Genomic DNA, 57,671 nt, shown 5'->3' on the forward strand with positions numbered 1-57,671 from the left:
TTTATCATAAAAATTAGTTAACAATCAAGATACATTTGATACAAGTTAACAAAACAACAATTAGTACTAAACCAAATTGACTTACACACTATAATTAAAAAAGAACAAAATGAAAGCGACAAGAATACAATTAATAGCAATGGTAATTTCCTTTTTAAGCATTACCTCATTTGCAAATGCACAAAAGAGTTATGCATTGGATAGTAAATCTACATTTTCAGTTTCCGGAACATCAACCTTACATGACTGGGAAATGAAATCAAGTTCAGGAACAGGGACCGCAAACCTGACTATTGCAAATTCTAAACTAAGTGATATAGAATCTTTATCTGTAATCCTTTTGTCTGAAAGCATAAAAAGCGAGAAAAAAAGTATGGATAAAGTAGCCTACGAAACTTTAAAAACAGATAAACAAAAAACGATTAAATATGTTCTGAAATCTGCCGAAAAAGTGAATGAAACTACCTGGACTCTAACCGGAACCTATACTATTGCAGGTGTGAGCAAAGAATATAAAACTACTGTAAAAACAACGGTTACAAAGGAAGGTCTAAACATACAAGGATCAAACAAAATCACTTTTACTGATTTTGGCATGAAATCTCCAACAGCAATGTTAGGAACCATTAAAACAGGTCAGGATTTGACCTTGAAATTCAATTTAAACTTTAATTTATAATAATCATGAAAAAAATCTATCTTCTATTTATAGCATTAACAAGCACGTATGCTGTAAATGCACAGCTTAGTTTTGGACATATACAGAATCAGGTTCCCCGCGATCAAAGAGCAATTAATGTATTTGATGTTAGAAAAGATACAACTGCCTATAAAGGAATTAGTGTTGATTTAGGTGGTGCATTTGCATTACAATTTCAAGCTGTAAATTCCTTCAATCATCAAAATAACCTAACCGGAGCTAATGGAGCATACCGATTAAACAATCTAACTAACGACTTTAATTTACCTAACGCTAATATGACAATTGGAGCACAATTAGCAGATGGTGTTCGTGTAAACTTAGACCTGTATCTTGCCTCAAGACACCACCATGAAACCTGGGTACAAGGTGGATACTTGCAAATTGACAAATTAGACTTTATTAAAAAAGGCTTTCTTGAAGATGTTATGAAGTACACGACGATCAAAATAGGTCAAATGGAAAACAATTATGGTGACGCACATTTTAGAAGAAGTAACAACGCTTATACTATAACAAATCCTTTTATTGGAAACAATATCATGGATGCTTTTACTACCGAAATGGGAGCTGAAGTATACTACAACAGAAGTGGTTTTGTAAGTATGATTGGAGTAACAAACTCTAAACTGAATCAAAACGTACAAGAAATCATCCCTGGAACACCTACAGCACTTGCTCCGGATCAAAATACAACTGTTAGTCCAACGATATTGGCAAAATTAGGCTGGGACAAACAAATTGACAGCGATTTAAGAATTAGACTTACCGGATCTTACTATCATACTGCTAATTCTAGTGGAAACTTATACTCTTCAGACAGAGCAGGAAGTCGTTTTTATAGTGTTATGACACACGCCGGAACGATTGGTTACCCAAGTTCAAATATTTTAGATTCTGAAAGCAATAAAGATACCGGTAGATTTAATCCCGGATTTGGCAACTGGGCAACATCTTATATGGTTAACCCATTTGTAAAATATAAAGGTTTTGAATTCTTTGGTACATTAGAGTTTGCTTCGGGAGGTGATTATAAAGGAACTGATGATACTCGTAACGTGAATCAATATGTTGGAGATCTGGTATATCGTTTTGGAAATCATGAGAACTTATATGTAGGTGCCAAATATAATTTAGTAGATGGAAAATTAAAAAATACCGATGCCGAGGCTGTTCAGGTAAATAGATTTGAAGCTGCTGCAGGTTGGTTTATGACTAAAAACATTCTGGCAAAACTTTCCTACGTACAACAGAACTACAAAAACTACCAACAATTTGGAAACGTAGGCGGAGTTTTAATGCCTAATGATTTCTACGGTGGGAAATTTGAAGGACTCATGTTTGAAGCAACAATTTCATTCTAAAAAAAATGTACACAAGGTTTTTAATCTTAATTATGGGTTTAGCAATTTTCTTTTTTATGGGAAGTGCTAAACCCACTTTTTTAGCAGAAGATACTACTCTGGTCATAAATAAAATTAAAATAGAAATTACCGGAACATCAACTGTTGGCACTTATAATTGCTCCAATACTTTTTTTATAAAAGATACTATATATCTCAATTCAATAAAAAAGAACGCTTTTACTACCGAAATTAAAATGTCAAATTTTGATTGTGGAAACAAAATAATGACTAAAGATCTACAAGGTACAGTCAAAGTAAAAAAATTTCCAAATAGTATTGTTTCGATAACAGATATAAAACCATGCGGTAAAAATTACAAATGCAATCTTAACTTTTTTATTACCGATAAAACACTAAAATACAAAGATTTTGTATTGTCTAATTCTGATGCTAAAATTCAGGGAACACTCAATTTAAAATTTTCTGATCTTGAGCTGGAACCTCCCGTAAAAATGGCTGGTCTAATAAAGGTTAGGGATGAAATCGTCATTAATTTTAGTTTATACAAAAACTAGCTTCATAAAAAATACGTTCAGAACGTTGATAAAATTCAGATCTTATTTTTGATGTCTACAGCTTAAACTCAAAAGTCTAACGCAATTATTTTAGTGCTGAAAAAAAAATATGTCTAATCTTTTTAAATTCTATTTTTTTGGCACGGGAATTGTCTTGCTCTTGAAAGAAAAATAATCTTACAAAGAGCTCAATTATTTTAAAATGTGTATCTTTATTTTTCAGCTTTATAACCTTTAAATTTTATCAACCTAAAAAAATCATTCCTTATGAAAAAACAAATTTTAAGCTTAGCTGTTATCGCTTTATTAGCATTCGCTGTTCAATCTTGCGAAAAGAAAGAACCAAAACCAGCAGAAGATGAATTGACTCTTGGTAACAAAGTTGATACATTGACAACAGACATTAAAGAAGCAAAAGACAGTGCAGTAATTAAAGCCGAAAATGCTGCAACAAGCGCTAAAGAAGCTTCTCAAAATGCGGTTGAAGATGTAAAAGATGCTACTAAAAAAGCAGCTACTGATGTAAAAGACGCTACTAAAAAAGGCGCCGAAAAAGTAGAAAATGCGGCAAAAGCTGCAAAAGACGGAACAGTGAAAACTGCAAAAGAAGTCAATGAAGCTTTGAAGAAATAATTCTATCAGAAATCAAAATTGAAACCATCCGCCGCTGCGGATGGTTTTTTTATGCTCAAAACCGAAGCAATATTTTTTGTATTTTTGCTCTTCAAATTTAGAAGATTATACCATGCATTTTATATCACAGGACTTAGAAGATTATATCGAACAACATTCTGAAAACGAACCGGAATTATTAGCAAAATTAAACAAGGAGACTTACCAGAAAATACTTTTACCAAGAATGCTAAGTGGTCATTTTCAAGGCAGGGTTTTAAGCATGCTTTCTAAATTAATTCGTCCGGTTAATATTCTCGAAATTGGTACTTATACCGGTTATGCAGCTTTGTGTTTGTGCGAAGGAATGCAGGAAACCGGGCAATTGCATACAATTGATATTAAAGAAGAGTTGGTAGACTTTCAACGTAAATACTTTGATGCATCGCCTTGGGGTAAGCAAATTTTTCAGCATTTAGGAGAAGCTGTAGAGATCATCCCAAATCTGGATGTAAAGTTTGACCTTGTTTTTATTGATGCTGATAAAGAAAACTACCTGAACTACTGGGAAATGATTGTTCCGAAAATGAATAAAGGCGGAATGATTTTATCTGATAATGTTTTATGGAGCGGAAAAATCCTTGAACCTGTTCATCCAAATGACGTGAGTACAAAAGTACTTTTAGAATATAACTTACTTTTAAAAAATGACCCCAGAGTTGAGACCGTTTTATTACCAATTCGTGATGGTTTGACGGTTAGTAGGGTGTTGTAAAAAAGGTACTAAGTTTTTTCTCTGGATAATTAGAAATTAAAAGTAAGATCAAAGGCTTTAGCCAAAACATTACGTTTTGGCTAAAGCCTTTTTAATTAGACCTATTTATCTCCAGCTAAAGCAGGAGACAATTGAATAATTAATATATAATTTAATCTTAAATTTTATTGTAAAAACGGGAGTCTTAGCCCAGATGGAAGCGACATCCTTTTGTTTTTTTCTTTAAAAAACAAAAGATACAGCGGACAGCTGGAAATAGCTCCTGAAAATTATCCCGGAAAATATTGGGGTTTTAATTTTCGATAAACTAAATAAATTAAAAATCCGAATAGTGCTCCAAAGAAATACCCTGTCAGGATATCACCCGGATAATGTAATCCTAAATAAATTCGGCTATAGGCGAAGATTAGTGGCCATAAAAACAGAAATCCCAAATACTTGAAATGACGTTTTAGAACCAGGAATAAAAAAGTCGCTACAGCCATTGTATTCGCCGCATGTCCCGAGAAAAAACTATACGATTTTCGAACCTGAACGACACGAATAATCGAATTGATTTCTGGATTATTACAAGGGCGTAAACGCTGAAACGTATATTTGAATAAGTTAGTCGTCTGATCAGTAAAAGCAATTAGAATAGCAATAAACAGTAAGACATATAGTGTTTGTTTGCCTCCTATTTTTTTATAAATAAGATAAAACAACAGCAAAAAAAATGGAGTCCAATTGAGTTGATTGGTAATAATAAGCCAAAATTTATCGTAAGTTTCAGAGCCTAAACCATTAAGATATATCAATAAATTGGTATCTAATTCTTGTATTCTTTCAAGCATTATCCTTGGCGTTTTACAGGTCCTGAAGAAATCGAGTCAATATCTTCCTTTACTTTATTGATTTCTGTAGCAGTATCTCCCAATAAATTGCCTGATAAATTAGTCGTATCTCCAAGCAGGTTACTCTTGGCATCATTGATCTGAGCATTAATATTACCGGTAATATCTGTTAAAGATTTTGCATCAAAACCATTAGCTTCTGCTCCTTTATGAATTTCGCTTTTAATATCGTTGGTTGCATTTTTTAATTGCGCCATTGCTTTACCCATTGTGCGGGCAATTTCAGGCACTTTATCTGAACCAAAAAGCATAAGTACTATAAACAATATAAAAACTAGTTCTCCTCCTCCTATACCAAACATATCTTTTATTTTAGTGTGTTACAAAGATATTAAAATTTGCATCCGTGAAGTTTAAAATTTACTTAAAAAAAAAAGACTCTTTTCAGAGTCTTTTTAAATTTATAATTAATCAAATTTTGATTTTACTTCTACTTTTGGCCATGAATTGTTGGTTACATCAATATCAGCCGTCATTAGTTTTGGATCTATCTGAATACTTTTTATAGCTTTTGATGTTGCATAAACTTTCTTGGCGGTATCATTATTTTTTCTCCAGATTTGAGCCGGATACTGGTAATTGTCTTTTGTACCGTCTTCATAAGTAATCTCAACAAGAATTGGCATGATCATTCCGCCTGGCTTGTTAAACTCTACTTCATAGAAATATTTAGGCGATTTTAATTCCGCTTTTTCCTCAGCGGTAAATGTTTGCGCTACATAATCAGCCAAAGGTTTTACATCTTCTACTTTTAATGCTTTTTTATTTGCTGCATTTACCTCAGCATTGTCTCCGGATACTAAATAAACGAATGGTCCTTTTTCGAAACCAAAACGTCCTTTTCTCACTTTTACATCTTTAATATCTGCAGTTGGAGTTTCGGACACATAATATTGTTTTACGTCTTTGATACCAATATCTACAAAATCTGTTGAATAAAACCATCCTCTAAAAAACCAATCTAAATCTACCGCAGAAGCATCTTCCATGGTTCTAAAGAAATCTTCAGGAGTTGGGTGCTTAAACTTCCATCTGTTTGCGTAGGTTCTAAAAGCATAATCAAACAATTCTCTTCCCATTACTACTTCTCTCAAAATATTAAGACCTGTAGCCGGTTTTCCGTAAGCATTGTTTCCAAATTGTACAATCGTTTCAGAGTTTGACATAATTGGCTCTAAAAACTTTTGATCTCCGCTCATATAAGGAACTATATTTTTTGCAGGACCACGTCTTGACGGAAAATTTGGATCTAACTCCTGTTCTGCCAAATATTCCAGAAAAGAGTTCAAACCTTCATCCATCCAGGTCCATTGACGTTCATCTGAGTTTACAATCATTGGAAAAAAAGTGTGCCCAACTTCGTGAATTACCACACCAATCATTCCATTTTTAACCTCTTTGCTTGTCACTCCATTTTCATCAGGACGACCAAAATTCCAACAAATCATTGGGTATTCCATACCTTGATCTTCAGCAGAAACTGATACGGCTTTTGGATAAGGGTAGTCGAATGTGTGAGACGAATAACTTTTTAAGGTATGCGCCACAGTCAGGGTCGAAGTTTCTCCCCAAAGCGGATTTGCTTCTTTTGGATAAACAGATTCAGCCATCACTACTCTGTTTCCAATTTTTACAGCCATTGCATCATAAATGAATTTTCTTGAAGATGCAATTCCAAAATCACGTACGTTTTTGGCACTAAATTTCCATGTTTTTTTCTTTTCAGAAAAACCTTTTTCAGTTGCCTCGGCCTCAGCTTGTGTAACAATTACAACGGGTTTATCAAATGATTTTTGCGCTTGTTCGTAACGTTTTACCTGTTCTGGTGTAAAAACTTCGCTTCTGTTTGTCAATTCTCCAGTAGCATCGATGACATGATCTGCAGGAACTGTAATATTTACGTCAAAGTTTCCAAAAGGCAACGCAAACTCTCCGCTTCCCCAGAACTGCATGTTCTGCCACCCTTCAACATCGTTGTAAACCGCCATTCTTGGATAAAACTGAGCTATTACATATAATTTATTCCCGTCTTTCTCGAACAATTCATATCCTGAACGTCCACCTTCTTTTCTGTAATTATTAATGTTGTACCACCATTTTATAGCCAGTGAGATTTTCTCTCCCGGCTTTAGCGGAGTAGCAAGATTAATACGCATCATGGTTTCGTTGATTGTATAGGACATTGGATTTCCTTTTGAATCCTTTACCTGTTCTATATTAAAACCGCGCTCTAAATCTTTTTTCAAGTATTTACTCGAAAAACCTTCCAGAGGCAAAACCTGATTAATTTTTTCACTTTCGGCAAGAGAAGTCTGAGTTTTTGCTTTAGCCTGATTCTGATCCAACTGAATCCATAAATACTCTAAGGTATCCGGAGAATTATTGGAATAGCTAATAACTTCAGAACCATTTAATTTTGAATTTTTATCGTCTAATTCAATATCAATTTTGTAATCTGCCTGTTGTTGGTAATACGCTGGTCCGGGAGCTCCGGATGCCGTACGAAACATATTTGGAGTTGCCAACAAATCATACATTTGGCTAAATTTGTTTGTATCGTATTTTCCTTGTTGTTTTGGTGTAGCTGTTTTCTCCTGAGCTAGTAATATTGCAGGAAAAATCAACAATAATGAAAGTTTTTTCATAAATTTTTAATGGTAATTTTGTCAGGGTGTGAAAATAGCAATTAAAATGATAATTTTAACTATTCTTTAATACTTTAACAATTCTTTCCTTGATGATTCTGTAAAAAGAACACTCTTTTTAGTACCAAAGGCTGAAATATGTGTAATATTTTGCTGTTCAGCATTCCAATCGACTAAAATAGTATTTGAAATCTCTATTGTTTTGAATTTATCAATGTCTTTTATTCTGGAATAACATACTAAAACATCTCCTGCTTCTACTTCTTTAGATAAAAAAGTAATAGGTTTTGACTGACCGTTTATTTTTACAGTAAAATTCTCAGAAAGATATTTCTTTAACAAATCAAGATCTCCCTGAGTTTCTTTGTCAGTACCTACGAATGTTTTTTGATGGTATTTTTTTTCCATTCCATTATTCAAATCATCTATAAAGATTCGGGAAGTAATTTGAATCATCTTTTTCTCGGCCGCATAATTGACCTGAAAAACTCCCATATAAAATTTATGGAATGAAAAAGCCGAAAGCGATAAAAACAATATCCCCAGCAAAGGATAAATTAGTCTATTTTTCATTTTCCGGAAACATTCACTTTTTTGAATTCCTTATTTTTATTGATCAGAAAATCTATCAATTCAAATTTTTGATCAGGATCAAGATGTCTTTTTGATTCTGGATCATTTGAGCAATACATCAAAAACAATTCTATTTCGTCCTCTTTTACACCTAATGTTTGTGTAAAAAAATCAGGTTTAAAATTTGCTCTTGAATATTCAATAAATGCCAGATCAGATATAACTTCTTCTTTTACATCATCATTTTTAGAAAGAAGTTTTTTGACATCTTTAAAAATTCTAACAAAATCAGTTCCATATTTAATAGTCTGATCAGAGTACATTACTGTGTTTTTTGCCGTAGATTGTTTATCATCTTCAAATTGCATATCTGTAATTTTCTGTGAGCCCACACCAAGGGCCTTCACTTTAAGATCTTTATGAACTAAAACTTCTTTTAACTCATTACTTACTAAATTCAGAGATACAGAAAACAGTACATCTGCACAATCTTTATCTGTTAAAACAATTTTTTTGGATTGAAAAGCTAATCCTGTAAATAACAAAGTATCTTTAGGTTTTGCCATGATATCAAACAGTCCGTTTGAACCAATAAAAGTTCTAACATTTGCATTAACATTCATTACATAACCACTTTCGATCGCCAAAGTGTTATTAACCGCCTGACCATGTAATGGTTTCCTTGAATTACTTTGCCCTACCACAATCTGGCAAAATAAGCACACAACGAGTATTCCTAGTTTATTTTTCATTTTCGAGAATAATTAGATATTTTCTTGCTAAATCTGTTATTAAAAACATACTCATTGTTTTGTTTTTAGTATCCAAAGATACAGCAAATTCAGTATCATCTATGCAATATAATTGAAATCCTTTGATATCTGCGACCGGAATCTTCAATCTTTCTGTATAATAATTCTCATCAAAAAGATATTCCATTTTTCTAAAAAGCATCTCCTTCTTCTCTACTTTCACTTCTTTTTTAAGCATTGCAGTTCGCCCTGAAATCTTATTAAGCAACTTATCTACAGAAGTCGAAGTTGCGGTATAAACTTTTCGCTCTGCCGGTGTATATTTTTTTTGACCGTATGGAATTATTCCTAAATTTTCGGCCGTAATGTTAGCGTTTTCATTTACAATTACTTCTTTCAATTCTACTTCTTTGGGAGTCATTTTTATGACAATCGAATTTGAATTTAAATCCTCAACTGTAATTCGGCGTTTTAGCGGATCTAAATTAACAGCAGAAAAAACCAACACATCACCTTCTTTTACCACAATAGAAAACAGGCCACTTACATCAGAAACTGTCGTAACCTGTGTCGTATTGTTGATGATATTTACACCCTCAACATTAGTCGACTGTTCGAATATTTGTCCGGTAATTTCCTTAGGCCCTGTATTTTGACCAAAACCAATCTGAATAACGAATAAAAAAAGGATTATTTGTAATGTGTTATTTATTTTCACGTGCAATTATTTCTTTGTATTTTACAGCTAACTCTCCTAACAAAAACTCTGTAGAAGTTCTGTTTTTTGAGTTCAAAATTACTGTGAATTTATCATTTTCGACTGCATAATATTCAAATCCTTTTACGTATTCTAAAGGAATTTTTAATCGATTAACAAAATGATCGAGAGAAAACATACGCTCTAAAAGTTTCATAAAAAACTCTTTTTTCTCTACTGCCACTTCTTTTTTAAGCATTGCTGTGCGTCCGGAGAAAAAATTCAACAAAGGATCTGCAGAAATTGAACCTCCCGCCATCGATCCTGCATTTGCCGTAGCGTTTAATGCCGTAGCGGTATGCAGCTTTCTCTCGGCTTCAGTATATTTTATTTGGTCACCCGGAATAATCCCTAACGAAACTGCGTTGATCCCGCTATAATTTCTAACAACGACTTCCTGCAATTGATGCATGACCATACTTAATTTTACTGTAAAGTTAAGATCAGAGAAATTTTCCGGCGTTAGCAAAACTCTGTTTTCTTTGAATTGTATCGACGAAAACACGAGCGTCTCACCGGGTTTTGCCGCAATCGAAAAACTACCATAAGCATCGGTCGTAGTCATTATTTCGGTTTGAGCATTGACCACATATACGCCATCTAAATCTGAAGTGTTCGAAATTATTCGACCGTTTACAACACCGCTTTCCAGATTTTGAGACCAAGTCGACTGGCTCAAAATAACAATCAAAATACATACAGCTTTATGAATCAAAATGACAAAAAATTAAATTTGTTCTTAAAAATGTAAAAATATCTTAATGTACTCCAAAATTAGTACTAACGAGTTGGTAAAAATATGTTAATTAAACCCGCTTTATCTGCAATAAAAAAGGACTTTTTAATATCTTTAACCTAAACAATTTGAGTTCAATTTTATGAAAAGCATTATTATCGCGAGCACTTCTACTCTACACGAAGGAAGCTATTTAGAATATTTATTACCTACACTACAATCCCATTTTAAAAATTGCAAAAGCATTTTATTTATTCCGTTTGCACGCCCTGGCGGTATATCTCACGACGATTATACCCAAAAGGTTGCACACGCGTTTGCATCAATAAACATTAACGTAAAAGGAATTCATGAGTTTGAAAATGCAGAAAATGCGATAAAAAATGCCGAAGGAATATTTACCGGAGGAGGAAATACTTTTTTGCTGGTTACTCAATTATATAAACACAACATCATGCAACTTCTTTCTGAGACTGTAAAAAACGGAACTCCGTATTTAGGAACCAGTGCCGGAAGCAATATTTGCGGTTTATCGATGCAAACTACCAATGATATGCCAATCGTTTACCCACCAAGTTTTCAGACTTTAGGATTAATCTCTTTTAACTTAAACCCGCACTATCTCGATCCTGATACACAATCTAAACACATGGGTGAAACCAGAGAAACGAGAATAAAAGAATTTCATGCTTTTAATGCTATTCCGGTTTTAGGTTTAAGAGAAGGAAGCTGGCTTGAAGTAAAAGGAGAAAAAATAACCCTAAAAGGAAACCTAAAAGCTCGTTTATTCAAGCAAAACGAAAATCCTGTAGAATTAGAAACAGAAAGTGATTTGAGTAATTTAAATTAAAAAAGATATTTTGATCATTAAGATATTAAACTTATTAAGAACTGAACTTAATTTTTCTTAATATCTTAATGGTAAAAAATATTTGCTCAAAAAAAATCCCCAAACAAATTGCTTGAGGATTTTGAAGAGCGAAAGACGAGGCTCGAACTCGCGACAACCAGCTTGGAAGGCTGGAGCTCTACCAACTGAGCTACTTTCGCATTAACAGGGTGCAAATATAAATAATTAAATGGTTTAAAAAAATAAAAATCAATAAATTATTTAACTTTGATAAAAAAACCGAAACAATTAAGTTCCGGTTTTTTAGAGCGAAAGACGAGGCTCGAACTCGCGACAACCAGCTTGGAAGGCTGGAGCTCTACCAACTGAGCTACTTTCGCATTACTGTGGTGCAAATATAAAAAATAAGTTAAGTTCAAAACAAGCTTTTTCGCAAAAAAAATCAATTAAAATCAACAATAATTTATAACGCATTTAAAACTAAAAAGTTATAAGGGCAATTATTTTTCGGAAAAATGAATATTATTAAAGAAATCCCCTCAAAAGCGGCTTATATCGTCCGCCAACCCGTTCTTAGAAAAGGAAAACCTATAGAAACCTGCCTCTTTGAAGCAGACGATTTAGAAACTACACCTCATTTTGGTTTGTTTGATAATGAAAATTTAACCGGAATTATTTCGCTATTCTCTAAAATCAATCCTATATTTGTCGAGCAAAATCAAGCTCAGATTCGTGGGATGCAGTTTAAGAAAAGCATCAGAAGCAAGGATTTGGAGAAGCTTTAGTTAAACATTGTAAAACCTACTGCAATGCAAACAAAGTCAATTTGATTTGGTTTAACGCCAAAACCGCTGCTGTTGGCTTTTATAAAAAAATGGATTACCAGCCCCTTGGTGCGCCATTTGATATTAAAGACACTGGCGAACACTATCTAATGTTTAAAAAATTACAGAATGAATAAACTTTACTTTTTATTGGTAATATGCATTTTTGTGGGCTGTAAAAAAGATACGCCAAAAACGATTCCGGCTACGGCCAAAAAAACTGCTCCGGCAATCATACTTACTGATGAAAGAAAAGTAGCTATTGACACGGCTCTTATAGGTACTTTTAAAAGTGAAACACTAAAAGAATTTTACAATTCATCTGAAAATAAAACGGTATGGGGAAATCTAAAAAAGAGAACTTACGTTTTGGCACAACTATCAAAAGCAGAAGAATTAGGTTTAAATCCGGAGGATTATAAAGCTTCGAAACTTAAAAAATTCGAAGAAAAAATAAGCTCTCTTAATGATAAAGACCTTGCTACTTATGATATATTATTAACCTACAATTTCGAAAAATACCTAAACCATCTTTATAAAGGTAAACTGGATCCTAAAAAATTATACACGGATTGGGACTTAGACGAAAAGACATTTGATGTAAATACAGTTCTTATAAAAGCTTTTAATAAAAACAAACTAGACAGTGTCGTTGACAATGTTCAATCGCAAACACAAACCTACAAACAGCTCTTAAAAGCCCTTGAAATTATCAATAATTTCCCGGAAGATAATATCAAAACCATCGAATCTGCAGAAAAAATAGTTTTGCACGATACAAATGCAGCTTTAATAAATATTAAAAAAAGGCTTTTGTACTGGAAAGATCTGTCAGGAAAAGATAGTCTGACCAAGATTTATGACCAAAAGACATTTGAGTCTGTCAAGAATTTTCAATCCAGACACGGACTATCTTCTGATGGGGTTATTGGTGTGGGAACTATAAATGCCTTAAACTTCTCTAAAGAAAAAAGAAAGCAACAAATCATTGCCAATCTGGAACGTTGGAGATGGTATACGAATGCTCTGGCCGAAAATTATTTCATCATAAACATTCCGGATTATAGCTTAAATGTTGTAGAAAATCAGGATACAACCCTGGTTCGAAATATTGTTGTAGGAACTAATAAAAGAAAAACACCTATTATAACGTCATTATTAAGAACAGTTGTTTTTAACCCAACATGGACTGTACCGCCAACAATTTTGAAAGAAGATGTTGTTCCGGCTATGAAACGAAATCGTAACTATCTTGCCAAAAAGAATATTACTATATATGATAGTGCAGGAAATGTGGTTGAACCCAATGCATGGAACGAAAACAAACCGGGTAATTATCGCTATGTACAAAGTCCGGGATATAACAACTCTTTGGGATTAATGAAAATTTTATTTCCTAACCACCATAGTGTTTATTTGCACGACACCAATCACCGTAATTACTTTGAGAGAAGCAATCGCTCGTTAAGTTCAGGATGTGTTCGTGTTGAAAATCCTTTAGAATTAGCGCAGCACATTTTAGATGATTCTGAAAAATGGTCGAAAGACAGAATCGATACTATTATTGCTTCCAAGAAAACAACCAGTATTAAAATCACCAAAAAATATGCCTTATATCAATGGTATTGGACGGCATGGAGCAAAAAAAATCAGCTCGTTTTCAGAGCTGATATTTATAACCTTGATTCAGATTTGTATGCTAAATTAAGAGATTAGCCTTTCTTCCATCGCAAAACTTCTTGACGGGTGATAGATATACAAACACGATTTGTTTTTTATTAATTCAATTATTTCATCCGTCAACTCCATTGGAATCGCTGGACAACCTTGACTTCTGCCTAATCTTTTATTATTTCTGATAAAAGATTCAGAAACATAATCAGCACCATGAATAACAACACCTCTCTCGCGGGCATGATCATTTATTCCGTTCTCTAAACCATCTAAGCGTAGAGAAGCACCATGTTTTCCTCGATAAACTTCGCCTGTTGCATAAAAACCTAAGCTACTTTTGAAAGAGGAATTTGAATTTGAAAAATTAGACGCAAATTCTTCTCCGGTGTTTCTGCCGTGAGCAACCAAAGAGTTAAATAAAATGGTATTTGTTGCCAAATCAATTACCCAAAGACGTTTTGTATTTGATGATAAACTAAAATCAATCAATGTCAGAATATCTTTCTGGACAACTCCTTTTTCCCTTAAGAGATAAAACCCTTTTAAGGCTTCAGAAAAAGTTCTAAGTTCCGGCAAATTAAAATTATTGGAATTTAGGGTATTATAAATATTTTCAATCTTAGCTTCGACTGCAAATTTCTCAACTTTTGCGATACTCTTTGTCGTTGCTTTTTCAACTTCGGGGGTGTTACTTGAATCTTTACCAAAAGATAATAGCAAAAACACCACTAAGGGATAAATTTTGTAAATCATTGAATTTCTTTAGGTTAATAATAAATCTGGGTGAGGCAAAAGTATAAAAAAAATATCCGTATCAAAATATAAGTCTGTAAATCAGGCACTTTTTGCCTAAACTTTAACAGAATCAAAACAATAAATTAGCATTATGGGCAAAAAATAAATAATTTTGTAAGAGATTTACTTCTGGTAAAAATCTAAACATTTTTGACTATTTTCTTAAAGAAAGTATAATGAATTTCATTTTTTTCGATTAAAACTGTAACATATCGATATAATTACAGTCTATTACAAAGCACATTAAATCCTTTATTCTGTTTTAAAATTTTACATGAAAAAACCAGCTCTTTTTATCTTCCTTTTCATTTCGTTTTGGAATTATGGCCAAAAAAAAGCAATTCAAACTCAACCCATTAACGAAGCTATTGCTATTGATGGAAATCTGGACGAACCTGTCTGGAAAAATGCCGCTATAGCTACAGATTTTGTCATGTATCAACCAGATAACGGAAAACCAATTCCTGAAGCCAGAAGATCAGAAATCAAAGTTTTATATAATAATGACGCTATTTATATTGGCGCAATGTTATATGATGACGAACCAAACAAAATTTTGAAAGAAATCTCGCAGCGTGATAAATTTGGTACTGCTGATATTTTTGGTGTTTTTTTAAATGGTTTTAATGACGGGCAGCAAAGTTTTGAATTTTTTGTATCAGCCGCTAATGTGCAGGGCGATTGTATCATGACAGATGCCAATGGCGAAGATTATTCCTGGGATGCGGTCTGGATCAGTAAAGCCTCCCTAACCGATAAAGGATGGATTGTCGAAATAAAAATCCCCTATGCCGCACTACGCTTCTCTGCCCAAGACAAACAAACATGGGGAATTAACTTTTTTAGAGAGATAAAAAGAGAACGCAAAAAATATACCTGGAATCTAATTGATACTAAAGTTGGAACGTTTACACAACAAAATGGCATCCTGGAAGGAATCGAAAACATCAAGCCTCCTACCCGATTATTTTTAATGCCTTATGCATCATATTATTTAAATGCTGGTGATAGTCAAAAAACGTATGGTACTATAAAAGGCGGAATGGATATTAAATACGGTATTAATGATGCTTTTACTCTTGATGCGATTTTAATTCCTGATTTTGGACAGACAAAATATGATGATCAAATTTTGAATCTGGGTCCGTTTGAGCAACAATTTAATGAAAACAGAGCTTTTTTTACTGAAGGAACTGATTTATTCAATAAAGGAAATATGTTTTATTCGAGAAGAATTGGCGGGACACCTTCAATAGATCCGGATTTAAAAGACAATGAAAAAATAATCGAAACGGTTCAGAATGTTAATCTTATCAATGCCTTAAAAGTTTCCGGAAGAACTAAAAAAGGATTAGGTGTTGGGATTTTAAACGCTGTTACCGAGAAAACTTTTGCAACCATAAAAGATACTATTTCAGGCAGCACAAGACAAGAAATAGTAGAACCTCTTACCAATTATAATGTATTGGTTTTGGACCAACGCTTTCGCAAAAATTGATCTGTAACTTTTATCAATACCAATGTTGCCCGAAACGGTCATTATCGGGACGCAAACGTAACCGGATTGGCATGGGATTTAAACACTAAAGAAAATACCTATAATTTGTCCGGAAATGTAAAATATAGCGTGATTAATGATACTAAAGATAAAAATGGCATTTTTAGCACGGTAAGTTTTGCCGAAACCAGCGGAAATTACCGTTACAGCGCAGGAACTGATTTTGTATCCAGGGATTTTGATCCCAACGATTTGGGAATTAATTTTTATACCAATTATTATAATGTTTACGGCAATGGGAATTACAGAATTCTAAACCCAACAAAGCTTTTTAATACTTTTAGGATTGACTATGATATGTATGCTGAATTTAATAAGGAATCCGGAAAAGTACAGGAAAACAAAATTAGTGCAGATCTTAACCTGTCGACAATAAAAAACAATTATTACGGCATTGGATTTACTGTTTTTCCTTTGCAGTCTCACGATTATTATGAACCAAGAGCAGAAAACAGATATGTTCTAATTCCTAGAAAATTTGAAACCTGGGCAAGCGTCTCTACTAATTACAATAAGAAATTTGCCATAGACTTAAATCCTTCTGTTATTTTTACTGATGAAGCCGGAAGAATGGCTTACGGTTTTGATATTGGCCCCAGATATCGTTTTAGCGATAAGCTTTTGCTAACCTATACTTTTAGTTTTAATCGAAAAAACAATAATAAAGGATATATCGACAGCGTAGACGACGACAACAATACTTTGACTCCTAAAACTATTGTTTTTGCCAATAGAAATGTAATTACTTATTCGAACACCTTAAGCGGAAAATACGCTATAAACAGCTCTATGACCATTAATCTGGCAGTGCGACAATATTGGTCTTTTGCTGAGAATAAGGAAGAACTTGAACTTCAGCAAGACGGTACTTTAATGCCTTATCCGCAATATACCAAGAACAAAAATTCAAGCTTTTATTCCTGGAATACAGATTTATCATATTCGTGGTGGTTTGCTCCCGGCAGTCAACTATCAGTATTATACAGAAACAATGCTTCTAACTTTGAACGTATTATTGACAAAGATTTCAAGAACAATGTAACTGCTTTACTTAATAATGACGCATTAAATCACATCTTTTCTGTAAGTGTAAAATACTTTATTGACTATAATGCTGTCAAAAATAAAGTTAGAAAGAGAGCTTAGTCTGAATTAATTTTAAAAAATACAGAGTTCTTCAACAAGATTAATATTTTTTAATACGCTTCATTTTATTAACGATAAATTGTATCGTTGCTTTCGCGCACATTTTAGAAATGGCTTATCTTTGTAAAAAACTAAAAATGATGAACAAAAAAGTAATACTTATGATTTTAGACGGTTGGGGAAAATCTCCTGACCCTAAAGTTTCTGCAATAGACAATGCAAACGTTCCTTTTATAAACAGTCTTTACAAAAATTACCCAAGTGCACAACTTAGAACCGACGGATTAAATGTTGGTTTACCGGAAGGTCAAATGGGAAACAGCGAAGTGGGTCACATGAATCTTGGTGCCGGAAGAATTGTATACCAGGATTTAGCCAAGATAAATCTGGCTGTAGCACACCAAACACTTGCCAAAGAACAAGTTCTTGTTGATGCTTTTACTTATGCAAAAGAAAACAATAAAAAAGTACATTTTTTAGGATTAGTTTCAGATGGCGGAGTACACTCTCACACGTCTCACTTGCGCGGGTTAATTGATGCATCGCAAGAATATGGTTTAGAGAATGTATTTGTTCACGCCTTTACAGATGGTCGTGATGTAGACCCTAAATCAGGTGCTAAATACATTCATGATCTTGAAGAACACATTAAAGATACACCGGTAAAAATCGCTTCGATCATTGGTCGTTATTATGCAATGGACCGTGATAAACGTTGGGAACGCGTAAAACTAGCCTATGACTTGGTTGTAAATGCAATTGGAACTCCTTCTAAAAATGCCGTTGCAAGTGTCCTGGACAGTTATGCTCACGATGTTACCGATGAATTTATTGCTCCAATTGTAATGGTTGATGAACAAGAAAAACCTCTTGCAACAATCGCTGAAGGCGACGTGGTTATCTTCTTTAATTTTAGAACAGACAGAGGTCGTGAACTTACAGAAGCACTTTCGCAACAAGACTTTCACGAGCAAAACATGCACAAGCTAAACTTGTATTATGTAACACTTACCAACTACGACGAAACGTACCAAAACGTAAAAGTAGTTTACAATAAAGACAATATTACCGAAACTCTGGGTGAGATTTTAGAAAAAGCAGGCAAAAAACAAATTCGTATTGCCGAAACTGAAAAATATCCGCACGTAACATTTTTCTTCTCCGGAGGCAGAGAAACTCCTTTTGAAGGTGAATCCCGTATTTTAAGAAACTCCCCAAAAGTAGCAACTTATGATTTGCAACCGGAAATGAGTGCTTTTGAACTTACAGCAGCTCTTGTTCCTGAATTGAATAAGGGAGAAGTTGATTTTGTTTGTCTGAATTTTGCCAATGGAGACATGGTGGGGCATACCGGAATCATGAGTGCGGCAATTCTTGCTTGCGAAGCTGTTGATGCTTGTGTAAAACAAGTTATCGAAGCTGCTCTTGCCAACGATTACACTACGATTGTAATTGCTGATCACGGAAATTGCGAAACCATGATTAATCCTGACGGAAGCCCAAATACCGCACACACCACCAATCCGGTGCCAATTATTCTGGTTGACAAAGACTTGAAAAATATCCAAAACGGTGTTCTTGGCGACATCGCTCCTACTATATTAGAATTAATGGGAGTACAGCAACCAAACGCAATGAAGTGTCATTCGTTATTGTAGAAAAAGTTTAGATTTTTTAAACCATATAAATAATATAAGTTCAACCCGTTGCGTGTAATTCAATATATATATTTAACACATAGAAACATAGATTTTTTTTTAGCTAAAAGGAATGAAAAAAGAAATACATTTCTTTCACATAGCCAGGCTATGTGCATTTTTAAACAAGTGAAACGCCTTTTTTAAAGGTCAAAAGCTATGTTTCTATGTGTTAAAATAATTACACCCAATGAGTTAAACTCATTTAATAAAGCTGCCTAAAGCTTACAATTACTTATATCACTTATATGGTTTATTTTTTTATACAAAATAGTGATAGGTCCACTCGACACAATAAATCAGAATACCAATAAGACCCCCAACCAACGTTCCGTTGATCCTGATGTATTGAAGATCTTTTCCTATTTCGAGTTCTAATTTTTCAGACACTTCTTTACCATCCCAACTTTTTACTGTTGAGGAGATTAAATCCCCAATTACTTTTTTGTTGTTCAAAAGAATAGAAAGTAAATCATTTTTAATGAAATTATTGATTTTGTCGATCATCACAATGTCTTCTTTTATTCCGTTTCCAAAACTTTGAATTAAGCCCGAAATACTATTTTTAATCGACGATTGATCACCCTTATCCAAATCAGTAGCAATAGACAATTTTATCTCATCCCAGATTCCGTTTATATAATCCTGAACCTCTTTTTTGCCTACAAAACCCAAAATCATATTATTGATCTTAATTCTCATTTCTTCAGAATTTTTTACCTTATCCAGAAAGTTATAAACGTATTCATCTATTTTGATTCTAATTTCACTTTCCGGCTTTTTGGCTTCGTCTAAAAATTCTGCCAGACCATTAAAAATACCTTCCGAAATGCTTTTATCGGCTAAGCCAAAACTCAAAAACGGTGTAGATTCTTTAACCTTTTTTCTGATTAAATCTTTATTATTACTAAGTTCCGTGCTCATAACGTTTAGAACATTTGTTAGCAATTCGTCTTTTACATTTCCTTTTTGCAAAGGCTCTAAAGCTAATGCAACCCAATCTCCAAAATTAATAGCTTCGAGTTTTGCTGCAAACTGAACCTGAATAAATCGCTTTATATCTTCATCCTTTATCGTTTTCAAAATTCCCGGAATAATATTGACTGCAACAAGATTGGCAATTTTATTGGCGTTTTCTTCTTGCGACAACCAATCTGAAGCTTTTGTAGCAAAGTTGAATTCTTCTAATTTGATTTCTAATTTCTCCCGATTTAAAAATTCCTCTGAAACGAAGTTTCCAAGGTTTTCCCCTATTTCATTTTTTTTGGTTGGAATAATTGCCGTATGCCAAATTGGGATTCCCAACGGATGGCGAAATAAGGCAACAACAGCAAACCAATCGGCAATTCCGCCCACCATTGCCGCTTCACTAAAAGCCTGCAACAGCGGAATCTTAAAATAAATGGCAATTATAAACAGCAGTACCGCAAAGCCCAAAAGCGCCAAAGCGCTATTTTTCATTTTATTTAAAGCTTTCTTTTTTAATATATTTTCCTGATCTATAGATGTTTCCATAATTACAATAGTTTTAACTATCACTAATTTACGTTTTTTCTGTCAAATAGTAATTCGAAAAGGTTTTGAGTTTAATTATAAATCAAAAAGGTTTGCCACGAATTAGCCCGAATTTTGCTTTAAAAACTTTGCGTTTAAATATTGAATTCGTGAAATTCAGTATTTAAACGCAATCTGATTCTCGTCAATTAGTAAAATTCGTCGCGAAAATTTTTAAATTCATCAACCTAAAAAAATAATATTAAAATCGTACTTTTGCCAACTGAAAATCCGAAATTATGATTATTGTAAAATCACGTGAAGAAATCGAATTAATGCGCGAAAGTGCTTTGATCGTATCTAAAACATTAGGAATGATTGCTTCTGAAATTAAAGAAGGAGTTACCACATTATACTTAGACAAACTGGCTGAGGAATTTATCCGTGATCACGGTGCGGTTCCAAGTTTTTTGGGATTATATGATTTTCCGAATTCGCTTTGTATGAGTCCAAATTCGCAAGTAGTACATGGAATACCAAATAATTTACCTTTGAAAAATGGTGATGTTATATCTGTAGATTGTGGCGCTTTTAAAAATGGATATCACGGAGATCATGCGTATAGTTTTGAAATTGGAGAAGTTGCTCCTGAAGTTAAAAAACTTTTGCAGGTAACGAAAGAGTCCCTTTACGTAGGAATCAGAGAATTTAAGGCAGGAAATCGTGTTGAAGATGTTGGAAATGCGATTCAGAAATATACAGAAGCTCATGGTTACGGAGTTGTTCGAGAACTGGTTGGTCACGGTTTAGGACAAAAAATGCACGAAGAACCAGAAATGCCAAACTACGGAAAACGTGGTCGTGGTAAACTTTTTATAGAAGGAATGGTCGTTGCAATCGAGCCCATGATTAATCTTGGAACCAAGAATATCAAACAACATAAAGACGGCTGGACGATTACAACAGCTGACGGAAAAGCAAGTGCCCATTTCGAACATGACGTTGCTCTTATTGATGGTAAACCAGAAATTTTATCCACTTTCCAGTACATATACAAAGCTTTAGGAATCGAAAGCAATGAAGAAGACGAATTCAGAAAAGTGCCGTTAGTTTTATAGTTATTACACAAAGTTGCACTAAGTTATACACCGAGATTCACAAAATTATTTATTTTAAAGACCTTTTAAAATGTTTGAAGAAGACAACGAATCCCGTAATAAATTAGATGCAATTACTTATAAAATTATTGGTTTAGCTATTGAAGTTCACAAACAGCTTGGTCCGGGTTTATTAGAATCCGCTTATCAAGAATGTTTATTTTATGAAATTGTAAATTCAGATTTGATTGTTGAAAAACAAAAATCATTACCAATAACTTATAAGGACATAAAACTAGATCATGGATACAGAATTGATTTACTAATTGAAAATAAAATAGTCATTGAATTAAAAACTGTTGAAGCATTTACCGATGTGCATTTTGCCCAAATATTAACCTATTTAAAACTTGGCAATTATCCCTTGGGATTGCTTATTAATTTTGATTCAAAAATTTTAAAAAACAATATCAAAAGATTTATAAACACTTTGTGAGACTCCGCGCTAACTTCGTGTAACTCTGTGAAACAACCCCAATGAAAAAATTATTTAAATTAGTACTCAATACAATTCCGCGTCCATTATTAATTCGTTTAAGTTATGTTGCGCGTCCAATTTTGGCATTTTCATTAAAAGGAACCAAATATACTGACCCCATTGATGGAAGAAGTTTTAAAAGTTTTTTGCCTTACGGATATGGAAAACAGCGTAACAATGTTCTTTCGCCAAGTACGCTTTCGCTAGAAAGACACCGTTTGCTTTGGTTGTACTTAAACGATCAGACTGATTTTTTTACAGCACCAAAAAAAGTATTGCATTTTGCTCCGGAACAAGCGTTTTACAAAAGATTCCGCAACCAAAAAAATCTTGATTACACAACCACAGATTTGCTTTCGCCATTGGCTGATGTAAAAGCCGACATTTGCAATTTGCCTTTTAAGGATAATGAATATGATGTTATTTTATGCAACCACGTTCTGGAACATATTCCGGATGACACAAAGGCAATGCAGGAATTATTTCGTGTTTTAAAACCAGGCGGAATGGCGATTCTACAAATTCCACAGGATTTATCCAGAGCAGTAACTTTTGCAGATGATACTATTACAGATCAAAAAGAACGCGCTAAAATATTTGGTCAATACGATCACGTTCGTATCTATGGCCGTGATTATTTTGATAAATTAAGAAGCATCGGTTTTATAGTAATCGAAGAAGATTATACCAATAAAATTTCTCCTGAATTGGTAGAAAAATATTGTTTGGCAAAAGGCGAAATTATTCCGCTTTGTTTTAAACAGGAAAACTAATTTTTTTACCATATAAGTGATATAAGCTCATTTAAAAAGAGTTTTCAAATTATTGATATTTTGAAAACTCTTTATTTTTTTGCCCAATCTCTAAATTATAAGCCAACCAAATCCCTAAACTTTGGAACCTTCAAAATCATTTCAGTTTTGCTTTGACATCAGTTTTGAAAAAAACCTGAATGCCTATATCCCATCAGCCTACATTGTTGAAGATGCCAGTGATATAAAATATCTAGACAAAAAAGCGAGTGCAGATGTACTTGAAAGTTTTGGAGTTCTTTTTGAGAATTTAGATGCTAATACAAAAAAAATACTGACGGCTTGCGACTCTTTAAAGCCTGATTTTATTTTCAAGAAATTCAGCGCAAAAATCAAGTCGGCAAAAACAATAGCTGATTTACAAAAAGATTCAAAAATTGATTTTGCTATTCGCCAGCACTTGCAATTAAATTTAGATTCGTTTTATAGTTTAATTGTCAAAGAACAATTTCCGCTCTCTGTAAACATGGGAGCCGAAAAAGATTTCTACCGTTCCAGAGTAAGCACTAATTCGCTGTATTTAGAGCCTCAGATTCAATTTAATAAACATCCGGAAGGAATTACGTATACGCTGTCTTTAAAAGAAAATATAACTACATTTTCGCCTTTAAACAGTAACATCGAAATATTACTGGACGAACCAAGCTGGTTGATTATTGATAAAAAATTAGGACAGTTAAAAGACCTTAATTCTAAAAAACTTCTACCTTTTTTAAAGAAAAAATCGATCGAAATACCTTCAAAATTGGTCGATAATTATTTTAAAAATTTCATTCCTGAAATTGCCAAAAAAATTGACATTGAAGCTACGGGATTTGAAATGGAGCAACGGGATACAATCGTTTCGTGTACGATTGAGCCTGTCTATGATTTCTTTAAAAACTGTTACTACCTCAACCTTTTTTTTGATTATAACGGGTATTTGTTTGATGCCGGTAAATCTAAAAAAACACATTCGTTTGTTGATTTCAGTATTGCTAATGAGCCCAAAATAATTCAGTTTAAGCGCAGTGCTGCTGAAATTTTATATACAAAAAAATTACTTGAAATTGGTCTGGTAAAAATCAAAAACGAATTATTTGGATGGAATCCGGATGCAGTAATTCATGATCCTTATGCTAATATTCAATTGGTTATTGATCATAAAGAAGAGCTGGAAAACTTTGGATTTTCGATCCAAAACCTGAAATTGGAAAGCAAAGAAATCATTACAGAAAAACATACCATTTCAGCATCAAAAGAAACAAAAGGAGATTGGTTTGATATCAAAATAATCATTACGATTGGAACTTTTACGATCAATTTCAGCGAAATTATTCCAAACATAAAAAGCAAAGAAAGACTGTTTGTATTGCCTGACGGAAGTTATTTTTTGATTCCGCTGGAATGGCTCAGCAAATATAGTTCGCTGGCAAAACTAGCCAGGACAGAAAATGGAGATTTGCTTTTACGTAAAAGTAATTTTGCTGCTTTGGATGCAATTCCAGAAATAAAAAACGATGCAGATCCTATTTATAAAGCCGAATATGCACCTTCTGATTTATTAAAGGCTTCTTTAAGACCTTATCAGGTTGATGGTGTAAAATGGCTTTTAGGTCACTTCAATTCAAATCTGGGTGCTTGCCTGGCAGATGATATGGGACTTGGTAAGACCTTGCAAACTTTAGCGGTTCTTGTTGCGGTACAGGAACAATTGGGATATACGACTAAAACCACCAATTTTGATTTGTTTCAAAACGAAACTGTTGTCGAGAGAGAACCCTTAAAAGCCCTGATTGTTTTACCCTCTTCATTGGTTTTTAACTGGTACAACGAAGCTGCAAAATTTACACCACATTTTTCGAAAATGCAATATGTAGGCAATGACAGAAAATTATTGGTAAACAGATTAGAATCGTCGGACCTGATTTTTACCAGTTACAACATTGTTCATCGTGATATTTCAATTTTAGAAAAGTACAACTTCCGTTATTTAATTTTGGATGAAAGTCAATACATTAAAAATAAAAATTCTAAAATTTTTAAAGCAATAAACAAAATAGATACTGATCATAAAATAGCACTAAGCGGTACACCTATCGAAAACTCACTGGATGATTTATGGTCGCAGATGCAATTTATAAATCCTGACATTTTAGGTAGTTATAATTTTTTTGCAGAAAATTTTAAAATCCCAATTGAGAAAAAGCAAGACGAAGACAGCCTGTCTGAATTAAAAAACCTGATTCAGCCTTATATTTTAAGAAGAACCAAAGAGCAGGTTTTAAAAGACTTACCGGAACTAACAGAACAGATCTATTATTGTAATATGGATCCTGAGCAGGAAAAATTGTATGAAAAAGAAAAATCAAAAGCCCGCAATTTTTTACTAAAAACAGATGGAACCAGTCCTGACAAAATTAGCATTATCAACACGCTGATGAAGTTAAGACAACTGAGCAATCACCCTAAAATGATCGATCAGGAATCTGAAATTGATTCCGGAAAATATATTGCGGTAACGAATTATCTTGAAAATTTAGTAAAAGGAAAACAGAAGACTATTATTTTTAGCTCCTTTGTTACTAATCTTAATTTTTACACCTCCTGGTGTAAGGAAAACAAAATCGCATTTTGTGAAATTACGGGCGAAACTCCTTCCGGAAAAAGAGAACAACAAGTAAATTTGTTTCAGGAAAACGAAGATCCTTTATTGTTTTTCATCTCGCTCAAAGCCGGTGGCGTTGGGTTGAATATTACAAAAGCTTCTTATGTTTTGTTTTTAGATCCGTGGTGGAATCCTTTTGCCGAAAAACAAGGAGTTGCAAGAGCACACAGAATTGGGCAATTAAATAAAGTGAATGTTATCAGGTTTATTTCGAAAAACACAGTAGAAGAAAAAATAATCAAACTGCAGGAAAACAAAAAGTTATTATCTGATTCGCTTTTAGAAGAAAGCTACATTAATGACGAAATCGAAGTGAATTTAGAATACATTTTAAATTCTTAAGGAATTGTTTTTAAAACCAATAAAATGTCTTATTTTTCGTTACATAAATTGTTATATTTACAATCTTACAAACACGCTGGATGTAATTTAAACACATCGAAACATAGATTTCATGTGTGAAAAAGAATTAAAAAAAGAAATATATTTCTCTCACATAGCCTACTTTGTGTATTTTAAATAAGTGAAATGTCTTTTTTGAGATTGCAAGATTTATGTTTCTATGTGTTAAAAAAAATGATGCCCAACGAATTGATACAATGTAATAAGATGCCAAAATTTTTATTTCAAAACCTGCTGCTGATTTTGTTTTTTGCTTCGGCGACAGCCCAGGAAGTACAAACCGAAGTTGATCCTCCTTATAATATTAAGACTGTTTCGTTTGTTCAAAACAGTACGAATGTAGTTCCTATCTTTGAGTTAGGCGATACATTTACATTTCAGTTTGATGATTTATTTGGCAATGAAGCCAATTACTATTTTGAGATTATTCATTGTGATTATAACTGGAAACCAACAGATATTCCTAAAACAGATTATATCAGTGGTTTTGACAATCAGAGAATTACTGATTATGTAAATTCATTTAATACACTTCAGGTTTATTCTCATTACCGACTTTCTTTTCCTAATCAGTTTACGACGCAATTGCGAATTTCAGGAAATTATATGCTTCGCATCCTGAACGAAGACAAAGAGATTGTTTTTTCAAGAAAATTCATCTTATACGAAAATCATTCGACTGTTGCAGCTCAGGTAAAACGTAGCCGCGATGTTACGAATATTAGCTATAAACAAAATTTAGATTTCTCTGTCGTATCAAATGATATTGCTTTTCAAACTCCTTTACAAAACGTAAAAATCTTATTATTACAAAATGGTAATTTTAATAATGTCATTAAAAACATTCCGCCGCAATACACGATCGGGAATCAATTGGTTTATAAATATGATAAGGAAACGCAATTCTGGGGCGGAAATGAATTTTTATATTTCGAAAACAAAGACATTCGTGCTGCGAGCAGCAATGTGGGAAGAGTAGGTGCCAATAATGATATTTACAACGCTTACTTGTACACAAATCAGGCAAGAGCCAATCAAATATACACTGTATATCAGGATGTAAACGGAAATTTTGTTGTTAAGAATGTGAATGCTTCCAATAACGAAATCGAGGCAGATTATGCCTGGGTTTACTTTACACTCTCTGCTCCTACCTTTAGATCATCGACCAAAGATATTTATATTACGGGCATGTTCAACAATTATAGCCTGTCTCCGGAATACAAAATGGATTATAATACAGACAAGGGTGTTTATGAAAAAGCAGTTATGATAAAACAGGGTTTTACCAATTTTCAATATACAATTGCAGACAAAAAAGGGGTCATCGATTATGAGAATGCAATTGATGGCAACTTTTATCAAACTGAAAATGAGTACACCATCTTAGTTTACTATAAAGAAAGTACAGATCGTTATCAAAGAGTGATAGGAAAAGGAAATGCGAGCTCTGTAAACATCATAAATTAAAACATTGTTAAGGTTTTAGATCGAAAGATTTTTTTTTGTAGATTTGCAGCTATAACCCACACATATATACTACTTTAGTATGGTTTCTCAGATAACAAGAGGCATAAAAATATCTGTTTTGACTAGTTTTGAAGGTACTTACTTCAAGAACTACAAGATTCACTTTGCTTTTAGTTATGTAGTTACGATCGAAAATCACAGCAAAGACTCTGTTCAGTTAACTTCTCGTCATTGGGAAATATTTGATTCATTAAATGACTTAGAAGTTGTCGACGGAGAAGGCGTTATTGGCAAAAAGCCAGTCTTAAAACCTGGAGAAAATCACACTTACAGTTCCGGTTGTTTATTATCATCTCCTTACGGGGCAATGAAAGGTTATTTTAATATGATCAATTTTACTTCGACCAAGACATTCAAAGTAATTGTACCTACTTTTAGAATGTGCGCTCCTTTTGCTTTAAACTAAGGATATAGCATAAAAACTATATTTTTTTTATCGTTATCTTAATCACAAAATTGTCAAATTATTAATTTATCCTTTGTACTTTTGTGCCACGTTAGATTATTCGTAATAAATCAAATCATCTAACCCTTAAATTGTCTAATTATCTAATTTTAAATAACATGCTAAAAGGATTCTTTCATGTACCAAAAGCGGTAAACGAGCCAGTAAAAGGTTACGCGCCTAACTCTCCAGAAAAAGCAGCTGTTCAGGCAGCTTACACAACATTGTGGAATTCTAAAATCGATGTTCCGTTGTATATCGGAAGCGAAGAAATCAGAACTGGAAATACAAGAACAATATCAGCTCCTCATGATCACAAACATATTGTAGGAACCTATCATTTAGCCGAAAAACAACATATCGAAAAAGCAATTGCCAATGCACTTGAATCAAGAAAAGCATGGGCAAATATGGCATGGGAACAACGTGCTGCTATTTTCTTAAAAGCTGCTGAACTTATTGCAGGTCCATACAGAGCCCGTATTAATGCAGCAACCATGATTGGTCAATCTAAAAATATTCATCAGGCAGAAATTGATGCTTCTTGCGAATTGATCGACTTTTTACGTTACAACGTAGAATTTATGACTCAGATTTACGGAGATCAGCCAAAATCTGATTCTACAACATGGAACCGTTTAGAATACAGACCTCTTGAAGGTTTTGTTTACGCAATTACTCCTTTTAACTTTACTGCTATTGCTGCAAATCTTCCTGCAAGTGCTGCAATGATGGGTAACGTTGTAATCTGGAAACCAAGTGATAGCCAGGTTTTCTCTGCAAAAATTATCATCGATGTTTTTAAAGAAGCCGGTGTTCCTGATGGCGTTATCAACGTTGTTTTTGGAGATGCATTAATGATTACAGATACTGTTTTGGCAAGTCGTGATTTTGCAGGTGTTCACTTTACAGGATCAACACATGTATTTAAAGATATATGGGCTAAAATTGGTGCAAATATTCACCACTATAAAACATACCCAAGAATCGTTGGAGAAACTGGTGGTAAAGATTTTATCATTGCACACCCAAGTGCTAACGTAAAACAAGTAGCGACAGGAATTACTCGTGGTGCATTTGAATTTCAAGGACAAAAATGTTCTGCAGCTTCAAGAGCTTACGTTCCTCAAAGTTTATGGCCAGCAGTAAAAGAACAATTAATTGCCGATGTAAAATCTATGAAAATGGGTTCTCCGGAAGATTTTGGAAACTTTATTACAGCAGTTATTCACGAAGGTTCTTTTGATAAATTGGCTGGTTTTATCGATCAGGCTAAAAAAGATGCTGATGCTGAAATTATAGCTGGTGGAAACTACGATAAATCTGTAGGATACTTTATTGAGCCAACAATTATCGTAACAACAAATCCTAAATATACTACAATGGAAACCGAGTTATTTGGACCGGTAATTACTATATATGTATATGAAGATGCAAAATGGGAAGAGACTTTAGAATTAGTTGATACTACATCTGAGTATGCTTTGACAGGAGCTGTATTTAGCCAGGATCGTTATGCTATTGAAGTAGCTACTACAAAATTGCAAAATGCTGCCGGTAACTTCTACATTAACGACAAACCAACAGGTGCTGTTGTAGGAATGCAACCTTTTGGCGGTGCAAGAGCTTCAGGAACTAACGATAAAGCAGGTTCTGCATTGAATTTATTACGTTGGGCTTCTCCTAGAACAATCAAAGAAACTTTTGTAACTCCAGAAGATTACAGATATCCTTTCTTGGGTTAATATCTGATTTTAGACTTTAGAGTTCAGATTTTAGATTATACAAAAGCCGCAATTTCATTCTGAAATTGCGGCTTTTGCTTTTTTATATATTTTATCTCCAAATTGGGATTTTTACAAAACTATCGTTGTACCATTTTACTTTTAAGGGCTCTCCAGCATCTTTAATAGTTTCTTCGGTTACTACTTTTCCGGTTCCGTAATTGAGTTCTGAAAATTGATTTTTATTGACATTGATCACTACAAGCAAACGACTTCCAATACTTAATTGTTTACTGACCAAATGCGTATTCGAAAAAGAAATGGTTTCTATTTGATTTGGTTTCAGCAAATTTCTCTTCGTGATATCTTTGGCATAACTGGCGCGTCCTAAAAAGTAAGACAAATGAAAATAGTCTCCATTTGGCATCACTTCATACAACGTAACTCCTATATCCATATCTTTTTTATTGATGCTCGCTTTTATGTCACCCAAAAATGATCCGCTTACCAATACCGGCTCTTTGAGCGGATTGCTTATAAAAACAAATCCGTTACTGGTATCAATTTCTTTTCGAACAATGGGATCCGGGTAATAATCGTTATTTTCTGTTTGTCTGTCAGCAAAATCAACTTCCTGATACAGGTATTTTTTTTTTGTTGGTTTTTTATCTTTTAAAGCATAAAATTTCCCTGATTTATTATCCGTCAAATACAGCCTCAGGAAACCATTTGCCATTTTGTCAAGAGACGGAGCGCTTCTCCACTGGTTTTGTCCCATTACTTCATAGTTTATTTTATCTTTTAGCATTTCTGGTTTAGTACCGTTTTTCAGAATATAATCAAACCATTGGTACGTAATTTTTTTAATATTGATTAAGGCTAGTGAGTCGACTTTATAGCCATACAAATTACTTTCGCCGCCTACCTGAGTACCAAAATGACCGTATGGTCCAATTATTAAATAGATCGGAGTTTGCGGATTATATTTTTGAAGTTCTCGCAAATAATACAAACTTGAATTTTGAGAATCATTATAATATCCGTCAAAAGCTAATATGGGAATATTTATTTGAGCAAAATCTTTTTTGTAAGGAGCCATTTTTTGCCAATATTTGTCAAACGAAGGATGTTTGATCCATCGCTGAAACAATCTGTTTGGAGCTCCGTCAATGCTATCCAGTTTTTTATAAGCCTCGCCAGTTTTCCACCATTTATTTTGCATCGTTCTAAATCTTTGTCTGTCGTCTCCGGCAACAGTATCCAGAGACTTATTATTACCTACATAAAATGACCATTCATAATTAGGGTTCACAAAAATGTTATTTTCCATAGGCAATCCCATTCCGGGCCTGTTCGCAACATACGGAACAATTGTTTTGAGTGCAGGATGCATTTTTTTGCAAGCCGCCCATTGGGTAAATCCGTTATAGCTACCGCCAAACATTCCTACGCTCCCATTACACCATTCTTGCTTACTAATCCAATCAATAACATCGTAAGAGTCGTTGCCATCATGTTCATACGGAAATATCTCGCCTGGACTAAACCGTTTTCCTCTTGTATAAGCAATTACACCAACATAACCGTTGTCTACAGCTTCTTTTAAAGATTTTACATCTCTGCCTTTATCCCTAACATAAATAGTATATTGAAGTATTACAGGTTTTGGAATACTGATTCCTTTTTTTCGGACCACAATTGCTGATATAAAAGCGCCATCTCGGGTTTTAATCAGTACACTATCCTGAATGTTGTAAGCGTTTTTTAAATCTTCTGAGTTAGTTCTGCTGGTCTGTTGTGAGAATGCATTTGATACTATTAAAATAAGAAATACAAAATTTAGAATGGTTTTCATTGAATGATTTTAAAGATGGTTTTATTTAAAGCGTAATTATTTATGCGAATTAAGAGTTGAGATGTGCCTTTAGGCACTACATATTGGTAGCTAATCGCAACAGGAATTAATTTAGCGTGCCGTAGGTACGCAATAGTTATCCTTTTGTTGCGTACCTACGGCACGCTAACATATTACGAATCTAATTTCTAACAATATGCAGTGGCCTAACGGCACAAATTGCAGACTTTGAAATCTTGATTGGCATTATTTATAAAAATGAGACTCATTCGATCTAAAGAGAGCATACGACGTCTCTACAACTAATTAGCATTAGCTGTAAGGATTAAAAATAGTACTGAAATTGATGAATTAGATTCCGTTCTTGTTTTTGAACTTGACTGATTGGCGGTTTGATACTTCTAATAGTTCTCCGCTTTTTAGCTTTACTTCTAATCTACCGCTATCTGTTGTATTAATTGTCTGGATGTATTTTATATTGATAATCTCGGTTCTGTTTATTCTAAAGAAAATGTTTTCATCCAACAGTTCTTCCCATTGACGAAGAGAACGTCTTTGAAGCGCTTTTTTATCCTGAAAAAATAGTCTCGTATAATTTTCTAAGGATTCGATTAAATAGATTTCATCTAACCGAATGAAAAATCGTTTCTCGCCATCTTTTATAAAAATCTTTCGGTCTTCTGAAACAGAATTATTCAAAGAAGATTTCAGTTTTATAGTATCTCTTATTTTTTCAATCGCCTTTGCAAAACGTTCCTCTCTTATGGGTTTCATTAAATAATCTAAAGCATTTACTTCAAATGCTTGTACTGCATATTGATCATAAGCTGTAATAAATAAAACATGAGGTACATTGTCTAAAGATTCTAACAAATCAAATCCGGATTTTTCAGGCATCTGAATATCCAAAAAAATTAAATCAGGCATTTTTGTTTCGATCAGATCTTTTGCATCATCGGCATTTGCCGCCTCTCCTATTACAACAAAATCTTCATACGTTGCCAATGTCCTTTTAAGCTCTTCTCTCGATAAACGTTCGTCATCTATTATTATAACTTTTATCTTTTTCATTGTAATGGTATTATAATAGTGGCTAAAACTGTATCGTCTTCCAGCTGGTTCATTTCAAAAGAAGCATTTCCATTATATTGCAGAAGCAGCCTTTCTTTCAGATTATTTAAGCCAATACCCGAATGATTAATCTCCTGACTTAGCTTTCCTGAATTTTGGACACTTATTTTCAGGAAGTTGTTTTCTTCTTCTATTTTTAAAGTTATAAATCCGCCGCTTTTTCTTTTTTCAATTCCGTGTTTTATGGCATTTTCGACCAGCGACTGAATACTCAAAGGCAGAATTAAACCTTTCGATACTTTTGGATTAATTTCAATTTTTATTTGCAATCGTTCCTCAAATCTTATTTTTTCTAATTCCAGGTAATCTCTAACAAGATTAATTTCGTCACTTAAGGGTATTAATCTGCTTATATTACTATTTAAAGAATTTCGAAGTAACTCAGATAAAAGATCAATGGCTCTTCTGGCTGAATCAGGATTTTCTAATACCAAAAACTTAATATTATTTAGGGAGTTAAAAAAGAAATGCGGGTTAAGTTGTGCACTCAAATTATTGAGTTGTGCTTCTTTTATTATAACTGTCAATCGGGCATTTTCTTTTACGGTTTCTATTTCAAGTCTAGAATAATGATAGAGATGATACGCCAATACCCAAATAGACATAAGCCTGATACCTGTAATAAAAACCTGCAATTGTGCATCCTTAAAAAAAGACACGAATGAAACAGGACTGTCGTTTAAAATAAACAAACGAACCAGATAAAGTTTACCAACAATTAAAAACATATACAATACAGAAAGTATTAAAATACTGAACGCAATTTTTGGAACTAACTTTTTTAGATTTAATTTATTCCATCCTTTTTTTATAGCAAAATTTCTATATAGGTGTGTAAGTGTCATACCAATAAGCACATCCAGAATTAAATCGATTATGCCCATTTTCCAAATAAAACTACTGGTAAAAAAAGCTGAGAGTCCCCAATATAAAGAAGTGGTAATCCAGCCAATGAGCTGAATCTTCCAATATGTCGATATTCTTGTACTTGTTTTCAAAATAAAGTTGTTATTACTATTGTAAAGATATTCCTCTAATACAGATGGAACAAATAAATGTACAGGAACGAAAGATAATAGAGGATGAATGCCGTTTTGCCTTTTATTTTGATAAGCCTCTTTATGCGATTTTCTTAGTACTAATATGCAGCCAACCACTTGAAAGAACTTAATTGAAAAACAAACAACTAAAATTCAACCAATTGAATCAGATACATAGAAATTTTCTGTTATAAATCTTGCGCTTTTAGGTTCTTATTATTTGTAATACTTTTCTTATTTTATTGATTATCAACACCATAGATGTTTAAAAATCTTATTATGTTATTTTAAAAACTTATTGTAATACATTAAAAATATATGTAGCCATAAATTTACATCATAATTAATAGCATAAAAAAGCATCATAAATACAGCGTAAAACCAACCATAATGCTTTAAAAAATACGCTCACAATCATTGAGTAAAAAAAAGAAAAAAACATGAAAAATTTACAAAACACACCAACAGTAATTGTAGAATCAAAAAGTATTGGTCACCCAATTGATTTTAAATGGAACAAAAAAAAGATCGATAATTTTCTGGATCCTCTAGAAGGAAATGACGAACTTGATAATGCCCTGCTTCAAATTAATCATAAAGCTGCTATTGGATTAACGGCTGCTTTATTAGAATGGATTTACTGGAGATTTACGGGATACACAAAAATGAACAATGAGGTACAAAAACGAATCGAAGCACTTTGGTGTTCAATAGAGTGCAGAGAAAGCTCTAAACCTTTATTATTTGATGTCGATTTTGATATATCTGCATCTGGTCATGTAAACGGACCTTTATGGATCGCTCTTATGAATACCAGAATGATTGATGTTATGTATAAAAAAGGTTCTTACTTGCTTCAAAGTGAACTGATAGGATTGGTATTACTGGCGCGCCATATTACTCCTGCAAAAAAGGTTTTTGATAAATGGTTCAACAGAAAAATGGCAACCTTAAAAGAAGAATATCCATGTCAATATCCTGAGAATACTGTAATAAATACTGATGAAGCGGTTTACGATTCATCTAACGAACCTGCAATTTGTCGTGATTTTTTCTTTAATCCTGAATTTGAAAACACTAAAGAAGCATCAGAAAAAGCGCTTGCTGCTTTTGTTGAAAATATAGATTATAAAGCAAATCCTTTTTTAATTCTATCCAGAAAGGCATCCTAATAAACTAAGAGTTTAAAACTTATTTTCAACCTCTGCAGCTTGCAACATCAAATAATGTAAGTCCGTATTTTTTACGAAAGGTTTTAAAAGTTCACTTCCCGGACCAAACATTGCCAACTCTACATAATCAGCAGAATGATCCATACTAATCCAGCCTACAGAGTTTATTTTTCCCTGCATTTCTGCAAAAGCCTTATACGGTAATTTTTTATAATTATACAATCCGTCTTCTTTGTGCAGTCCATCATAATAACTTAAGACCGTTTTTGCTTCTTCATCAGAAACAGAATGTCCATTTGCTTTTTCAATAATTTCTTTTACTTTCACAACTGACGATTCCGGTTTTATTTGATTCAAAATCCATTCATTCGTCTGCGTATATTTCTGGATACTGTCAAAATTATCATTGGCATCTTTACCATAAATAATTCCCGGATTGGCATTTCCGTGATCTGTAGTAATAATTACCAATGTCTCTTTGTCTTTTTCAGCAAAATCTATCGCAATTTTTACTGCTTCATCAAACTCAATCTGATCATTAATCAGACCTGCAATATCGTTTCCATGTGCAGCCCAATCAACTTTCCCGCTTTCAATTTGCAAAACAAAACCGTTTTTATGATTTTTCATCCTGTCAATAGCTTTCTGTGCCATCTCTGCAAGACCCGGAATGTTTTTTTGCAAATTCTCGTCACTATTTCTATCCACATAATAAGGCAAACCATCTTCTGCAAACACCCCTAAAATTGGTTGAGCATTTGAAGCGGCCTCCATATCAGAACGTGTTTTTACAACTTGATATCCTTTTGCTTTAAAAGCGGCAAACATATCTTTTTTATCTTTTCTGGATTCAGGACTAAAATAGTTTGAACCTCCACCCATCATCACATCAAAACCAAGATCTAAATATTGTTCTGCAATATCATCTTGTGCATTTCTACTTTTGCTATTGACACAAAAACCAGCCGGCGTGGCATGAGTAATAGGAACTGTCGTTACACAACCTGCCATTTTTCCTGACTTTTTAAATTTTTGCCAAAGTGGTAAATGAGGCTCTCCTTGCGGACTAACATTAAGTACACCGTTGTTTACTCTGAAACCACCTCCCCAGGAAGAACTTGCTGCCGATGAATCTGTTACAATAGAACTCGCCGAAGCCGTATCCATCAAAGCTCTCGAAACCCTGTTGTCTTTGTATAACTGAATCCAATTAGAACCTTTTCCTGTTTTTCTATTCAGGAACAAATCAGCCATATTTAAGGTTCCTGTACTCATCCCGTCACTAACGAGTAAAATAATATTTTTGGCTTTCTTATTTTTGTACGTAGATTCTAAATCTAAAATATTTGCAGTACTCTGAAACGGATTCATCACTGCAGCTCCTATCGTAAGTAAAGAGCCGTTTTTAAAAAACTTCCTTCTATTCATTATTACTTTGTTTATACGTATTTTCAAAGATAAAGAAATACGCATAACCTTAAAATTATCATTGTGTTATGCTTATTAATCTAAAAGCAAAACGGAAATTAATAAAATTTAAAAAACTGCACTAACCTTCACTACTAAAAAATAAAATCAGGGCTTTATTTGTAATATTTTTCATATAATATTGATTTTCAGATGATTGCGTAAGTAAAAATATCTTATTTTATTACATTTTTGGCGTATTGCAATAATCAAAAAAAAGACATCACACTAAATTTGTACTGTATTAAAAAACACCATAAATAGTCAAATTAAACATCAAATTGTTTCCTTAAAATTGAAAATTAAGTACCTAAATTATAATTCGCATGAAAAATTTACATAACATACCCCAAATAATTTCAGAAGCAAAAATTGTTAACCATCCCATTGATTTTAAATGGAACAGAAAGAAGATGGAAAAACTAATGGATCCGCTGGAAGGGCACAAAGATCTCGAAATCGCATTGTCCCACATTAATCATAAGGCTGCAATAGGCCTGACTGCTGCTTTGCTAGAATGGGTTCATTGGCGTTTTAAAGGATATACATCTCCAATAAATGATATCGAAAAAAGAATCGAAGCCCTTTGGTGTTCCATGTATAATCCGGAACAAACAAAACCTTTACTCTTTGATCTTGATCTTGAAATACCAACACAAGGTTCTATAAACGGCCCATTATGGACTGCCGTTATGAATGTAAGAATGGTAGATGTAAAATACAGAAAAGGATCTTACTTTCTTCAAACTGAAATTCTGGGTCTAATTTTATTAGCCCGTCATGTTACCCCAAGAAAAAAAATATTTGACAAATGGTTTATTACGATCATGACAGATTTAAATCGTTTGTTTCCTTGTCAATACGGTTACAAAAATCTGGATGAAACGGATGAAGCGATTTACGATTCATCAAACGACCCGATGATTTGTCGCGCATTTTTCTTTGATCCTGAATTTGTATATACGTCAGAAAATGTCGAAAACGCCATTCATGATTTCATTGCTAATCTGGATCAAAAAGCAAATCCTTTTTTACAATTATCCAGAAAAGCTTCTTAAAAATAAGTACAAATAAAAACCCGACAATACTGCTTTGACAAGCATTACTGTCGGGTTTTTGTAATCATAGAAGATTATACTACAAACTTTAAAGGCAGATGCACGACTTTTTTAGTTTCGAAAAATTCATCTTCAAAAATTGTAGACAAATCGTATAAAGTTGCTTTTGGAAAGTCCTTTAACTCCTCGGTTAAATCACCACCTTTTAGATATAAGATTCCGTTTTTTAAAGTATGTTTATGTTGCTTTTTGATTTTATTTTTAATCCAGGACACAAAATCCGGCATATTAGTTACAGCACGACTCACAATAAAATCAAAATCACCTTTTACATTTTCTGCGCGCAATTGTTCTGCTTTTACGTTCTTTAATTCTAATGCCTCAGCAACACCCTGAACTACTTTTATTTTCTTGGCTATAACATCTATTAAATAAAAACGTGTTTCCGGAAATAGGATCGCTAACGGAATCCCTGGAAATCCACCACCGGTTCCAACATCAAGAACCGTTGTTCCGGGCTCAAATTTCATGATTTTAGCAATCCCTAAAGAATGTAAAACGTGCTTTGTATATAAGGCATCAATATCTTTACGCGAAATAACATTGATTTTTTCATTCCAATCGTGGTATAAAAAGTCTAATTTTTGAAATTGTTCGATTTGAATGTCGGTCAAATCAGGAAAATATTTCAATATCTCATCCATTGCTCTAATTTTTTAACAAAAGTACTACTTTACAGTTGAAATATTTAACTCAATTTTGCAAATTGAAAATTTATAATAATTACCTTTGAAAACTATTTAAATCAATTATGAATAAGACTGCGCCTACTTTTGCTAAGCAAGACAATCTGAAGTTCTTCAGAACACTTAACTCACGAGTAAACAATTACTTCAAAGAGAACAACATTCAGAAAACTGGAAACTGGAAGCTGCACTTAAAAGCCGTTATTCTTTTTGCCGTTTTTCTAACACCTTACTTTTTAATACTAAGTCTTAATATGCCTTTTTGGGCACAATTGTTATTAAATATTCTAATGGGAGTTGGAATGGCAGGAATTGGAATGAACGTTATGCACGACGGAAACCACGGATCATACTCTTCTAAATCATGGATTAATAAAATTATGGGCGGAAGCATTTATGTTTTGGCCGGAAATGTTCACAACTGGCAAGTGCAACACAATGTATTGCACCATACCTATACTAATATTCACGGACATGATGAAGATCTTGATGCCGGAAGAATTATTCGTTTTACACAAAATGCCGAATGGCAACGTTTTCATAAATTTCAACACTATTATTCTTTTTTCTTATACGGACTATTGACTTTTAATTGGGCTTTAACCACCGATTTCAAGCAAATGAAAAATTATCTGAAAAGAAAATTATCTTATGGAACACCTCAAAGTCCTGCCAAATTATGGACTGTTTTGGTAATCACAAAAATAATCTACGTATTAATCTGGATGGTTTTACCAATGGTTCTTGGTGTAACATGGTGGAAAGTTGTGGTTGGATTTTTTGTAATGCATTATGTAGCCGGATTAATTTTAAGTATTGTTTTTCAATTGGCACACGTCGTAGAAGAAACTTCAAACCCGGTTCCTAATGAAGATGGAGAAATGGAAAACACCTGGGCAATTCACCAATTGTATACCACTGCTAATTTTGCTCCAAAAAATAAAATAATCAACTGGTTTACCGGAGGATTAAACCACCAGATCGAGCACCACATTTTTCCAAATATCAGCCATATTCACTATGGAAAAATTGCCGAGATTGTAAAACAAACCGCAATCGAATGCAACTTGCCTTATCATGAATTCAGAACGATGAGAGGTGCCGTGATAGCACACTACAAGCATTTGAAAGATCTTGGAATGAAACCAGAACTAGCATAAAAAATCTATTAATAATTAACCTTCCTTAATTAAAGTTGAAATTAAGGACATTCAAAAATTTTATAATGAATCATATTCTTTCAGACAGAATCAACAACTTAGCGACATCACAAACTTTAGCAATGGCTGCTTTAGCTCGCGAATTAAAAGCCCAAGGAAAAGATATTATCAGTTTAAGTTTAGGCGAACCGGATTTTAATACCCCAGACTTCATCAAAGAAGCGGTTAAAAAAGCAGTTGACGAAAATTACAGTACTTATTCTCCCGTAGAAGGTTATTTAGAATTAAGAGAAGCAATTTGCCGAAAATTCAAAAGAGACAATAATTTAGAGTACAAACCAACTCAAATCGTAGTTTCTACCGGAGCCAAACAATCTTTATACAACATTGCACAAGTAATGCTAAATGATGGTGACGAAGTTATTTTACCTGCACCTTACTGGGTTTCTTACTTCGAAATTGTAAAACTTTCCGGAGGAGTTCCTGTTGAAGTTCCTACATCTGTAGATACTGATTTCAAAATTACACCAGAACAACTGGAAGCTGCAATTACACCAAAAACAAAAATGATGTGGTTCAGTTCTCCTTGTAACCCATCTGGATCTGTGTATAGCAGAGAAGAGCTAACAGCTCTTGCAAAAGTTTTAGAAAAACACCCAAATATATATGTAGTTGCTGACGAAATTTATGAGCACATCAATTTCTCAGGAACTTTTTGCAGCATTGGTTCAATCCCGGGAATGTTCGAAAGAACAATTACTGTAAACGGAGTTGCAAAAGCATTTGCCATGACAGGATACAGAATTGGTTACATTGGAGCTCCGGAATTCATCGCAAAAGCGTGTACAAAAATTCAGGGACAAGTAACTTCGGGAGCAAATTCTGTAGCGCAACGTGCTACAATTACTGCTGTAGATGCTGATCCAAGCGTATTAAACCACATGGTTCAGGCTTTTCATAGTCGTAGAGACTTAGTTGTTGGATTACTTAAAGAAATTCCAGGTATAAAAATAAACGTTCCCGAAGGAGCCTTTTACGTTTTCCCTGACGTTTCTTCTTTCTTCGGAAAAACCTTAAGAGGAACAGAAATTAAAGATGCCAACGATGTTTCAATGTACCTTTTGGCCGAAGCTAATGTAGCAACAGTTACAGGAGATGCTTTTGGAAATCCAGACTGTATTCGTTTCTCTTATGCAACAAGCGACGATATCTTAAAAGAAGCTTTACGCAGAATCAAAGAAGCTTTGGCTGTCTAACACTATAAATAATTTTATCAAAACGGCTTAAGGTTTAAAGTTTCATCACTTTATACTTTAAGCTGTTTTTTTGTGCTTTTTTTGTGCGTGACCCTACGGGTCGGGCTTTCGGCTATATCTTTTATTCCGCTAACGCTTCATAAAAGGATACCGCCTCAATCCCTCACGCAAACGATAAACAAGAACTTTTTTCTTAATTCAATTAAGACACAAAGCAATTCGTGAAATTCCTGGCAAAAACAATTTAATCCTTTCAAAATTCCCATTCCACAATATTATAAATCACAAGTATAATCCTGTAAGACATAATAATCCATTAGTTCCCATCTTTGTAATATAAAATTTAAAAACATATATTATGATACATACAGATGAAACCACAGAAAAAGCAGTTAGCACCTTAGAAGGATTGATTTCTATACTCGAAGACGGAAAACTAGGATATACTAATGCGGCAGAACACGTAAGCAGCCCGGCAATCAAAACTGATTTCCTAGATTACGCACGCGAACGCGCCTTATTTATTGTAGAAATACAAGACGAAATAAACAAACTGGGGAAATCAACTGATACCTCTGGTGGTGGTCCATTAGGAGCCATACACCGCGCCTGGATCGATATCAAATCATCCTTTACAAGCGGTGATACAGAAGCTATCATCAATGCTTGTATTACTGGAGAAGAAGCTGCGATCGAAAAATACAAAATGGCTGTAGAAAAAAATGAACTTGAATCCAGTCAAATCGCTATTGTATCCAAACAATTAGCAAGTATCGAAAATACTTTGACAAAAATTAAAGCGAAGAAATTGTCTTAATATTTGACACTATTTTTTTGAGAACGAAACTACCCGACTATTAAACAGGGTAGTTTTTTTTGTTTTTAATCATCATCATTCCATATAACCCAACAATTCTAAAAAAAATCCCTTCAGCATTAGTAAACTCGAAATATTTATAAGAACTTTGCAAACTTTTTTCCGTGAATACCACAGAACACCAAAGTTTTAAAAATGAAGAAGATAGAAATATTAGCTCCGGCTAAAGATTTAATTGGAGGAATGGCAGCCATCAATAGTGGTGCCGATGCAGTCTATATTGGGGCACCACAATTTGGAGCACGCTCAAACGCTAACAATTCGCTTGAGGATGTTGCCGCTTTAGTACAATATGCACACTTATTTAATGCTCAGGTTTTTGTGGTAATGAACACCATCTTGTATGATAACGAGCTGGAAACGTGCCGTAAAATGATTTGGGAGTTATACGATATTGGTGTCGATGCCCTCATTATTCAGGATATGGCAATTATGGAAATGGACTTGCCTCCTATCGTACTTCATGCCAGCACACAAGCCAATAACCGTGATGCTGATAAAATTAAATTCCTTAAAGATGCCGGTATCAAACGTGTGGTTTTAGCCCGCGAATTGAACTTGCATCAAATTAAAACGATTTATGACGAAGCTGATGTTGAACTGGAATTTTTCGTAACCGGTGCATTGTGCGTATCTTTTAGCGGAAACTGCTATATGAGTGTGGCTAACGGAGAACGTAGCGCCAATCGTGGTTCTTGTGCTCAAAATTGCCGATTACCCTATAACTTAATCGACGGAAACGGAGAAACCTTAATCAAAAATAGTCACTTACTTTCGATTAAAGATTTAGATATTTCAGAGCAAATCCCAAATTTGATCGAAGCAGGAATTGTTTCTTTTAAAATAGAAGGACGTTTAAAAGATGTTGTTTATGTAAAAAATAACGTTTCTTATTTACGCCAAAAATTAGACAGCTTTTTAGAAGGCGAAGGAAACAGCAAATATATCAAAGCTTCTTCCGGAAAATGTACTTATACTTTTGATTCTTCTTTAAACAGAACTTTCAATCGTGGGTATACTGACTATTTTGTAAACGATAGAAACAACAGTATTGGTTCCTGGGAAAGCCCAAAATCGAAAGGACAATATATTGGCAAACTTATCCGAACTGTTGGAAACGCTTACGAAATCGAAAATGGCGAATTGCTAAACAACGGCGACGGACTTTGTTTCATAAATGAAAACAACGAAGCTGATGGAATTTATGTCAATAAAGCCGAAAACGGTAAAATATATCCAAACGTTTTAAAAGAAGTAAAAGACGGGACTTTCATCTATAGAAATAACGACGCTGCTTTTATTAAAATTGTTGAAAGAGAAGACAGTGCTGTTCGAAAACTAAGCACGACTTTATTACTTACCGAAAACGAAACTGGTTTTGAGTTAATCGCAACCGATGAAGACGGAAATGTAAGTGTTGTAACTTTAGAACATTCGAAAGAACAAACTAAAACCGGCGAATCGATAGAAGAAAATATTAAAACCCAATTGGCGAAAACAGGTTTTACACCTTATAATGCAGATGAAATTAATATTATGTTTTCTCAAAACTGGTTCCTTCCTATTTCAAAAATCAACGAAATGCGCAGAACTGTTTACGATCAGTTAACCCAAATTCGTCTGGCCAATTACAAACGCGAAGAACACCAACTGGTAAAAACTTCGCATCCGTATCCTGAAACAAAACTTGATTTTATGTACAACGTTTCGAACAAAACGGCACGTAAATTCTACGAGCGTCATGGCGTAACAGAAATCGAAAAAGCTTTTGAATTGCAATGGGATCCAGGTAAATCACGCGTGATGACCACTAAATATTGCATCAAATACGAACTAAAAAAATGCCCAATACACCAAAAAGATATAATGGGTGTTAAAGTAAAAGAACCATTGGTTCTAAAACAAGGCGAGTTGGAATACAAACTAAAATTCAACTGCAAACCTTGCGAAATGGAAATTTGGGAAAAAGATGCCGAATTTGAAATTGAAGAAGATCATTTTCATTAATATACAAAACCAATACTTTTAAGTGTTGGTTTTTTTATTTTGGGCGTGTTCGCCGAAAAAGGCAAATCAGGCAAACCGTAAAACAAGAAAAAGTTATTTTGAAAAAGAATTTTGAATAAAAATATTTGAATTGCCTCTAGCTTTAGCTGGAGGCAATCAAAGATAAATCTACTCGATCTGCAAAATCTGCCTGACAGTCTTTGTTTTCTTGTTAACTAAAAAAGAAAACTTTGCAGTTAAATATAAATTGTGTAGACGCGCTTCTGTGCGCCTCTACACTAAGACATGCAAATAGAAACTTTGCGGTTAAAAACATTTTTCGCTACTTTTACTACTCCAATATTTCAAATATTCTCCTATGAAAATACTACTCCTGGGTTCAGGCGAATTAGGCAAAGAATTTGCCATCGCTGCACAACGAATCGGACAAACCATAATTGCTGTTGACAGTTACGAAAATGCACCCGCAATGCAGGTTGCACACGGTTTTGAAGTTATAAATATGCTCGACGGAGAAGCTCTTGACAGAATTGTAGCCAAACACAAACCTGATTTTATAGTTCCTGAAATAGAAGCCATTCGAACTGAGCGATTTTACGATTACGAAAAACAGGGAATTACTGTTGTTCCTTCTGCGAAAGCAGCCAATTTTACCATGAATCGTAAAGCAATCCGTGATTTAGCTTCAAAAGAATTAGGCTTAAAAACCGCTAAATATCAATACGCAACTTCGGCAGAGCAATTGCAAAAAGCGGTTTTGGAAGTTGGAATTCCTTGTGTAGTAAAACCTTTAATGTCTTCGTCAGGAAAAGGACAATCGACTATAAAAACCGAAAATGATATTGAGAAAGCGTGGCAATATGCCGTTGCGGGTTCACGTGGAGATGTAATCGAAGTGATTGTTGAAGCATTTGTAGATTTCCATTCAGAAATTACACTTTTGACTATTACTCAGAATAATAATCCAACTTTGTTTTGTCCTCCAATTGGGCACCGACAAGAACGTGGAGATTATCAGGAAAGCTGGCAACCTGCAAAGGTTTCCGAAGCTGATTTGTATGAAGCACAGGACATGGCCGAAAAAATCACTGAAGCACTTGGAGGCGCAGGGCTTTTTGGGGTCGAATTTTTCTTAACCAACGATGGTGTTTATTTCTCTGAACTGTCTCCCCGACCACATGATACCGGAATGGTAACTCTGGCAGGAACTCAAAATTTTAATGAATTCGAATTGCATTTACGCGCTATTTTAAGCTTGCCAATTTTCGAAATCACACTTGAAAAAGCCGGAGCAAGTGCCGTAATTTTAGCTTCAGAAGATTCTAACAATCCAACTTTTACAGGAATCGAAAAAGTAGCCGCCCTGCCTAAAACCGATTTCAGAATTTTTGGTAAACCAACTTCAAGACCTTATCGCAGAATGGGTGTTGTATTAAGTCATGATTCATTGGCAACGCCAATTGAAGAAGTTACAGAACGCGCCAAAACAACGTCAAAATTAATAACCGTAAACTCTTAAAAATGAAAAAATCAATATTTCTATTATTCCTATTTGTTGGAATAGCAGCACAGGCACAAAAAAAAATAATTATCGACGAGCCTCAAATTGTAGAAACTGCTTGTGGTGAATGCCAATTTGGAATGAAAGGTAAAAGTTGCGACTTAGCCATTCGTATTGATGGAAAAGCGTATTTTGTTGACGGAACGACTATTGACGAACATGGCGATGCACATGCAGAAGATGGTTTTTGTAATAAAATCCGAAAAGCTTCGGTTACCGGAAAAATAGAAAACAACCGTTTCAAAGCTACTTCATTCACTTTGATAAAAGAAAAATAATGGCATTAATTCTTGAAAATATTGCCAAACATGTTTCTTTGACACCGGAAGAGCAAGCTCATTTTTTATCTAAAACTGAAACGAAGATTTATAAAGCCAAAACTATTTTATTAAATGCCGGAGAGGTTTGTAAACATTCGTATTTTGTGAACTCCGGAATTTTGAGAAGCTTTAACATCAACGATAATATTGTCGAACATGTTCTTTCATTTTCTTGCCCGGGCTGGTGGATAAGTGATATGTATAGTTTCTTTTCGCAAAAACCGGGACAGCTTTTTATCGAAGTTCTTGAAGACGCAGAAGTAGTTTCCTTATCCAAAGAAAACCAGGAACAATTGTATCTTGACATTCCAAAATTAGAACGTTTTTTCAGGATTTTAATAGAGAATTCATTGGTCGCCAATCAGCAACGTTTAATGGATAATTTAAGTTTACCCGCAGAGGAACGTTTTGAGAAATTTTGTACCAAATACGGAACCCTGGTTCATAAAGTACCTCAAAAACAAATCGCATCTTTCATTGGAGTAACACCAGAATTCTTCAGCAAAATGAAAGCCCGGCTTTTGAAAAGCAAATAATATTTTTGTCACAGATTTTAGAGATAAAAGGATTATTTTTTCGCCACGAATTACACAAATTTCCACTAATTAAATTAACTTAAGAATTGAATTAAAATTCGTGACAACATTTTTTTAAATCATTTTAATCTATGAATCCCGATAACTATCGGGAGTGGCTATAAAAAACAAAAACACGGCTCAACTAAGAACCGTGTTTTTTTTGAATTAAAATTGTTCAACCTCTGTAGAGTGTTTCATTGCGGTTGTCGTTGATTTTCCAATTGTTACTGTATTTTGTACGGCATCAAAATAAGAAGTCCCCACAAAAGCCTGATGTTTCACCGCTCTGAATCCGCTTTTCTGTAAAGCAAATTCTCTTTCCTGCAATTCAGAATAGCCTGCCATTCCGCGTTCTTTGTAGGCTTTAGACAATTCGAACATACTGGTATTTAAAGCATGGAATCCTGCCAGAGTAATAAACTGGAATTTATATCCCATCGCAGCCAGATCTTCTCTAAAGGTTTCCATTTCGGCAACAGATAATTTTGCAGCCCAGTTAAAAGAGGGCGAACAATTGTATGCTAACATCTTATCCGGAAATTCTTTTTTCATCGCATCAGCAAACTTTTTAGCATAAACCAAATCCGGATTACTGGTTTCCATCCAAATTAAATCTGCATAAGGAGCATAACTCAATCCTCTTGCGATTCCCTGATCGATTCCGTTTTTTACATAGAAAAAACCTTCGTTTGTTTTTTCGCCTGTTATAAATTTAGCATCTCTTGGGTCTGCATCACTGGTTAATAAATTAGCCGCATCAGCATCTGTTCTGGCAACGATAAGAGTTGAAACCCCCATAACATCTGCTGCTAAGCGTGCTGCAATTAGTTTATTAATCGCTTCCTGAGTTGGTACTAAAACTTTCCCGCCAAGATGCCCGCATTTTTTTGCAGAACTCAATTGATCTTCAAAATGAACTCCTGAAGCTCCTGCTTCGATCATTGATTTCATTAGTTCGAAAGCATTTAAGTTGCCGCCAAAACCAGCTTCGGCATCAGCCACAATCGGAACCAGATATTCTTTTTTATCTTCAACCTTATTTACAGTCTGAATCTGATCAGCACGCAATAAAGCATTGTTTATTTTTTTTACAACCATTGGCACACTATTTACAGGATAAAGAGATTGGTCCGGGTACATTTCTCCTGCCAAGTTTGCATCTGCAGCCACTTGCCAACCGCTTAAGTAAATCGCTTCTAAACCGGCATCGACTTCCTGAATCGCCTGATTTCCTGTCAATGCGCCCAAACCAGCAACATAATCCTGACTTTTTAACTTTCTCCATAATTTTTGCGCTCCCATTTTGGCAATAGAATGCTCTATTTGATATGATCCCTGAAGTGCAACTACTTCTGTAGCCGTATAAGGACGTTCAACACCTTTCCATCTTGGGTTCGTAATCCAATCGTTAATCAATTCCTGAATTCTGTCTTCTGTTGTTTTCATAAAGTTTAAGTTAAAGTGGTTAGTAAGTAAATAGTGTTCAGTCTCTCCCGATAGCTATCGGGATTAGTTTTCAGCTTAACTGGACTTATTTTTCTTTGAGTTTAATCTTAACACATAGAGACATAGAATTTCTTTGTGGTTAAAGACATTTCATTTGTTTAAAACAAACATAGCTATGTGTAAAAAACTAGTTTTTTTTATAAAACTCTTTTTATTCACATTTTAAACCTATGTTTCTATGTGTTTAAAATTTAAACTCAGTAATTGTTATAAATATTTGTAACATGGAATGGTTAAAAAATCGACAAAATCTGGATTTACAACCAGTCTTTCTAAAACTTTTTCGGCGAGAGGAAATTGACGTTTTTCATAATTTTCCTCGCCTAATTCGTCTTGAATTTTCTTGAATTCATCTAAAGCTAATTCGTGATAATACGCCAAATCTAATTTTTTGCCATTATCCAAAACCACTTTATTCTGAAGCCATTGCCACAATTGCGATCTGGAGATTTCAGCCGTTGCAGCATCTTCCATCAAATTATGCAAAGCAGCTGCGCCTTGTCCGTTTAGCCATGACGCCAGATACAGAACCCCTACGTTTATATTTTTTCGAACACCGTTTTCCGTTATGATTCCAATTGGTGGTTCAATCAAATCTGCTTCCGTAATTTTTCGATGTTCTCTTTTTATATGAATCTGATTAGGTGTTGGCATTCCTTTATCAAAAACCTGTTTTGCCAACGAAACTAAATCCGGATGTGCTACCCAGGTTCCGTCATGACCGTTTCGAACTTCGCGTTCTTTGTCTGCTTTTACTTTTGCAAAAGCAACCGCATTGGCCTCTTCATTATTTTTAATCGGAATTTGCGCTGCCATTCCGCCAATCGCATGAATTCCACGTTTATGACATCTTTGAATCACCAAATTCGAATAAGCATTCATAAAAGGCGAGGTCATATTTACCTGATCGCGATCCGGAACAATAAACTTTGGATTTTTGCGAAATTTTTTGATGTAGGAGAAAATATAATCCCAACGTCCACAATTCAATCCCACAATATGTTCTTTCAATTCATATATAATTTCATCCAATTGAAAACTCGCTGTAATGGTCTCTATTAAAACCGTGACTTTTATCGTTCCTCGTTCCAGTTTCAAATAATCCTCGGTAAAATCAATTACAGTATTCCACCAGCGCGCTTCGAGATAATGTTCTAATTTTGGAATGTAGAAATAAGGTCCTGAATTATTTTCTAAAAGTCTTTTATGATTATGAAAAACATACAATCCAAAATCTATCAAAGAGCCTGAAACTTCTTTTCCTTCTATCAAAATATGTTTTTCGGGTAAATGCAAACCACGCGGACGTACTATTAAGGTGGCAATTTTTTCATTTAATTGATAGGACTTATGTTTAACCAGATCAGTATACGTAATCGTTTTATTTACCGCATCAATCAAATTCATTTGTCCCTCCATCAAATTTTGCCAGGTTGGAGAAGTGCTGTCTTCAAAATCAGCCATAAATGTTTTTGCTTCGGAGTTCAAAGCATTGATAATCATTTTGCGATCAACCGGCCCGGTAATCTCTACTCGTCTGTCTAGTAAATCTTTTGGGATCTCTCCGGCTGTCCAGTTACTTTCTCTGACACTTTTAGTTTCCGGAGTAAAGACCGGCATGACTCCCTGATCAAAAGCAGTTTGTTTTTGCTCCCGTTGTAACAATAACAGTTTTCGTTGCGACTCAAATTTTCGATGCAAATTGGTTATAAAAGCAATCGCTTCTTCTGTCCAGATCTTTGGATATGAAAGCTTCTTTTTGGTCAAAAATTCAATTGCCGTTTCAATATTATCTAATTGGTTTTTCATAGCTAATAGGTTTTACACTACAATGTTACAAAAAGTTTTTTACAAAACAAGCGAACGTTCGCTAAAAATTAAAAATAATCTTTTGGCGATTATTCCTTAAATCATTATATTTGATCTATGGATATCGAAAAAGACTATATAAAGCTGATCTTCGGACTAAAACTCAAGCAAGTCAGAACTCAAAAAAATCTTTCTCTTTTTGGCTTAGCCAAATTGACAAATCTTTCAAAATCGTACTTAAACGAAATTGAAAAGGGAAAGAAATATCCAAAAACAGATAAAATTTTGCTTCTATGCGAACATCTGGATGTTCCTTACGACCAAATGGTATCTTTAAAACTTGATAATAACCTTGCTCCAATTGGCGAAATCCTGAAATCCGGAATTTTAAAAGAGATTCCACTGGAACTTTTCGGCATCCAGGAAGCGGATCTAATTGACATTATTGCCAATGCTCCGGCAAAAGTAAACGCCTTCATCAGCACCATTATCGAAATTGCACAACACTATAATCTCAGCAGAGAAAGCTTCTTTCTGGCTGCTTTAAGATCGTATCAGGAAGCACACAGTAATTATTTTGAAGACCTGGAAGAGAAAGTAATTGCTTTTTCGAAGTCATTCCAGATCAACTTAGATTCTAAAATAAGTATCGAAGAACTAGAAGCAATCCTTAAGGAAGAATACGAATATACTATAAAAGAAATCGCTTTTACAGATCAGGAAGCTTTGGGCGATTTGCGCTCTATTTATGTCCCGAAAAGTAAAACTTTATTGCTTTCGACAGAAATTGATGACCCGCAAAAGGCTTTTGTTTTAGCTAAAGAAATCGCTTATAATTATCTCAAAATCTCAGATCGTTTACTGACTTTTAGCTGGATCAAATTTGAAAATTTTGATCAGGTTTTGCATAATTTTTACGCTTCTTATTTTGCCGGGGCTTTATTACTGCCAAGACAATTGGTTGTCAATAAAATCAATGATTTCTTAAATAATGAAAAGCCTAATCCAGAAGAATTTGTTGCACTAATAGAAAGTTTCGAAGTCTCTCCGGAATCTTTCTACCAAAGATTAACCAACTTATTGCCAAAAGATTTTCATTTAAAGAATTTATTCTTTTTAAGAATGTCGCATAAAATTGGCTCTGATGTTTATCAGATAAAAAAAGAACTACACATTACCAATCAACAGGAACCTCATGCCAATGAAACCAATGAGCATTATTGCAGAAGATGGGTTTCGGTAAAAACCATAGACGAAGCGATTAAACAAAATAAGCCTCACTTTTTTGATGCTCAAATTTCCAGTTACATCCATAGCGGCAATGAATATTTGGTTTTTTCATCAGCCACTAAAGATCCTTTTGTTGAGCACAATATTCGCAGCATTTCGGTTGGAATATTAATTACTCCGGCAATGAAAAAGAAATTCAAATTTATTGAAGGAAAACCTTTAGTCAAAAGAATCGTTGGTGTTACCTGCGAAACCTGCGACGTAAAAGACTGTCTCGAAAGAACAGCACCGCCAATTGCACTGGAAATAAAAAAACGTCACGAGAATACAGATGCGGTAGTACAACAGTTTATTGCGAAGTATAGCTGATTTAGATTGTTGATTTTAGATTATTGATTTTAGATTGTTGATTTTAGATTGTTGATTTTAGATTGTTGATTGTTGATTTTCTGCCTTTAATCTTTGTCGATTATGATTGTGCGTAGAATGGATTAAAATCCATCCCTACAATATAATTCGTTCCTCCGGAACTTTAATAAAAGCGAAATATAGATTTCTTATAAAAATAAACTTCTCGTTTAGCCCCGATAGAAGTGGAAATCCTTTTGTGTCCGCCGCTGCGGATACAAAAGATTGAAACGGATAGCGGGACTTCAGGTCTTTTGAAAACCAAAATTTCTGCTCCTAAAAAACACCACAAAGCCATAAAATCTCAGCACCTTAAAGAACTTAATCTAGGTTAAGTGCGTTTCATTGACCTTGATGGTATCTTTGTACTATAAAAATAACAAAACATATCATCATGGAAAATATAGTATTACATAAAGCAGAAACAAGAGGAAACGCAAATCACGGATGGCTAAATGCTTATCACAGTTTTAGTTTTGCGAGCTGGTACAATCCGGATAGGATTCAGTTTGGAGCACTTCGTGTTTTGAACGATGATACAATTGCCGGCGGAAAGGGCTTTGGAACACATCCTCACGATAATATGGAAATCATTACGATTCCGCTTGAAGGAGATTTAGCACACAAAGACAGCATGGGAAATACTGAAATTATTAAAAACGGTGATATTCAGGTCATGAGTGCAGGAACAGGAGTTCAGCACAGCGAGTTTAATCCTAATGCAGATCAGCAAACTAAATTATTGCAAATCTGGTTGTTTCCAAACAAAAGAAATGTAACTCCTCGTTACCAACAAATAACGCTGGATGTTGCCGACAGACACAATAAATTATCTCAAATTCTATCTCCAAATGCTGATGATAGCGGCGTTTGGATTCACCAGGATGCTTGGTTTAATATGGGTAATTTTGACTCAGGTGTATCTACAGAATACACTATTAAAAAGGAAGGAAACGGAGTTTATGCTTTCGTTTTAAAAGGAAATGTAACCATCAATGGTCAGGAATTAAATACCAGGGATGCTGTTGGAATTTCAGGAACTGATACTCTAAACATCACAGCAAATACGGATGCTGAATTTTTATTAATGGACATCCCAATGAACTATTAATTCGACGTCAATTTTCAAGCAATAAAACAAAACAAACAGGCAATCAAAAGTTATTTCATTATTTATTTCTTAATCTAGGTTAAGTGCTTAATGAAGACAGTCGAAGTAACTTTGTCCTATCAAAATGAAATTAATATTTAAAAAATAAAAATTATGTCAACTACAAAATGGTCAATTGACCCAACACATTCAGAAATTGGTTTTAAAGTTAAACACATGATGTTTACAAATGTTTCAGGTAAATTTGGAACTTACGATGCAACAATTACTACTGAAGGAGACGACTTCGAAAATGCTGCAATCGAATTTTCTGGTGATATCGCTTCTATCGACACTGCAAATGCAGACAGAGACGGTCACTTAAGAAGTGCTGATTTTTTTGATGTGGAGAACAATCCAAAATTAACGTTTAAAGCTTCAACTTTCAAAAAAATTGATGCCGGAGATTATGAAATAACTGGAGATTTAACCATCAAAGGAGTTTCAAAATCAGTGACTTTTCCTGTAGACTTTAGCGGAATCATGACTGATCCTTGGGGAAACACAAAAGTTGGTTTAAGCATCGAAGGAAAAATCAATCGTAAAGACTGGGGTTTAAACTGGAACTCTGCTCTTGAAACCGGTGGTGTTTTGGTTGGAGAAGAAGTTCGTTTAAACATTGAATTACAATTTGCAAAACAAGCGTAATTCTTTCAGAATAAATTTAATTTGTTTGGTTAAGAAGCCTGCACTTTTTAGGAAGTACAGGCTTTTTTTGTTTGCCACGAATTACACTAATTTCCACGAATTATTATTTTTATTTTTTTGCCACAGATTAAATAGATTAAAAAAGATTTTTTTCTGTACTACGCGAATAATAATCAGTGAAAATCTCTTAATCTGTGGCTAAAAATATTTCAGCATTTGAGAAAAATTAGTGCAAATTAGTGCAATTCGTGGCAAAAACTATCTTACTGTATTTCGAAATTCAGTTGGCGACATTCCGGTTTGTTTTTTAAAAAATCTGGAGAAATAGGAGTAATCTTCGTAACCCACTTTGAAAGCCACTTCGTTTACCGCTAATTGTTTATCAATCAGCATTCTTTTTATCTCCAGAATGACACGATCTGTAATTACTTCTGTGGCTGTTTTTTGAAGAATTTCATTGCAGATTCGGTTTAAATGCTTCAAGGTGATATTTAGTTTTTCAGCATAGAAAGAGGGTAATTTTTCTTGCCTGAAATAATACTCCAAAAGCACTTCGAACTTATCAATTTTGACATTATAGGAATGCGTTTGATGCGAATAGGTTTCGTTGTATTTACGCGCAATTTCGATATGAATACAATCTAATAAATTAAGCATTTTATCGAGTTGATATCTATTCTCCTGATTGCTTTCCTGAATGAGCAAATCAAAATACGGGAGTATTTTAGGGATTTGATTTAGCCCAAAAACCATTTCCGGCCGATTATGAATCGAATGATAAAAATTATATTCATTGATTGTTTTTTGCCCAAAATATAAATTATACAATTCCTGAGAAAAGATAACGACATAACCCTCAATATCTTCAGACAAACTCCAATGATGCATTTGTCCGGGTTGCAAAACGAACAAACTTCCTTTTTTGATTTCGAACTGATCAAAATCGACTTCGTGTTTTCCGGAACCATTCGTAAAAAAGACCATCAAATACGAGTCATGCCGATGTGGTTCTTCGACAAAACTGTGACTTTTAAGATGCTCTTTGAACGTATTTACATAAAAATCACGATGAACATCATTGCAACTAAAATTCTGAACACTATAAACCGGGTATTTTTTCATACTAAATGTCTTTATTGTGCTATAAGTAGCGAAGATATAAAAAAGACTTTTACACGGCTCTGAATTACCTTTGTATAAATAAAAAATAACAAAATCATGTCAAGTGCATTAACTCATATTTTAAGTAACGAATGTCCTATTTGTCATACAGGAAAAGTTTTTAAAGACAAAAATATTTTTCTGAATTTTAGTTTGCCAAAAATGAATGAATATTGCAGTCATTGCAATTACAAGTTTCAGAAAGAACCCGGTTATTTCTTTGGGGCCATGTATGTAAACTACGGATTAACAGTCGCTCAGGGAATTGCCACCTATTGCATTGCTCAGTTTTTCTTTGAGAAAAATTTCGATTTAAGAATCATTCCAATCATTGCGGTTGTGATTATTATACTTACTTCTTTCAATCTTCGGTTTTCAAGATTAGCGTGGATTTATATGTTTAAGGATTATACGAAATAAAAAAGTGTTATTTTTGCCTTTCAATTGAAACTAATTTTCAATTCAAAAAAATTCAATCTTAAATTAGACAAATGAAAGCATACGTATTTCCGGGTCAGGGCGCACAGTTTACAGGAATGGGCAAAGACTTATATGAAAGCTCGGCTTTAGCCAAAGAATTATTCGAAAAAGCCAATGAAATTTTAGGTTTTAGAATTACAGATATCATGTTCGAAGGCACTGCCGAAGAATTAAAAGAGACTAAAGTTACACAACCGGCTGTTTTTTTACACTCGGTTATTTTAGCAAAGACTTTAGGCGATGATTTTAAACCAGAAATGGTTGCAGGACATTCTTTAGGAGAATTTTCGGCATTGGTTGCAAACGGAACTTTATCTTTTGAAGATGGCCTTAAATTAGTTTCTCAACGTGCTCTTGCCATGCAAAAAGCCTGCGAAATTACGCCGTCTACAATGGCTGCAGTTTTAGGGTTAGCTGATAATATTGTTGAGGAAGTCTGTGCTTCTATAGACGGAATTGTTGTTGCTGCAAACTACAACTGTCCGGGGCAATTGGTAATTTCGGGAGAAACTACAGCGGTTGAAAAAGCTTGCGAGGCTATGAAAGCTGCCGGAGCAAAACGTGCTTTGATTTTGCCTGTTGGAGGAGCTTTTCACTCCCCAATGATGGAGCCAGCCAGAGAAGAATTGGCTGCTGCGATTGAAGCAACGACATTCTCTACTCCTATTTGTCCGGTTTATCAAAATGTGACTGCAAATGCAGTTTCTGATGCAAACGAAATCAAAAAGAACTTAATCATACAATTGACCGCTCCTGTAAAATGGACTCAATCTGTACAACAAATGATCGCTGATGGCGCTACTTTGTTTACTGAAGTTGGTCCGGGAAAAGTCTTAGCAGGCTTGATCAGTAAAATTGATAAAGAAGCTGTTACTGCGAATGCTTAATTAGTATTCCGTTTTCAGTCACAGTTTTCAGTTAAAACTACACATATAAAAAATCCTCATGAACAGATTGCTTATGAGGATTTTTATTTAAAGATCTTTTATTTCTTCCTATTATTATTTATGATTCCAGTTATCAAATAATTTTGATCTCTTTTTTCAAAAAACCCATACCAAGTAGTTCTCGTATTTGGTTTATAAAAAATATAATTTGAACCTAAGTATTGTAACGATTTTGGTGCTTTCTTATGCGGGAAACCAGAAATATCTGAAATTATAAAATTCACAATTTTATCTGCATAATTCTGAGCTGACTCCGAAAAACCAAAATACTCTTCCTTAAAAAGAGTATAAACTAAATTATCAAAATATTCCAGAACAGCATTTTTAAAAAATTACTTTTTCCAAGGATAAGCTTTTATTCTTTTAGACATTTCAGCTTTAAACTCCTCTGGCGTTAATCCTTTTGCGAACTCAGCATCAAAATCAAAGGTTTCATTGTCTATACCTTTAAATTTAGGGTTTTGAACTTCGTATTCTACGGCAGGCTCTTCAACCTTATCATTTTTAAGATCTTCTTTTTTCTTATTCATAATTCCTACAATTTAATCTTACAAATTTACAAAATAAATTGATTGCATAAATTAAAAAATTCCAAACAATCAATTTAGATCATTTGGAATTTTTACTATTCTACAGCTAGACGCACTGCTGTGCGTCTCTACCGAAAACTGTGACTGAGACTGAATACTTAAATTAAGAACGAACTTTTTGTTCCCATTTCCAGGCACTTGCCATTGCTTCATCCAGGCTCAATTGTGCTTTCCAGCCCAAAACATTGTTTGCTTTGTCTGTATTTGCATACGCTTCGGTGATATCCCCTTCGCGTCGCGGCATAATTTTGTATGGTAATTTTTTATCGCTTACTTTTTCGAAACTATGAATTACTTCGAGAACTGAACTTCCTTTTCCTGTTCCTAAATTAAAAGTTTCTACTTTTTGTAAATTCTTTTTATTGAATAAACGTTGTAACGCAATAACGTGTGCTTTTGCCAAATCGACTACGTGAATGTAATCGCGAACTGCAGTACCATCGGGAGTTGGATAATCATCTCCAAAAACCGATAATTCTTTGCGCAATCCTACTCCGGTTTGAGTAATAAAAGGCACTAAATTTTGAGGAACTCCAATTGGTAATTCTCCAATTTCTGTTGTTGCATGCGCTCCAACAGGATTAAAATAACGCAATAAAATAGCACTTATATTAGTAACCTTTGCAGTGTCTGTAATGATTTCTTCTCCTATTTGTTTGGTGTTTCCATAAGGAGAAATTGCAGTTTGCACCGGGGCATCTTCTGTAATTGGCATTTTTTCGGCCTGACCGTAAACGGTACAAGACGAGCTAAAAATAAAACTCGCTTCTGGTTTTTGCTGTAGTTCCTGCAAAAGATAAACTAGACTACTAATGTTGTTTTCGTAATATAATAAAGGATTCTCAACACTTTCCCCCACTGCTTTTGAAGCTGCAAAATGAATTACTCCTGTAACATCATTGTGTTTTTTAAAGAATTCCTGAACTGACGCTTTTTCTCTTAAATCTAATTTTTCGAATAAAGGCGTTTTTCCGGTAATTGTTGTAATCCCTTTTAAAACATCTTCTGTAGAGTTCGAAAGATTATCAATTATCACGACTTCAAAGCCTTCATTTTGCAATTCGACTACGGTGTGAGAACCAATAAATCCTAATCCTCCTGTTACTAATACTTTCATATTTTTTTTTAGATTATAGAAAATAAAATCAAGAAAATAGACTTACAAACTGTGTTTTTCTATCACTCTCTTAACCCTAATTTCCTTTTTTTTAATTCTTAGCTTCTTTATTCTATATTCTTTATTCTTTATTCTATTTTCTTACCTCTATTTTCTAACTTCTTATTTCAAAAATTCTAAAACAGAATCGGTAATAAATTTAATTTGCTCATCATCAAGCTCTGTATGCATTGGTAAAGCAATAACTTCTTGTACTAATTGATTGGTAACCGGAAACTGCTCTTCTTTGTAACGAGAATCAAGATATGCTTTTTGCGAATGCAACGGAATTGGATAATAAATCGCACAAGGAATTGCTTTATCCTGCAAATGCTGCAATAATCCATTTCTGTCTGCATCGATAATTCTCAACACATATTGATGAAAAACGTGATCATTTTCGTTTGCATCAAATTCCGGTGTAATGACATGTGCATTTCCGGCAAAAGCTGCATTGTATTTTGAAGCTGCTAGACGACGTGCTGTGTTATATTGATCTAAAAGAGGCAATTTTGCATTTAGAACCCCTGCCTGAATACTGTCTAAACGAGAGTTTACACCCACAACATCATGATGATAACGCTCATACATACCATGATTTACGATTCCGCGGATAATGTGTGCTAACTTATCGTCGTTTGTAAAAATTGCTCCACCATCTCCATAACAACCTAAGTTTTTAGATGGGAAAAATGAAGTTGCTGCCACATGACCAATAACTCCTACTTTGCTTTTTGTACCAGACTTCGAAATATAATCGG

General features: G+C 34.1%; 50 protein-coding genes, 2 tRNA genes and 2 pseudogenes (1 of these 54 cut by a window edge). 32 read left to right on the forward strand and 22 right to left on the reverse strand.

Annotated features, from left to right (window positions below; genetic code table 11):
* Positions 1-109: 109 nt before the first annotated feature.
* The 5 genes from B0A64_RS19690 to B0A64_RS19710 all read left to right on the forward strand — a co-directional run bounded on the left by B0A64_RS19690 (position 110) and on the right by B0A64_RS19710 (position 4,008).
* Complete coding sequence (locus tag B0A64_RS19690) at positions 110-679, forward strand: YceI family protein (RefSeq protein ID WP_089481195.1); 570 nt, start codon at positions 110-112, stop codon at positions 677-679.
* 5 nt (positions 680-684) lie between these two features.
* Entirely contained in the window at positions 685-2,064 is a 1,380-nt protein-coding gene (locus B0A64_RS19695; RefSeq protein WP_089481196.1) for a hypothetical protein, read from the forward strand.
* 32 nt (positions 2,065-2,096) lie between these two features.
* Entirely contained in the window at positions 2,097-2,621 is a 525-nt protein-coding gene (locus tag B0A64_RS19700) for a hypothetical protein (protein WP_244285452.1), read from the forward strand.
* Positions 2,622-2,888: 267 nt separating this feature from the next.
* Positions 2,889-3,254 (forward strand): hypothetical protein, encoded by a 366-nt coding sequence (locus B0A64_RS19705; RefSeq protein WP_089481198.1) that lies wholly within the window; start codon positions 2,889-2,891, stop codon positions 3,252-3,254.
* A gap of 112 nt (positions 3,255-3,366) precedes the next feature.
* A complete protein-coding gene (locus tag B0A64_RS19710; RefSeq protein ID WP_089481199.1) occupies positions 3,367-4,008 on the forward strand; it encodes an O-methyltransferase in 642 nt (213 codons plus the stop codon).
* Between the two features lie 269 nt (positions 4,009-4,277).
* On the opposite strand, the gene B0A64_RS19715 is transcribed toward B0A64_RS19710, so the two are convergent.
* The 7 genes from B0A64_RS19715 to B0A64_RS19745 all read right to left on the reverse strand — a co-directional run bounded on the left by B0A64_RS19715 (position 4,278) and on the right by B0A64_RS19745 (position 10,343).
* Entirely contained in the window at positions 4,278-4,841 is a 564-nt protein-coding gene (locus B0A64_RS19715) for a phosphatase PAP2 family protein (protein ID WP_089481200.1), read from the reverse strand.
* Positions 4,841-5,203 carry a Sec-independent protein translocase subunit TatA/TatB gene (locus B0A64_RS19720; RefSeq protein WP_089481201.1) on the reverse strand — a complete coding sequence of 121 codons (363 nt, stop codon included), beginning with the start codon at positions 5,201-5,203 and terminating at the stop codon, positions 4,841-4,843. Before B0A64_RS19720 ends, B0A64_RS19715 begins: the two co-directional genes overlap by 1 nt.
* A gap of 105 nt (positions 5,204-5,308) precedes the next feature.
* Complete coding sequence (locus B0A64_RS19725; protein ID WP_089481202.1) at positions 5,309-7,546, reverse strand: M1 family metallopeptidase; 2,238 nt, start codon at positions 7,544-7,546, stop codon at positions 5,309-5,311.
* A 66-nt stretch (positions 7,547-7,612) separates the two neighbouring features.
* Entirely contained in the window at positions 7,613-8,119 is a 507-nt protein-coding gene (locus B0A64_RS19730; RefSeq protein ID WP_089481203.1) for a DUF6702 family protein, read from the reverse strand.
* The gene (locus B0A64_RS19735) at positions 8,116-8,871 is read right to left on the reverse strand and encodes a hypothetical protein (RefSeq protein WP_089481204.1); all 756 of its coding nucleotides are present in this window, start codon (positions 8,869-8,871) and stop codon (positions 8,116-8,118) included. The genes B0A64_RS19730 and B0A64_RS19735 overlap by 4 nt, the downstream gene beginning before the upstream one ends.
* Positions 8,861-9,589, reverse strand: coding sequence for a carboxypeptidase-like regulatory domain-containing protein (locus tag B0A64_RS19740; RefSeq protein ID WP_089481205.1), 729 nt, complete (start codon positions 9,587-9,589; stop codon positions 8,861-8,863). The genes B0A64_RS19735 and B0A64_RS19740 overlap by 11 nt, the downstream gene beginning before the upstream one ends.
* Entirely contained in the window at positions 9,576-10,343 is a 768-nt protein-coding gene (locus B0A64_RS19745; RefSeq protein WP_244285453.1) for a carboxypeptidase-like regulatory domain-containing protein, read from the reverse strand. The genes B0A64_RS19740 and B0A64_RS19745 overlap by 14 nt, the downstream gene beginning before the upstream one ends.
* Positions 10,344-10,506: 163 nt before the next feature.
* On the opposite strand from B0A64_RS19745, the gene pepE reads away from it, so the two are divergent.
* A complete protein-coding gene (gene pepE, locus B0A64_RS19750) occupies positions 10,507-11,214 on the forward strand; it encodes a dipeptidase PepE (protein ID WP_089481206.1) in 708 nt (235 codons plus the stop codon).
* Positions 11,215-11,341: 127 nt separating this feature from the next.
* Here pepE and B0A64_RS19755 read toward each other — a convergent pair.
* Positions 11,342-11,414, reverse strand: a tRNA-Gly gene (locus B0A64_RS19755).
* A gap of 107 nt (positions 11,415-11,521) precedes the next feature.
* Positions 11,522-11,594: transfer RNA gene (locus B0A64_RS19760), tRNA-Gly, on the reverse strand.
* 135 nt (positions 11,595-11,729) lie between these two features.
* Here B0A64_RS19760 and B0A64_RS25605 point away from each other — a divergent pair.
* The 3 genes and pseudogenes from B0A64_RS25605 (at position 11,730) to B0A64_RS19770 (ending at position 13,754) form a co-directional block, all read left to right on the forward strand.
* A complete protein-coding gene (locus B0A64_RS25605) occupies positions 11,730-11,999 on the forward strand; it encodes a GNAT family N-acetyltransferase (protein ID WP_244285454.1) in 270 nt (89 codons plus the stop codon).
* Positions 12,000-12,025: 26 nt separating this feature from the next.
* A pseudogene (locus tag B0A64_RS25610) lies at positions 12,026-12,175 on the forward strand (GNAT family N-acetyltransferase); the annotation flags it as partial.
* Complete coding sequence (locus tag B0A64_RS19770; RefSeq protein ID WP_089481207.1) at positions 12,168-13,754, forward strand: L,D-transpeptidase family protein; 1,587 nt, start codon at positions 12,168-12,170, stop codon at positions 13,752-13,754. The pseudogene B0A64_RS25610 and the gene B0A64_RS19770, both read left to right, overlap by 8 nt.
* Here B0A64_RS19770 and B0A64_RS19775 read toward each other — a convergent pair.
* Positions 13,743-14,465 (reverse strand): murein L,D-transpeptidase catalytic domain family protein, encoded by a 723-nt coding sequence (locus tag B0A64_RS19775; RefSeq protein WP_089481208.1) that lies wholly within the window; start codon positions 14,463-14,465, stop codon positions 13,743-13,745. The two genes, B0A64_RS19770 and B0A64_RS19775, sit on opposite strands and share 12 nt — an antisense overlap.
* Positions 14,466-14,781: 316 nt before the next feature.
* On the opposite strand from B0A64_RS19775, the pseudogene B0A64_RS19780 reads away from it, so the two are divergent.
* Both B0A64_RS19780 and gpmI read left to right on the forward strand, forming a co-directional pair.
* Positions 14,782-17,211 (forward strand): annotated as a pseudogene (locus tag B0A64_RS19780) (DUF5916 domain-containing protein).
* A gap of 140 nt (positions 17,212-17,351) precedes the next feature.
* Complete coding sequence (gene gpmI, locus B0A64_RS19785) at positions 17,352-18,869, forward strand: 2,3-bisphosphoglycerate-independent phosphoglycerate mutase (RefSeq protein WP_089481209.1); 1,518 nt, start codon at positions 17,352-17,354, stop codon at positions 18,867-18,869.
* Positions 18,870-19,169: 300 nt separating this feature from the next.
* Here gpmI and B0A64_RS19790 read toward each other — a convergent pair whose 3' ends face one another.
* Positions 19,170-20,423 (reverse strand): DUF445 domain-containing protein, encoded by a 1,254-nt coding sequence (locus B0A64_RS19790; protein WP_089481210.1) that lies wholly within the window; start codon positions 20,421-20,423, stop codon positions 19,170-19,172.
* A gap of 278 nt (positions 20,424-20,701) precedes the next feature.
* Here B0A64_RS19790 and map point away from each other — a divergent pair, with 278 nt between their 5' ends.
* The 7 genes from map to pruA all read left to right on the forward strand — a co-directional run bounded on the left by map (position 20,702) and on the right by pruA (position 29,618).
* Entirely contained in the window at positions 20,702-21,520 is an 819-nt protein-coding gene (gene map / locus B0A64_RS19795; protein ID WP_089481211.1) for a type I methionyl aminopeptidase, read from the forward strand.
* Between the two features lie 70 nt (positions 21,521-21,590).
* Positions 21,591-21,995 carry a GxxExxY protein gene (locus B0A64_RS19800; RefSeq protein ID WP_089481212.1) on the forward strand — a complete coding sequence of 135 codons (405 nt, stop codon included), beginning with the start codon at positions 21,591-21,593 and terminating at the stop codon, positions 21,993-21,995.
* A gap of 41 nt (positions 21,996-22,036) precedes the next feature.
* The gene (locus tag B0A64_RS19805; RefSeq protein ID WP_089481213.1) at positions 22,037-22,810 is read left to right on the forward strand and encodes a class I SAM-dependent methyltransferase; all 774 of its coding nucleotides are present in this window, start codon (positions 22,037-22,039) and stop codon (positions 22,808-22,810) included.
* Positions 22,811-22,931: 121 nt separating this feature from the next.
* A complete protein-coding gene (locus tag B0A64_RS19810) occupies positions 22,932-25,838 on the forward strand; it encodes a DEAD/DEAH box helicase (RefSeq protein WP_089481214.1) in 2,907 nt (968 codons plus the stop codon).
* Positions 25,839-26,105: 267 nt separating this feature from the next.
* A complete protein-coding gene (locus B0A64_RS19815) occupies positions 26,106-27,368 on the forward strand; it encodes a type IX secretion system plug protein (RefSeq protein WP_089481247.1) in 1,263 nt (420 codons plus the stop codon).
* Between the two features lie 79 nt (positions 27,369-27,447).
* On the forward strand, positions 27,448-27,834 hold the full coding sequence (gene apaG, locus B0A64_RS19820; RefSeq protein WP_065452127.1) for a Co2+/Mg2+ efflux protein ApaG: 387 nt from the start codon (positions 27,448-27,450) through the stop codon (positions 27,832-27,834).
* 158 nt (positions 27,835-27,992) lie between these two features.
* Positions 27,993-29,618, forward strand: a complete 1,626-nt coding sequence (gene pruA, locus B0A64_RS19825; RefSeq protein WP_089481215.1) for an L-glutamate gamma-semialdehyde dehydrogenase — start codon at positions 27,993-27,995, stop codon at positions 29,616-29,618.
* A gap of 91 nt (positions 29,619-29,709) precedes the next feature.
* Here pruA and B0A64_RS19830 read toward each other — a convergent pair whose 3' ends face one another.
* The 3 genes from B0A64_RS19830 to B0A64_RS19840 form a co-directional block, all read right to left on the reverse strand.
* Complete coding sequence (locus tag B0A64_RS19830; protein ID WP_089481216.1) at positions 29,710-31,452, reverse strand: CocE/NonD family hydrolase; 1,743 nt, start codon at positions 31,450-31,452, stop codon at positions 29,710-29,712.
* 351 nt (positions 31,453-31,803) lie between these two features.
* Positions 31,804-32,523 (reverse strand): LytR/AlgR family response regulator transcription factor, encoded by a 720-nt coding sequence (locus tag B0A64_RS19835; protein WP_089481217.1) that lies wholly within the window; start codon positions 32,521-32,523, stop codon positions 31,804-31,806.
* Positions 32,520-33,581 (reverse strand): sensor histidine kinase, encoded by a 1,062-nt coding sequence (locus tag B0A64_RS19840; RefSeq protein WP_244285455.1) that lies wholly within the window; start codon positions 33,579-33,581, stop codon positions 32,520-32,522. Before B0A64_RS19840 ends, B0A64_RS19835 begins: the two co-directional genes overlap by 4 nt.
* A gap of 482 nt (positions 33,582-34,063) precedes the next feature.
* On the opposite strand from B0A64_RS19840, the gene B0A64_RS19845 reads away from it, so the two are divergent.
* A complete protein-coding gene (locus B0A64_RS19845) occupies positions 34,064-34,795 on the forward strand; it encodes a hypothetical protein (RefSeq protein WP_089481218.1) in 732 nt (243 codons plus the stop codon).
* A gap of 12 nt (positions 34,796-34,807) precedes the next feature.
* Here the strand turns inward: B0A64_RS19845 and B0A64_RS19850 are convergent, their stop codons facing one another.
* Positions 34,808-36,223 carry an alkaline phosphatase gene (locus tag B0A64_RS19850; protein ID WP_089481219.1) on the reverse strand — a complete coding sequence of 472 codons (1,416 nt, stop codon included), beginning with the start codon at positions 36,221-36,223 and terminating at the stop codon, positions 34,808-34,810.
* A gap of 365 nt (positions 36,224-36,588) precedes the next feature.
* Here B0A64_RS19850 and B0A64_RS19855 point away from each other — a divergent pair, with 365 nt between their 5' ends.
* The gene (locus tag B0A64_RS19855) at positions 36,589-37,320 is read left to right on the forward strand and encodes a hypothetical protein (protein ID WP_089481220.1); all 732 of its coding nucleotides are present in this window, start codon (positions 36,589-36,591) and stop codon (positions 37,318-37,320) included.
* Between the two features lie 74 nt (positions 37,321-37,394).
* Here the strand turns inward: B0A64_RS19855 and rsmG are convergent, their stop codons facing one another.
* Complete coding sequence (rsmG, locus tag B0A64_RS19860) at positions 37,395-38,024, reverse strand: 16S rRNA (guanine(527)-N(7))-methyltransferase RsmG (protein ID WP_089481221.1); 630 nt, start codon at positions 38,022-38,024, stop codon at positions 37,395-37,397.
* A gap of 107 nt (positions 38,025-38,131) precedes the next feature.
* Here rsmG and B0A64_RS19865 point away from each other — a divergent pair, with 107 nt between their 5' ends.
* The 7 genes from B0A64_RS19865 (at position 38,132) to B0A64_RS19895 (ending at position 45,783) form a co-directional block, all read left to right on the forward strand.
* A complete protein-coding gene (locus B0A64_RS19865) occupies positions 38,132-39,226 on the forward strand; it encodes a fatty acid desaturase family protein (protein ID WP_089481222.1) in 1,095 nt (364 codons plus the stop codon).
* A 65-nt stretch (positions 39,227-39,291) separates the two neighbouring features.
* The gene (locus B0A64_RS19870) at positions 39,292-40,482 is read left to right on the forward strand and encodes a pyridoxal phosphate-dependent aminotransferase (RefSeq protein WP_089481223.1); all 1,191 of its coding nucleotides are present in this window, start codon (positions 39,292-39,294) and stop codon (positions 40,480-40,482) included.
* A gap of 358 nt (positions 40,483-40,840) precedes the next feature.
* Positions 40,841-41,299, forward strand: coding sequence for a ferritin-like domain-containing protein (locus B0A64_RS19875; protein WP_089481224.1), 459 nt, complete (start codon positions 40,841-40,843; stop codon positions 41,297-41,299).
* A gap of 195 nt (positions 41,300-41,494) precedes the next feature.
* A complete protein-coding gene (locus B0A64_RS19880) occupies positions 41,495-43,366 on the forward strand; it encodes a peptidase U32 family protein (RefSeq protein WP_089481225.1) in 1,872 nt (623 codons plus the stop codon).
* A 358-nt stretch (positions 43,367-43,724) separates the two neighbouring features.
* Positions 43,725-44,885 carry a formate-dependent phosphoribosylglycinamide formyltransferase gene (gene purT, locus B0A64_RS19885; protein ID WP_089481226.1) on the forward strand — a complete coding sequence of 387 codons (1,161 nt, stop codon included), beginning with the start codon at positions 43,725-43,727 and terminating at the stop codon, positions 44,883-44,885.
* A gap of 2 nt (positions 44,886-44,887) precedes the next feature.
* Positions 44,888-45,205, forward strand: a complete 318-nt coding sequence (locus B0A64_RS19890) for a DUF6370 family protein (RefSeq protein ID WP_089481227.1) — start codon at positions 44,888-44,890, stop codon at positions 45,203-45,205.
* Positions 45,205-45,783 carry a Crp/Fnr family transcriptional regulator gene (locus B0A64_RS19895; RefSeq protein WP_089481228.1) on the forward strand — a complete coding sequence of 193 codons (579 nt, stop codon included), beginning with the start codon at positions 45,205-45,207 and terminating at the stop codon, positions 45,781-45,783. The genes B0A64_RS19890 and B0A64_RS19895 overlap by 1 nt, the downstream gene beginning before the upstream one ends.
* Positions 45,784-45,990: 207 nt before the next feature.
* On the opposite strand, the gene aceA is transcribed toward B0A64_RS19895, so the two are convergent.
* Entirely contained in the window at positions 45,991-47,271 is a 1,281-nt protein-coding gene (aceA, locus tag B0A64_RS19900; RefSeq protein WP_089481229.1) for an isocitrate lyase, read from the reverse strand.
* 267 nt (positions 47,272-47,538) lie between these two features.
* A complete protein-coding gene (gene aceB, locus B0A64_RS19905; RefSeq protein WP_089481230.1) occupies positions 47,539-49,140 on the reverse strand; it encodes a malate synthase A in 1,602 nt (533 codons plus the stop codon).
* A gap of 117 nt (positions 49,141-49,257) precedes the next feature.
* On the opposite strand from aceB, the gene B0A64_RS19910 reads away from it, so the two are divergent.
* From B0A64_RS19910 to B0A64_RS19920, 3 genes are all read left to right on the forward strand, one after another.
* The gene (locus B0A64_RS19910; RefSeq protein ID WP_089481231.1) at positions 49,258-50,739 is read left to right on the forward strand and encodes a helix-turn-helix domain-containing protein; all 1,482 of its coding nucleotides are present in this window, start codon (positions 49,258-49,260) and stop codon (positions 50,737-50,739) included.
* A 433-nt stretch (positions 50,740-51,172) separates the two neighbouring features.
* A complete protein-coding gene (locus B0A64_RS19915) occupies positions 51,173-51,889 on the forward strand; it encodes a pirin family protein (protein WP_089481232.1) in 717 nt (238 codons plus the stop codon).
* A 153-nt stretch (positions 51,890-52,042) separates the two neighbouring features.
* Positions 52,043-52,576 carry a YceI family protein gene (locus tag B0A64_RS19920; RefSeq protein ID WP_089481233.1) on the forward strand — a complete coding sequence of 178 codons (534 nt, stop codon included), beginning with the start codon at positions 52,043-52,045 and terminating at the stop codon, positions 52,574-52,576.
* A gap of 258 nt (positions 52,577-52,834) precedes the next feature.
* On the opposite strand, the gene B0A64_RS19925 is transcribed toward B0A64_RS19920, so the two are convergent.
* The gene (locus B0A64_RS19925; protein WP_089481234.1) at positions 52,835-53,698 is read right to left on the reverse strand and encodes a helix-turn-helix domain-containing protein; all 864 of its coding nucleotides are present in this window, start codon (positions 53,696-53,698) and stop codon (positions 52,835-52,837) included.
* 96 nt (positions 53,699-53,794) lie between these two features.
* Here B0A64_RS19925 and B0A64_RS19930 point away from each other — a divergent pair, with 96 nt between their 5' ends.
* Both B0A64_RS19930 and fabD read left to right on the forward strand, forming a co-directional pair.
* Positions 53,795-54,157 carry a DUF983 domain-containing protein gene (locus B0A64_RS19930; protein ID WP_089481235.1) on the forward strand — a complete coding sequence of 121 codons (363 nt, stop codon included), beginning with the start codon at positions 53,795-53,797 and terminating at the stop codon, positions 54,155-54,157.
* Positions 54,158-54,228: 71 nt separating this feature from the next.
* Positions 54,229-55,104, forward strand: a complete 876-nt coding sequence (gene fabD / locus B0A64_RS19935; protein WP_089481236.1) for an ACP S-malonyltransferase — start codon at positions 54,229-54,231, stop codon at positions 55,102-55,104.
* Between the two features lie 392 nt (positions 55,105-55,496).
* Here the strand turns inward: fabD and B0A64_RS19940 are convergent, their stop codons facing one another.
* From B0A64_RS19940 to B0A64_RS19950, 3 genes are all read right to left on the reverse strand, one after another.
* A complete protein-coding gene (locus tag B0A64_RS19940) occupies positions 55,497-55,694 on the reverse strand; it encodes a hypothetical protein (protein WP_089481237.1) in 198 nt (65 codons plus the stop codon).
* A 163-nt stretch (positions 55,695-55,857) separates the two neighbouring features.
* Positions 55,858-56,871 (reverse strand): UDP-glucose 4-epimerase GalE, encoded by a 1,014-nt coding sequence (gene galE / locus B0A64_RS19945; RefSeq protein ID WP_089481238.1) that lies wholly within the window; start codon positions 56,869-56,871, stop codon positions 55,858-55,860.
* A 162-nt stretch (positions 56,872-57,033) separates the two neighbouring features.
* Positions 57,034-57,671, reverse strand: partial view of a DegT/DnrJ/EryC1/StrS family aminotransferase gene (locus B0A64_RS19950; RefSeq protein WP_089481239.1) — the 3' portion only. 493 nt of this gene lie beyond the right edge of the window; the window shows 638 of its 1,131 coding nt (coding positions 494-1,131); its start codon lies off the right edge, out of view — the gene reads right to left on this strand; the stop codon is at positions 57,034-57,036.

It is taken from the genome of Flavobacterium araucananum, from assembly GCF_002222055.1.
In the GTDB taxonomy this organism is placed as follows: Bacteria; Bacteroidota; Bacteroidia; order Flavobacteriales; family Flavobacteriaceae; genus Flavobacterium; species Flavobacterium araucananum.

What these genes read in the sequence shown, in the direction of transcription:
- B0A64_RS19690 (WP_089481195.1), top strand. Translation starts at nt 110, where the DNA reads ATGAAAGCGACAAGAATACAATTAATAGCAATGGTAATTTCCTTTTTA.
- B0A64_RS19695 (WP_089481196.1), top strand. Translation starts at nt 685, where the DNA reads ATGAAAAAAATCTATCTTCTATTTATAGCATTAACAAGCACGTATGCT.
- B0A64_RS19700 (WP_244285452.1), top strand. Translation starts at nt 2,097, where the DNA reads ATGGGTTTAGCAATTTTCTTTTTTATGGGAAGTGCTAAACCCACTTTT.
- B0A64_RS19705 (WP_089481198.1), top strand. Translation starts at nt 2,889, where the DNA reads ATGAAAAAACAAATTTTAAGCTTAGCTGTTATCGCTTTATTAGCATTC.
- B0A64_RS19710 (WP_089481199.1), top strand. Translation starts at nt 3,367, where the DNA reads ATGCATTTTATATCACAGGACTTAGAAGATTATATCGAACAACATTCT.
- B0A64_RS19715 (WP_089481200.1), bottom strand. Translation starts at nt 4,841, where the DNA reads ATGCTTGAAAGAATACAAGAATTAGATACCAATTTATTGATATATCTT.
- B0A64_RS19720 (WP_089481201.1), bottom strand. Translation starts at nt 5,203, where the DNA reads ATGTTTGGTATAGGAGGAGGAGAACTAGTTTTTATATTGTTTATAGTA.
- B0A64_RS19725 (WP_089481202.1), bottom strand. Translation starts at nt 7,546, where the DNA reads ATGAAAAAACTTTCATTATTGTTGATTTTTCCTGCAATATTACTAGCT.
- B0A64_RS19730 (WP_089481203.1), bottom strand. Translation starts at nt 8,119, where the DNA reads ATGAAAAATAGACTAATTTATCCTTTGCTGGGGATATTGTTTTTATCG.
- B0A64_RS19735 (WP_089481204.1), bottom strand. Translation starts at nt 8,871, where the DNA reads ATGAAAAATAAACTAGGAATACTCGTTGTGTGCTTATTTTGCCAGATT.
- pepE (WP_089481206.1), top strand. Translation starts at nt 10,507, where the DNA reads ATGAAAAGCATTATTATCGCGAGCACTTCTACTCTACACGAAGGAAGC.
- B0A64_RS25605 (WP_244285454.1), top strand. Translation starts at nt 11,730, where the DNA reads ATGAATATTATTAAAGAAATCCCCTCAAAAGCGGCTTATATCGTCCGC.
- B0A64_RS19770 (WP_089481207.1), top strand. Translation starts at nt 12,168, where the DNA reads ATGAATAAACTTTACTTTTTATTGGTAATATGCATTTTTGTGGGCTGT.
- B0A64_RS19775 (WP_089481208.1), bottom strand. Translation starts at nt 14,465, where the DNA reads ATGATTTACAAAATTTATCCCTTAGTGGTGTTTTTGCTATTATCTTTT.
- gpmI (WP_089481209.1), top strand. Translation starts at nt 17,352, where the DNA reads ATGAACAAAAAAGTAATACTTATGATTTTAGACGGTTGGGGAAAATCT.
- B0A64_RS19790 (WP_089481210.1), bottom strand. Translation starts at nt 20,423, where the DNA reads ATGGAAACATCTATAGATCAGGAAAATATATTAAAAAAGAAAGCTTTA.
- map (WP_089481211.1), top strand. Translation starts at nt 20,702, where the DNA reads ATGATTATTGTAAAATCACGTGAAGAAATCGAATTAATGCGCGAAAGT.
- B0A64_RS19800 (WP_089481212.1), top strand. Translation starts at nt 21,591, where the DNA reads ATGTTTGAAGAAGACAACGAATCCCGTAATAAATTAGATGCAATTACT.
- B0A64_RS19805 (WP_089481213.1), top strand. Translation starts at nt 22,037, where the DNA reads ATGAAAAAATTATTTAAATTAGTACTCAATACAATTCCGCGTCCATTA.
- B0A64_RS19815 (WP_089481247.1), top strand. Translation starts at nt 26,106, where the DNA reads ATGCCAAAATTTTTATTTCAAAACCTGCTGCTGATTTTGTTTTTTGCT.
- apaG (WP_065452127.1), top strand. Translation starts at nt 27,448, where the DNA reads ATGGTTTCTCAGATAACAAGAGGCATAAAAATATCTGTTTTGACTAGT.
- pruA (WP_089481215.1), top strand. Translation starts at nt 27,993, where the DNA reads ATGCTAAAAGGATTCTTTCATGTACCAAAAGCGGTAAACGAGCCAGTA.
- B0A64_RS19830 (WP_089481216.1), bottom strand. Translation starts at nt 31,452, where the DNA reads ATGAAAACCATTCTAAATTTTGTATTTCTTATTTTAATAGTATCAAAT.
- B0A64_RS19835 (WP_089481217.1), bottom strand. Translation starts at nt 32,523, where the DNA reads ATGAAAAAGATAAAAGTTATAATAATAGATGACGAACGTTTATCGAGA.
- B0A64_RS19845 (WP_089481218.1), top strand. Translation starts at nt 34,064, where the DNA reads ATGAAAAATTTACAAAACACACCAACAGTAATTGTAGAATCAAAAAGT.
- B0A64_RS19850 (WP_089481219.1), bottom strand. Translation starts at nt 36,223, where the DNA reads ATGAATAGAAGGAAGTTTTTTAAAAACGGCTCTTTACTTACGATAGGA.
- B0A64_RS19855 (WP_089481220.1), top strand. Translation starts at nt 36,589, where the DNA reads ATGAAAAATTTACATAACATACCCCAAATAATTTCAGAAGCAAAAATT.
- rsmG (WP_089481221.1), bottom strand. Translation starts at nt 38,024, where the DNA reads ATGGATGAGATATTGAAATATTTTCCTGATTTGACCGACATTCAAATC.
- B0A64_RS19865 (WP_089481222.1), top strand. Translation starts at nt 38,132, where the DNA reads ATGAATAAGACTGCGCCTACTTTTGCTAAGCAAGACAATCTGAAGTTC.
- B0A64_RS19870 (WP_089481223.1), top strand. Translation starts at nt 39,292, where the DNA reads ATGAATCATATTCTTTCAGACAGAATCAACAACTTAGCGACATCACAA.
- B0A64_RS19875 (WP_089481224.1), top strand. Translation starts at nt 40,841, where the DNA reads ATGATACATACAGATGAAACCACAGAAAAAGCAGTTAGCACCTTAGAA.
- B0A64_RS19880 (WP_089481225.1), top strand. Translation starts at nt 41,495, where the DNA reads ATGAAGAAGATAGAAATATTAGCTCCGGCTAAAGATTTAATTGGAGGA.
- purT (WP_089481226.1), top strand. Translation starts at nt 43,725, where the DNA reads ATGAAAATACTACTCCTGGGTTCAGGCGAATTAGGCAAAGAATTTGCC.
- B0A64_RS19890 (WP_089481227.1), top strand. Translation starts at nt 44,888, where the DNA reads ATGAAAAAATCAATATTTCTATTATTCCTATTTGTTGGAATAGCAGCA.
- B0A64_RS19895 (WP_089481228.1), top strand. Translation starts at nt 45,205, where the DNA reads ATGGCATTAATTCTTGAAAATATTGCCAAACATGTTTCTTTGACACCG.
- aceA (WP_089481229.1), bottom strand. Translation starts at nt 47,271, where the DNA reads ATGAAAACAACAGAAGACAGAATTCAGGAATTGATTAACGATTGGATT.
- aceB (WP_089481230.1), bottom strand. Translation starts at nt 49,140, where the DNA reads ATGAAAAACCAATTAGATAATATTGAAACGGCAATTGAATTTTTGACC.
- B0A64_RS19910 (WP_089481231.1), top strand. Translation starts at nt 49,258, where the DNA reads ATGGATATCGAAAAAGACTATATAAAGCTGATCTTCGGACTAAAACTC.
- B0A64_RS19915 (WP_089481232.1), top strand. Translation starts at nt 51,173, where the DNA reads ATGGAAAATATAGTATTACATAAAGCAGAAACAAGAGGAAACGCAAAT.
- B0A64_RS19920 (WP_089481233.1), top strand. Translation starts at nt 52,043, where the DNA reads ATGTCAACTACAAAATGGTCAATTGACCCAACACATTCAGAAATTGGT.
- B0A64_RS19925 (WP_089481234.1), bottom strand. Translation starts at nt 53,698, where the DNA reads ATGAAAAAATACCCGGTTTATAGTGTTCAGAATTTTAGTTGCAATGAT.
- B0A64_RS19930 (WP_089481235.1), top strand. Translation starts at nt 53,795, where the DNA reads ATGTCAAGTGCATTAACTCATATTTTAAGTAACGAATGTCCTATTTGT.
- fabD (WP_089481236.1), top strand. Translation starts at nt 54,229, where the DNA reads ATGAAAGCATACGTATTTCCGGGTCAGGGCGCACAGTTTACAGGAATG.
- B0A64_RS19940 (WP_089481237.1), bottom strand. Translation starts at nt 55,694, where the DNA reads ATGAATAAGAAAAAAGAAGATCTTAAAAATGATAAGGTTGAAGAGCCT.
- galE (WP_089481238.1), bottom strand. Translation starts at nt 56,871, where the DNA reads ATGAAAGTATTAGTAACAGGAGGATTAGGATTTATTGGTTCTCACACC.